At 51.2% G+C, this 56,107-nt stretch carries 38 protein-coding genes and 1 pseudogene (1 of these 39 only partly in view); 26 read left to right on the top strand and 13 right to left on the bottom strand.

The genetic code is table 11. The features are described from left to right. Positions 1-76: 76 nt before the first annotated feature. Complete coding sequence (locus D9N14_RS02635; protein WP_290576566.1) at positions 77-1,090, bottom strand: putative solute-binding protein; 1,014 nt, start codon at positions 1,088-1,090, stop codon at positions 77-79. 297 nt (positions 1,091-1,387) lie between these two features. Between D9N14_RS02635 and D9N14_RS02630 the strand changes: the two genes are divergently transcribed. Beyond that, positions 1,388-2,059 carry a GntR family transcriptional regulator gene (locus tag D9N14_RS02630; protein ID WP_290576563.1) on the top strand — a complete coding sequence of 224 codons (672 nt, stop codon included), beginning with the start codon at positions 1,388-1,390 and terminating at the stop codon, positions 2,057-2,059. Positions 2,060-2,119: 60 nt separating this feature from the next. Here the strand turns inward: D9N14_RS02630 and cysZ are convergent, their stop codons facing one another. Further along, the gene (gene cysZ, locus D9N14_RS02625; RefSeq protein ID WP_290576561.1) at positions 2,120-2,902 is read right to left on the bottom strand and encodes a sulfate transporter CysZ; all 783 of its coding nucleotides are present in this window, start codon (positions 2,900-2,902) and stop codon (positions 2,120-2,122) included. A gap of 255 nt (positions 2,903-3,157) precedes the next feature. On the opposite strand from cysZ, the gene smc reads away from it, so the two are divergent. From smc to drmC, 13 genes and pseudogenes are all read left to right on the top strand, one after another. Continuing rightward, positions 3,158-6,661 (top strand): chromosome segregation protein SMC, encoded by a 3,504-nt coding sequence (gene smc, locus D9N14_RS02620; RefSeq protein WP_290576559.1) that lies wholly within the window; start codon positions 3,158-3,160, stop codon positions 6,659-6,661. Positions 6,662-6,788: 127 nt separating this feature from the next. Then, positions 6,789-7,814 carry a cell division protein ZipA gene (gene zipA, locus D9N14_RS02615; protein WP_290576557.1) on the top strand — a complete coding sequence of 342 codons (1,026 nt, stop codon included), beginning with the start codon at positions 6,789-6,791 and terminating at the stop codon, positions 7,812-7,814. A gap of 106 nt (positions 7,815-7,920) precedes the next feature. Then, a pseudogene (ligA, locus tag D9N14_RS02610) lies at positions 7,921-9,129 on the top strand (NAD-dependent DNA ligase LigA); the annotation flags it as partial. Between the two features lie 75 nt (positions 9,130-9,204). Further along, a complete protein-coding gene (locus D9N14_RS02605; RefSeq protein WP_290576553.1) occupies positions 9,205-11,166 on the top strand; it encodes a helix-hairpin-helix domain-containing protein in 1,962 nt (653 codons plus the stop codon). A 318-nt stretch (positions 11,167-11,484) separates the two neighbouring features. Beyond that, complete coding sequence (locus D9N14_RS02600) at positions 11,485-11,697, top strand: helix-turn-helix domain-containing protein (RefSeq protein ID WP_290576551.1); 213 nt, start codon at positions 11,485-11,487, stop codon at positions 11,695-11,697. A 65-nt stretch (positions 11,698-11,762) separates the two neighbouring features. Beyond that, a complete protein-coding gene (locus D9N14_RS02595; RefSeq protein ID WP_290576549.1) occupies positions 11,763-12,803 on the top strand; it encodes a DNA cytosine methyltransferase in 1,041 nt (346 codons plus the stop codon). Positions 12,804-12,818: 15 nt separating this feature from the next. After that, the gene (locus D9N14_RS02590; protein WP_290576547.1) at positions 12,819-13,265 is read left to right on the top strand and encodes a very short patch repair endonuclease; all 447 of its coding nucleotides are present in this window, start codon (positions 12,819-12,821) and stop codon (positions 13,263-13,265) included. Further along, complete coding sequence (gene drmD, locus D9N14_RS02585) at positions 13,262-16,411, top strand: DISARM system SNF2-like helicase DrmD (protein WP_290576545.1); 3,150 nt, start codon at positions 13,262-13,264, stop codon at positions 16,409-16,411. The genes D9N14_RS02590 and drmD overlap by 4 nt, the downstream gene beginning before the upstream one ends. Before the next feature lie 5 nt (positions 16,412-16,416). Beyond that, entirely contained in the window at positions 16,417-20,496 is a 4,080-nt protein-coding gene (locus tag D9N14_RS02580) for an Eco57I restriction-modification methylase domain-containing protein (RefSeq protein WP_290576543.1), read from the top strand. Then, on the top strand, positions 20,493-25,058 hold the full coding sequence (drmA, locus tag D9N14_RS02575; protein WP_290576541.1) for a DISARM system helicase DrmA: 4,566 nt from the start codon (positions 20,493-20,495) through the stop codon (positions 25,056-25,058). The genes D9N14_RS02580 and drmA overlap by 4 nt, the downstream gene beginning before the upstream one ends. 9 nt (positions 25,059-25,067) lie before the next feature. Then, positions 25,068-26,756: a nuclease-related domain-containing DEAD/DEAH box helicase gene (locus tag D9N14_RS02570; protein ID WP_290576539.1), complete on the top strand. Its 1,689-nt coding sequence runs from the start codon at positions 25,068-25,070 to the stop codon at positions 26,754-26,756. A gap of 9 nt (positions 26,757-26,765) precedes the next feature. After that, complete coding sequence (gene drmB, locus D9N14_RS02565) at positions 26,766-28,616, top strand: DUF1998 domain-containing protein (RefSeq protein WP_290576537.1); 1,851 nt, start codon at positions 26,766-26,768, stop codon at positions 28,614-28,616. A 4-nt stretch (positions 28,617-28,620) separates the two neighbouring features. After that, positions 28,621-29,382 (top strand): DISARM system phospholipase D-like protein DrmC, encoded by a 762-nt coding sequence (gene drmC, locus D9N14_RS02560; protein WP_290576535.1) that lies wholly within the window; start codon positions 28,621-28,623, stop codon positions 29,380-29,382. A 1-nt stretch (position 29,383) separates the two neighbouring features. Here the strand turns inward: drmC and D9N14_RS02555 are convergent, their stop codons facing one another. Then, positions 29,384-30,076: a hypothetical protein gene (locus D9N14_RS02555; RefSeq protein ID WP_220446083.1), complete on the bottom strand. Its 693-nt coding sequence runs from the start codon at positions 30,074-30,076 to the stop codon at positions 29,384-29,386. A gap of 84 nt (positions 30,077-30,160) precedes the next feature. On the opposite strand from D9N14_RS02555, the gene D9N14_RS02550 reads away from it, so the two are divergent. Next, complete coding sequence (locus D9N14_RS02550; protein ID WP_290576530.1) at positions 30,161-30,736, top strand: 3'-5' exonuclease; 576 nt, start codon at positions 30,161-30,163, stop codon at positions 30,734-30,736. 596 nt (positions 30,737-31,332) lie between these two features. Here the strand turns inward: D9N14_RS02550 and D9N14_RS02545 are convergent. Further along, entirely contained in the window at positions 31,333-31,800 is a 468-nt protein-coding gene (locus D9N14_RS02545; RefSeq protein WP_290576528.1) for a hypothetical protein, read from the bottom strand. 95 nt (positions 31,801-31,895) lie between these two features. On the opposite strand from D9N14_RS02545, the gene D9N14_RS02540 reads away from it, so the two are divergent. Beyond that, a complete protein-coding gene (locus tag D9N14_RS02540) occupies positions 31,896-32,159 on the top strand; it encodes a helix-turn-helix domain-containing protein (protein ID WP_290576526.1) in 264 nt (87 codons plus the stop codon). A gap of 142 nt (positions 32,160-32,301) precedes the next feature. Here D9N14_RS02540 and D9N14_RS02535 read toward each other — a convergent pair whose 3' ends face one another. From D9N14_RS02535 to D9N14_RS02520, 4 genes are read right to left on the bottom strand one after another with little or no spacing between them, the layout of a single operon-like run. Then, complete coding sequence (locus D9N14_RS02535; protein ID WP_290576524.1) at positions 32,302-33,651, bottom strand: hypothetical protein; 1,350 nt, start codon at positions 33,649-33,651, stop codon at positions 32,302-32,304. After that, the gene (locus D9N14_RS02530) at positions 33,651-34,187 is read right to left on the bottom strand and encodes a hypothetical protein (protein WP_290576522.1); all 537 of its coding nucleotides are present in this window, start codon (positions 34,185-34,187) and stop codon (positions 33,651-33,653) included. The genes D9N14_RS02535 and D9N14_RS02530 overlap by 1 nt, the downstream gene beginning before the upstream one ends. Before the next feature lie 5 nt (positions 34,188-34,192). Further along, complete coding sequence (locus tag D9N14_RS02525) at positions 34,193-36,181, bottom strand: hypothetical protein (RefSeq protein ID WP_290576520.1); 1,989 nt, start codon at positions 36,179-36,181, stop codon at positions 34,193-34,195. Then, positions 36,163-38,046, bottom strand: coding sequence for a hypothetical protein (locus tag D9N14_RS02520; RefSeq protein ID WP_290576518.1), 1,884 nt, complete (start codon positions 38,044-38,046; stop codon positions 36,163-36,165). Before D9N14_RS02520 ends, D9N14_RS02525 begins: the two co-directional genes overlap by 19 nt. A gap of 401 nt (positions 38,047-38,447) precedes the next feature. On the opposite strand from D9N14_RS02520, the gene ligA (D9N14_RS02515) reads away from it, so the two are divergent. From ligA (D9N14_RS02515) to D9N14_RS02500, 4 genes are read left to right on the top strand one after another with little or no spacing between them, the layout of a single operon-like run. After that, positions 38,448-39,329, top strand: a complete 882-nt coding sequence (gene ligA, locus D9N14_RS02515) for an NAD-dependent DNA ligase LigA (RefSeq protein WP_290576516.1) — start codon at positions 38,448-38,450, stop codon at positions 39,327-39,329. 10 nt (positions 39,330-39,339) lie between these two features. After that, positions 39,340-39,957, top strand: coding sequence for a hypothetical protein (locus D9N14_RS02510; protein ID WP_290576514.1), 618 nt, complete (start codon positions 39,340-39,342; stop codon positions 39,955-39,957). After that, positions 39,932-40,783, top strand: coding sequence for a polyphosphate kinase 2 family protein (locus tag D9N14_RS02505; protein ID WP_290576512.1), 852 nt, complete (start codon positions 39,932-39,934; stop codon positions 40,781-40,783). Before D9N14_RS02510 ends, D9N14_RS02505 begins: the two co-directional genes overlap by 26 nt. After that, positions 40,758-41,012: a YheU family protein gene (locus D9N14_RS02500; RefSeq protein WP_290576510.1), complete on the top strand. Its 255-nt coding sequence runs from the start codon at positions 40,758-40,760 to the stop codon at positions 41,010-41,012. Before D9N14_RS02505 ends, D9N14_RS02500 begins: the two co-directional genes overlap by 26 nt. A 5-nt stretch (positions 41,013-41,017) precedes the next feature. On the opposite strand, the gene D9N14_RS02495 is transcribed toward D9N14_RS02500, so the two are convergent. From D9N14_RS02495 to mnmC, 3 genes are all read right to left on the bottom strand, one after another. Further along, positions 41,018-43,207, bottom strand: coding sequence for an EAL domain-containing protein (locus D9N14_RS02495; RefSeq protein ID WP_290576508.1), 2,190 nt, complete (start codon positions 43,205-43,207; stop codon positions 41,018-41,020). Positions 43,208-43,271: 64 nt separating this feature from the next. Continuing rightward, a complete protein-coding gene (locus D9N14_RS02490) occupies positions 43,272-43,664 on the bottom strand; it encodes a rhodanese-like domain-containing protein (protein WP_290576506.1) in 393 nt (130 codons plus the stop codon). A gap of 23 nt (positions 43,665-43,687) precedes the next feature. Next, positions 43,688-45,733 carry a bifunctional tRNA (5-methylaminomethyl-2-thiouridine)(34)-methyltransferase MnmD/FAD-dependent 5-carboxymethylaminomethyl-2-thiouridine(34) oxidoreductase MnmC gene (gene mnmC / locus D9N14_RS02485; RefSeq protein WP_290576504.1) on the bottom strand — a complete coding sequence of 682 codons (2,046 nt, stop codon included), beginning with the start codon at positions 45,731-45,733 and terminating at the stop codon, positions 43,688-43,690. Between the two features lie 63 nt (positions 45,734-45,796). Between mnmC and D9N14_RS02480 the strand changes: the two genes are divergently transcribed. Continuing rightward, positions 45,797-46,672: an AEC family transporter gene (locus tag D9N14_RS02480; protein ID WP_290576502.1), complete on the top strand. Its 876-nt coding sequence runs from the start codon at positions 45,797-45,799 to the stop codon at positions 46,670-46,672. Positions 46,673-46,687: 15 nt separating this feature from the next. Here D9N14_RS02480 and D9N14_RS02475 read toward each other — a convergent pair whose 3' ends face one another. Then, entirely contained in the window at positions 46,688-47,530 is an 843-nt protein-coding gene (locus D9N14_RS02475) for a hypothetical protein (protein WP_290576500.1), read from the bottom strand. Positions 47,531-47,836: 306 nt separating this feature from the next. Between D9N14_RS02475 and D9N14_RS02470 the strand changes: the two genes are divergently transcribed. The 3 genes from D9N14_RS02470 to D9N14_RS02460 all read left to right on the top strand — a co-directional run bounded on the left by D9N14_RS02470 (position 47,837) and on the right by D9N14_RS02460 (position 53,350). After that, positions 47,837-49,729, top strand: a complete 1,893-nt coding sequence (locus D9N14_RS02470; RefSeq protein WP_290576498.1) for a diguanylate cyclase — start codon at positions 47,837-47,839, stop codon at positions 49,727-49,729. A gap of 55 nt (positions 49,730-49,784) precedes the next feature. Next, positions 49,785-52,433 (top strand): phosphoenolpyruvate carboxylase, encoded by a 2,649-nt coding sequence (gene ppc, locus D9N14_RS02465; RefSeq protein WP_290576496.1) that lies wholly within the window; start codon positions 49,785-49,787, stop codon positions 52,431-52,433. An 86-nt stretch (positions 52,434-52,519) separates the two neighbouring features. Continuing rightward, the gene (locus tag D9N14_RS02460) at positions 52,520-53,350 is read left to right on the top strand and encodes a hypothetical protein (RefSeq protein ID WP_290576495.1); all 831 of its coding nucleotides are present in this window, start codon (positions 52,520-52,522) and stop codon (positions 53,348-53,350) included. Between the two features lie 80 nt (positions 53,351-53,430). Here D9N14_RS02460 and D9N14_RS02455 read toward each other — a convergent pair whose 3' ends face one another. Beyond that, positions 53,431-53,652 carry a hypothetical protein gene (locus D9N14_RS02455; protein WP_290576493.1) on the bottom strand — a complete coding sequence of 74 codons (222 nt, stop codon included), beginning with the start codon at positions 53,650-53,652 and terminating at the stop codon, positions 53,431-53,433. A gap of 531 nt (positions 53,653-54,183) precedes the next feature. Here D9N14_RS02455 and D9N14_RS02450 point away from each other — a divergent pair. After that, on the top strand, positions 54,184-55,395 hold the full coding sequence (locus D9N14_RS02450; RefSeq protein ID WP_290576491.1) for an acetyl-CoA C-acetyltransferase: 1,212 nt from the start codon (positions 54,184-54,186) through the stop codon (positions 55,393-55,395). 17 nt (positions 55,396-55,412) lie between these two features. Further along, positions 55,413-56,107 carry the 5' portion of a 3-hydroxyacyl-CoA dehydrogenase NAD-binding domain-containing protein gene (locus D9N14_RS02445; RefSeq protein WP_290576489.1) on the top strand. It continues 1,450 nt past the right edge of the window, so only the first 695 of its 2,145 coding nucleotides appear in the window; the start codon lies at positions 55,413-55,415; its stop codon lies off the right edge, out of view.

The raw sequence follows: 56,107 nt of genomic DNA, 5'->3' as shown, positions 1-56,107 counted from the left end.
AAAAGCCCGGCTGCGCAGCCGGGCTTTTTTGTGGTTGGGCGCTGAAGCCCAGTTACCGTTACAAGGCGTCTCTGGGCTACAAGGCGTCTCTGGGCTTGGCGCATTCCGCCCGGGTGGGATCGAACTTGCAGCGTACCCGCCGTTGCAGCTTGATCATCTCCCCATCCCAGTAATCGGCTTTCACTGCTTCGATGCGCACGTCGTCCATCAATTTTTCGTAGTTGGACTTATCCGCTTCCGGAATCTCAACCCACCATTTGGGGTCGATGGCGGCAGCGGCGGATTCCACTTCCTTCATGACCCGCTCAAACTGGGCAAAATGGAATTCACGGGATTTCTGGCCGAAGCCTTCCGGGAATCGCTCATGCCAGATGATCAGTTGCCCGGAAATCTGGGCCAGGGGATAGTTAATGATGCCGCCATTGGGCTCCAGGCCCTTGTACAGTTCCAGTGGGTTGTAGGCGACGGCGGGGGCCGGCATCACATCCACGGCGCCGTTGTTGAACATACTGCCGGCGGTGGCTTCTGTAACGCTGATGGGGGTGCCGCCGATCAGCTCCACCATTTGTTGCTGGTAGACGTCATCACCGAGCACCGCGATCTTGCGGCCCACGGCTTTATCCAGGCTGTTGATGCTCTTGTCGCGAACAAACACATAGACTTCCCCGGCGGGAGCAATGCCGGCAATCTCAAACGGTCCGACCCGCATTTTGTCTGCCATCTGGGGCGAGGCCAGCAGTTGATACATAAGTTGCAGGTGGCGGCGTTCAGGCATTGCCCCAACGGCATACAGGGAGCCGGTGAACTTGACGAAGTTGCGAATGCGCAGTTCAGACAGGAAGGCCGCGTCGCATTGCTTGGAGCGGAACTGTTCCACAACAATTTTTTCGCTGGAGTTGACCACCAGTTCAAACTCCACCCCCCATTTGATGGCTTCCAGGTTGAACTCTTCAACGGCCTGGGCAATGGGCCCCCCGCGGCCAACGATATCCCACACGCACACAGTTCGTTTCACGTAATCAGCAGCCTGGGCCGGCAGTACCATCAAAGCCGCTGCCGCCACAATCAATGTTCTTATTTTCAACAACACAACGTATTCCCTCATCAATAAAACATCAAAAGCCATGTATATCACACATCTACAGGCCGTTAATTGGCAGGAAGAATGATGATATACGATTGTTTTTCATAGTTAATTAATAGCTAAGTAAAATACTTTGCAGTCATTGTATGATTGTAGGACAATTGGTGTGGGTGTCCGTACACATTCGGATTGCAGTAGAAAAACTTGACTGGGTTGGTGCCAATGGGGAAACTCCACGCTGACATGCCCCTGGGCATGCTCGAAGGACAAGATTCATACACTACAAGAAGTAGCCTCTCTAACATGAGCTTTAAAGCACCAGACAGTCTCTCTGAGCAGATTGCTCAGCACCTTGGCCAATTGATTATTACCGGCAAGCTGAAGCCCGGCGATCGTATTCAGGAACTTCGGGTCGCCAATGAGCTGAATGTGAGCCGTGGCTCCGTGCGGGAAGCCTACCTGATTCTGGCCCGTCGCTACCTGATCGATATCGTGCCCCGCAAGGGCGCCGTGGTGTCGGAGATGACGCCCAAGCATGTGCGTGACGTCTACGAGATGAATATTTTGCTGATCGGCCAGCTGTGCCGGCGCGCCACGCAGAATTGGAAGGAAGGCGAGCTGGAGCCTTTTCTGGAATTGCTGCAGTTGATGGAAGGCTATGTGGCCAGCGGCAAGGTCATGGAGTTCTACGACGCCACGTTCAATTTTGCCCGCATGGCCTACCAGTTCGTGGATAACCCTTACCTGGAAGACATGCTGGAAGACCTGCAACCGGCCGTGCGACGTACCTACTATTTCGCCATCAATCTCAATCAGGCGGAAATCGATACCTCGATGCTGTTCTTTCGTGAGCTGATGGCCTGCATTCTGTCCCGCGACGTGGATGGGGCAGAACGCAAGCTGATCCAGTTTGGTGAGCATCAGTGTGATACCGTGCTCAAGCGCCTGCAATCCAGCGAGGCCGCCTCCGCCTGAGGCAGCCTCCAAGCCCTTGGCAGCACCTTGGATTGGTAGCACCGTGCAAATGCCGGGGTGTTACCCGGCCAGTTGGGGCTGCACCTTCTTCACCCAGAACACCACCCCGCCGCAGACGGCAACCGGGATGATAAACAGGTTGACGATGGGCAGGGACGTCAACGCCATCACCACGGCACCAAACGCCATCACAGAAGCCCGATGCTGACGCATCAGTGCCAGCAGCTCCGGGAAGCTGCGGCCGTTGTTGTCTGCCGGCACGTCCAGGTACTGCATGGCCAGAATCCAGGAACCGAACAGGAACCACAGCACTGGCACTGCGGCGTTCACTCCGGGTATGAAATACAGGATCAGGGAGAGCACCCCCAGTCCGGCCGCCCGCACCAGCCAGTAGATCAGCTTGCGGAACTCGCGTCCCAGGGTGCGCAAGGCGATCTGGCCCAGGGTGTGTTGGGGGTAACTGGGAGTGTGCAGTTCGCGCTCGGCTTTCTCCCCCAGGATGCCGATGAAGGGCCCCACCACCAGGTGGGTAAACATGGTGAACGTGGACCCCATGATGAACAGCAGCCCAAGAATGATTACGGCGAAAATCAGCCATTTGAGGGCGCCCAGCAATTGATCGATGAAGGGTTCCAGCCAGTCCAGCCAACTCCACAGGTCCACGGCGGTGCTCCAGCCGGCGATCCATTCATAGGCGTAGCTGGTTACAAGATAACCGCTGATGGTAAACAGTAAAATGTTGGTGATGAGCGGCACCACCATATAAGGTCGCAAGCTGCGTCGCCTGGCCAATTCAAAGCCTTCTGAGACGCAATTCACCCCCTCCCGTAAATCCTGAATCATGCATCATGCTCCTGCTTGGTCAATGCGCGAAACCCTACCATATTCTGCTCCCGCCTGTCTTAACCGGGGCTGAACAGGCTCATTTAAGCTCCTATAAATATTCGGTATTTTTACCCGGTCGCCAGGGTGGTGCTGGCGCTAAAACCCGCTACAATAGGCGGTTTGTTATTAAGACCATATGTGGTGAAAACCCGTCGCTGGAACAGTATTTTTGTATAGCGGCTGGACAAATTCCAATAAGGATAACAACGTTTCATGCGCTTGAAATCGATCAAACTTGCCGGATTCAAATCGTTTGTGGACCCCACCACTGTGTCCTTCCCCAATAATTTGAGCGCGGTGGTGGGCCCCAATGGCTGTGGCAAGTCCAACGTGATCGATGCCGTCCGCTGGGTGATGGGCGAAAGCTCCGCCAAGCACCTGCGGGGCGAGTCCATGACCGATGTCATCTTCAACGGCTCCAATTCCCGCAAACCCACCACCCAGGCTTCCGTGGAGTTGGTGTTCGACAACAGTGACAACAGCGTGGTGGGTGAATACGCCAGCTACAACGAGATCGCCATCAAGCGTCAGGTGACCCGGGACGGCCAGTCCAACTACTTCCTGAATGGCACCAAATGCCGCCGCAAGGACATCACCGATATCTTCCTGGGCACCGGCCTCGGGCCCCGCAGCTACGCCATCATCGAACAGGGCATGATTTCCCGCCTGATTGAAGCCAAACCGGAAGAACTGCGGGTTTACATTGAAGAGGCGGCCGGGATCTCCAAATACAAGGAGCGGCGCAAGGAAACCGAACACCGCATGCGCCGAACCCGGGAGAACCTCGAGCGACTGGAAGATTTACGGGAAGAGCTGGGTCGTCAGCTGCAGCATCTGGAACGGCAGGCGGCCGCAGCGGAAAAATACAAGCAGTTCAAAGAAGAAGAGCGCCTGGTGCGGGCCCAATTGCAGGCCCTCAAGTGGAAATCCCTGAACGACCTGGTGCAGGGCAGTGAAACTAAAATCCGCGATCTGGAAGTAAAGCTGGAGGCCTGTATTGCCGACCAGCGCGCCATGGATGCCCAGATCGAGCAGCAGCGGGACCAGCACCATGAGCTCAGCGACACCCTGAATGAAGTGCAGGGCCGTTACTATGGGCTGGGGGCTGACATCGCCCGGGTGGAACAGACCATCCAGCATACCAAGGAGCGGGGCAATCAGCTGCGCACTGACCTGCAGCAAACCATCGAAGCCTGCAAGGCTGGCGAGGAGCAGATCCGCCAGGATGAAGCGCTGTTGGAAGAGGTCACCATTGAGCTCACCGAAGTTGAACCGCAATATGAATTGGTGAAAGAGGAATCCGATGCGGCCAACGAAAACCTGCACGAGGCGGAAGAGCGCATGCAGGAATGGCAGCAGCAATGGGACGACTTCAACCACAAAGCCAATGAGCCCCGCCAGCGGGCCCAGGTGGAACAAAGCCGTATCCAGCATCTGGAACAATCTGTGGAGCGCCTGCGGGATCGTATCGAACGTTTGAAAGGCGAGCAGGAGACCCTGTCCGCCGGTCCGTTGGAAGAAGAAGTCGCCATGCTGGAGGAACGCATGGGCGAAGCGGACATGAAGATCGAGGACATGCAGGCCAGCGTGCTCACGATTCAGGAAGAAATGAAAACCCGGCGCGAAGCCAACAACCAGGTAAACCAGGAACTGGACCACGCCAAGAGTGAGCTGCAGACCCTCAAGGGCCGGCATGCCTCCCTGGAAGCCCTGCAGCAGGCGGCGCTGGGGGAGTCCAATCTGGTGGAGTGGCTGGCCCAGAATCAACTGGACGACAAACCGCGTCTGGCGCAGCAGGTGACCGCGGCATCCGGCTGGGAGAAGGCCGTCGAGACGGTGCTGGGGGATTACCTGCAGGCGGTTTGCATCAACGGGCTGGACGCGGTGACTGCGGTGGTCAGCGGCCTGCAAAAGGGTGTGGTGTCGTTCCTGGATACCAGCAAACAGCCCGCGCTGCCGTCAAACCAGGCGCTTACGGCGCTGGCAGACAAAATTGAAGGCGAGACATCCGCCCGTGCCCTCACCGCGGGTGTCTATGTGGCTGATGACCTGGCCCAGGCGCTGCAGTTGCGGGGTCAGCTGAATGGCGGCGAATCCCTGATCACTCCGGACGGTATCTGGATTGGTCCCAACTGGATGCGGGTGGCACGGGATACGGCCCAGGAGGACAGCGTACTCAAGCGTCAGAAAGAGCTGGAAGAAACCACTTCCCGCCTGGAAGAGCTGGCGCTGAAGGTGGACACGCTCACCGAGATCCTCACCGACGGCCGGGAGTCCCTGCGCGAATTGGAAGAGCAGCGGGAGGAGGCCCAACGGGAGCTGACGGATTACAACCGCTCCATCTCCGACCTGAAGGCCCAGCTCAGTGCCAAGCAGGTGCGGCTGGAGCAGTTCAGCATGCGGCGTGAGCGCATCAGCAACGAACTGGAAGAATGCCGTGAGCAGCAGGCTCACGAACAGGAAAACCTGGGGGAGGCCCGCCTGGTTCTGCAGGAGGCCCTGGATGTCATGGCCCAGGATACGGATCAGCGGGAAGCCCTGCTCAAGCAGCGGGATGAACTGAAAAACCGCCTGGATCAGGTGAAGCAATCTGCCCGTGGCGGCAAAGACCGTGCGTACCAGCTGGCACTGCAGGTCCAACAGTTCAAGTCCAAACAGGAATCGGTTAAGCAGGGCCTGGAGCGCCTGCGCCAGCAGCTGGCCACCATGCAGGAGCGCCGTGCCAGCATCGAAGAGCAGCTTTCCCTCGGTGACGATCCCTTTGTGGAGCTGCAGGCGGAGCTGGAAGAAAAGCTGGAAGCGCGCCTCAAAGTGGAAGAGGAATTGGCGGCGGCCCGCCGTGCCCAGGAAGAATGTGAACACCTCTTGCGTGGCGCCGAGAAAAAACGTGGTGAGGCCGAGCAAGCGGCCCAGGGTGTGCGTTCCGAACTGGAGCGCCACCGTATGGACTGGCAGGGCATGCGGGTGCAGCGGGAAAACCTGCAGGCGCAGTTGGCGGAATCCCAGTATGACCTGGACACCGTGGTCAACGAATTGCCCCAGGAAGCCAATGAGGCGGACTGGACCCAGGAGCTGGAGCGGATTGGGGCGCGTATTTCCCGTTTGGGTGCCATCAACCTGGCGGCCATCGATGAATTCAAATCGCAATCTGAGCGCAAGAATTACCTGGATGCCCAGCACGATGACCTGATGCAGGCGCTGGAAACCCTGGAAAACGCGATTCGCAAGATCGACCGGGAAACCCGTACCCGCTTCAAGGAAACCTTCGACAAGGTGACCGCTGGCTTGTCCGAGCTGTTCCCCAAAGTCTTCGGTGGCGGTCACGCCTATCTGGAGCTGACCGGCGAAGACCTGCTGGATACCGGTGTGGCCATCATGGCGCGGCCACCGGGTAAAAAGAACAGTACCATCCACCTGCTGAGTGGTGGCGAGAAAGCGCTGACCGCCATTGCCCTGGTGTTTTCCATCTTCCAGCTGAACCCGGCACCCTTCTGTATGTTGGATGAAGTGGATGCTCCCCTGGATGACGCCAACGTCGGTCGCTATTCCCGCATGGTGGAGGAAATGTCCTCCAAAGTGCAGTTCATCTACATCACCCACAACAAGATAGCCATGGAGATGGCCCATCAATTGATGGGGGTCACCATGCATGAACCGGGGGTGTCCCGACTGGTCACGGTGGATGTGGAAGAGGCCGCCGCCATGGCTGTGGCTTAATTAACGAATATTTGACGTATTCGCTTTATTTTTATTGGATATGCTCTATGTTTCTGATAGATGTGAAAAAAGTGCGATCAGGGTGTGATCGAGCAGAAACCACAGAGAAGACGCGAGGATTCGACTGATGGAATTCGGCCTGAGAGAAGTCTTGATATTGGTAGGTCTGGTGGTTATCGCAGGGATTCTGGCAGACGGCTATCGCCGTATGCGCAAATCCAAACTTGGCGAGCTGGAACTGCCGTCGGAAATCGGCGGCAGCTGTGAAGAGGAATGGGAGTTGTACCGGGGCGAATTGCCCAATGGTGGCGCCCGCAAAATTCCCTTGAGCGTGCGTCGCTCCATCGGTGGAGCCGCCGGCGCCGAGGCGGGCGTGGAGGCCGGTGATTTCGGTTCCGCATTGGATGATGCCGAGGTGACCTTCAGTGAAGAGGAGGTGGTGGCAGAGCGCCGTGAACCCCGTCGCGCCAGTCAGCCGTCTGCTGCAGCGGCGCCCCGTGCACACGAACCTGCCGCGGCCACGTCCCCCGAACAACAGTATGTGGATGACCTGGTGACCCCGGAAGGTGATGCCCACACCCAGAGCGATCTGTTTTCAGATGACGACCTGCTGATTGCCTCCCGGGCGGAACAGCAGGCCAAGCTGGCGAAGAAAACCGGTGGGCGCGCTGTGGAAGCGAAACCGGCGGAAGTGGAAATCGATCCGGAGCTGCAGGAAGTGCTGGTGATCAATGTGATGGCCAAGCAGGGTGAGCTGGCCGGCAACGATTTGCTGCGGGTGATGTTGTCCTGCGGGTTCCGTTTTGGTGACATGAACATCTTTCACCGTTATGAACAGCACAGTGGCAAAGGCGGTTTGCTGTTCAGTGCTGCCAATGTGGTGGAACCCGGGGTGTTCGATGTGGATCGAATGGATGAGTTCAGCACACCCGGAATCTGCATGTTCATGAAACTGCCGGGCCCCAAGCGCCCCATCCATGCCTTCGAAATCATGATGGATTCCGCCCGTAAAATTGCCAACCTCTTGGATGCGGAAGTGAAAGACGAACACCACAACGTAATGCGCCAGCAAACGGCGGAACATTATCGCCAGCGGGTGTTGGATTTCGAGCGTCGTTTCCTGTCCTACAAGGCCAGCCAGAAGCAACACTGAGCCGGTCGCATCTCCTCCAATCAGGCGTCGTGATGGCGGCGCCTGAAGTGTATAATTCCAGCGCATATCCTCTTGCTATTCAGAATCAATCCAGCTGGTATTTTTCATGTCATCAGTCGAACAACAAATCGAGCAGCTCCGCGAACAATTGCGCGAGCACAATTACAAGTACTACGTTTTGGATGAACCTTCGATCCCCGATGTGGAGTACGATCGTTTGTTCCAGCAACTGAAGAAGCTGGAAACCGAACATCCGCAATGGATCACGCCCGATTCCCCCACCCAGCGGGTGGGGGCGAAACCCCTGGCTGCCTTTCAGCAGGTACAGCACCGGATACCCATGTTGTCGCTCGACAATGTGTTCAACGAAGAGGAGCTGGTCGCCTTCGACCGTCGGCTGCGCGAACGCCTGAACCTGGAAGAAGACATAGAATACGTGTGCGAACCCAAGCTGGATGGCCTCGCCGTAAGCCTGCTCTATGAGCAGGGGGTACTGGTGCAGGCGGCCACCCGGGGAGATGGCCAGGTGGGCGAGGACATCACCCAGAACATCCGCACCATCGATTCCATTCCCCTGCGGCTGTGGGGCCGTGATTTTCCACCGGTGCTGGAGGTGCGGGGTGAGGTTTTCATGCCCAAGGCAGGCTTTCAGCAACTGAATGCGAACGCCCTGGAGCAAGGGGAAAAGACCTTTGCCAACCCCCGTAATGCAGCGGCCGGCAGTCTGCGCCAACTGGATTCCAGTATCACCGCCCAGCGGCCTCTGGATATGTACTGCTACAGTGTCGGCTATGTGGAGGGGGAGCTGTCCACCACCCACTTTGCCAATCTGATGTTGCTGAAACGCTGGGGGATTCGGGTCAACCCCGAAATCCAGTTAGCGATTGGCGCCCAGGCCTTACAAGCCTATCACGATCATATTCTGCAGCAGCGTGAGGCACTGGATTACGAAATTGACGGCATCGTCTACAAGGTCAACGACCTCAAGCTGCAGCGCGAACTGGGGTTTGTCTCCCGGGCGCCCCGCTGGGCCACGGCGCACAAGTTTCCCGCCCAGGAAGAATTGACCAGGCTGCTGGATGTGGAATTTCAGGTAGGCCGTACCGGGGCCATCACGCCGGTGGCGCGTTTGGAGCCAGTGTTTGTGGGTGGGGTGACCGTGAGCAATGCCACTCTGCACAATATGGATGAAGTGGCGCGTATGGACGTCCGCAAGGGCGATACGGTCATCGTCCATCGGGCCGGGGATGTGGGTGTCACCATGGCGAAAAATGTTTCAAATAGGAATGTGCAGCAAGCTCAAATTATACGGCTATGAGCATTACCTGCCGCTTTTATAATAAGTTAAAGATTAAGTGTACGACAAGATTTTTTAGGTGCGTGTTTGACAATGGATATTAAGCTAACCAACTCCCAAATGGCCGCAATTAAGCAGGCAGGCATTGAGATTGATAGAACCAAAGCGCAAAAGCTATTGAGTGATGATAAAGGGGTTTGGGCTTTTTCTCCCGAAGACCTGACATTGATACTGCAAATCGCTAATGCAACATACAGAGCCGGTGTTCCCGTAATGTCTGACGTTAAATATGACTCGATATACGTTAGAGAGCTTGAGACGCAAGATCCTGATAGTGATTTTTTGGAATCTGTAGAGCCAGAGCCTGTTATTGAATCTAAGACTGTTGCTCTGCCAGTTAGAATGCTTTCGACAGAAAAAGCTTATTCATTCAAAGAAATAGAGAGATGGGTAAGTCGTCTGATAAAGGCTGCTAACGAAATTGATCTCGATTTGGCTGAATTATATATCAGGGTTACTCCTAAACTAGACGGATATGCAGCTTTCGATGATGGAGAAAAGCTCTACACTCGCGGCGATGGATTCAGGGGGCAAGATATTTCGAGAGCCTTTAAAAGAGGGTTGAAGATCGCTAAAGGCGGAAAGCGAGGATCTGGTGCTGGAGAAATTGTAATTAAAAAGAGCTATTTTGAAGAAAAGTTAAGTGGCTATTTTGAGAATGCTCGAAATATACAAGCGTCTATTATTTCCGAAAAAAAAGTGGATGAACGAATTCAAGAGGCAATAGAAGATGAGGCATGTGTTTTCTATCCATTCGAGCTGTTAGAAAATTGGGTTGGTCATTACGAAGAGTTTTTAGAGAAATTTGATGAAATTCTGAAGCAAATCTGGAATTCGGTGGATTACGAAGTTGATGGAATAATAGCAGAGGCAACAAATGACTCATTGAAAGACTATATGGGGGCGACAAGAAAGAATCATCGGTGGCAGATTGCCTATAAAATTAATGCTGAAATCGCTGAGGTAACAGTTAAAGAGGTGGTTCCTCAAACATCAAGGACTGGTAAGTTGACACCGGTTGCACTTTTGGAACCAACGAAACTTAGTGGAGCTACTATTAGTCGGGCAACTGTACACCACTATGGAATGGTGAAATCTAAAGGTGTTGGTAAAGGCGCTGTGGTGGAGTTGGTGAGAAGTGGGTTGGTTATCCCCAAAATAGAAAGCGTCCTTATAAAGACAGAACCAGATATACCTAGCAACTGTCCAAGCTGTCATTCTCACGTGGTTTGGGATGGGGATAATTTATTCTGTCCGAATACAACAGACTGTCCCGCACAGGCAGAGAATACGATGATTCATTTCTTTAAAACGCTAAGAAATGTAGATGGATTTGGTCCAAAGGTCGTAGAAAAGATCTACCAGTCGGGAGTTAAGTCCATCCACGATATTTACGGTTTGGATGTTAGTAAATTCGTGGAAATGGGGTTCGGAGAAAAAACATCAGAAAATCTTGTCGAGCAACTTATGGCAAGTAGAAATCTGGAAATAGATGATTGGAGGTTTTTAGCGGCCTTCGGTGTCCCAAGGTTGGGTGAAGGGAATTGTGAAAAGTTGCTGGAGCATCACAACATCACTGAAATATTCAATTTAACTGTAGATGATATGGTGGGAATAGATGGGTTTGCAGAATTAAGTGCGACGACCATCTTTGAAGGTTTGAAGAGTATAGAAAAGGAATTTCACTCAGTTTATGGGTTGGGGTTTAACCTTAAGGCTACGAAAAGTTCCGATTCAAAGTCGAGTCTCCCCCTAGATGGTGAATTAATTGTGTTTACAGGATCCATGGAACATGGAAAACGTCAAGACATGGAGGCTGAGGCTAAAAGACTTGGTGCGAAGATAGGTAAGTCGGTGACTAGTAAAACGACATTGTTGGTAACAGGTAAAAGTGTTGGTGAAAAGAAGATTTCTGATGCAACTGATAAGGGGGTAAGAGTTTTAAGTGAAAGCGAGTATCTTTCAATGTTAAAAGTCAGCGATACGCTTAGTTAGCGGTACGGAATGAGGTGCTTTCGGGTTTAGGAGGCGCCTCCAGATGGTCTGTGAGGGTGTTCAATCCTGTGTCTGTACCTACAGCAGTTCTGAGTAGACGCTACTGTTGTTCTATTGCTGCCGTTGCCAAAGAGCACCGAAATTACTTCTTGGTTCCTACTTCCTTCTGCTAATCAATTCTGAGTCCTCTCTAACTCAGTCCCACTCATGCCAAGTCCTTTCTAATCGGGCAAAATCTGTTTCAAAATACATGGTCATGTGCCAAAATCACTATCTTGAGAAAAATCTATAAACACGATTTGCATGGGCACCTGAATTATGAGCGACAGATGGCTTTCTGTTGAAGAGATAGGTGAATACCTTGGCGTGAGCAAGGATACGATCTACGCGTGGCGGAACAAGAAAGGGATGCCAGCGCATCGTATTGGTCGCTTTTGGAAGTTCAAGGCGGCGGAGGTAGATGAGTGGGTTCGCTCAGGTCAGGCAGCTGAGGCTGATGACAATGAACCTAAGGATGCTCATGAAAGCTGATTTTACTGCTGAACTACAAACATGCATGTCTATAACGATATTTTGAGTATGGAGAGTACCTATCCATGACGATTTCATGTGTCGATTTATTTTGTGGTGCGGGTGGCTTGACTCATGGCTTTGTAAAGGAAGGGTTACCCGTCGTTGCAGGAATAGATTTGGATGCTGCCTGCCGCTATCCATATGAAAAGAATAATAACTCCGTTTTCTTGGAGCGGGATGTTTCTGAACTTGAGCCCGAAGAGATCGAGGCGCTGTTTGGTGAAGCGGAAATACGAGTCCTGGCGGGTTGCGCGCCCTGCCAGCCGTTCTCAACTTATTCACAGAGATATGAACTAGATAGAAACGATCGCTGGGGGCTTCTTTACGAATTTGCAAGATTGGCGGAAGGGACTCTACCAGAAGTCATTACGATGGAAAACGTACCTAGTGTACAAAAGCATGAAGTCTTTCATGACTTCGTTTCTGATCTCAAGAAGCTTGATTATCACGTTTGGTATAGCGTCGTCGATAGCACTCATTATGGTGTCCCTCAGACTCGAAAAAGGTTGGTCTTACTCGCTTCGCAGTACGGCCCTATCAAGATGATCGAAAAGACGCATGAAAAGCCGAGGACTGTTAAACAAGTAATCGGTCGACTAAAACCAATAGCAGCTGGTGAGAGCTCTGAGCGAGACAAACTCCATGTTTCTGCAACATTGAGTGAAATTAATCTAAAACGAATACGAGCATCGAAACCGGGTGGTACGTGGCGAGACTGGCCTAAGAAACTGGTAGCTGACTGCCACAAAGAGGGTTCGGGTAAAACATATCCCAGTGTCTATGGCCGAATGGAATGGGATAAGCCAGCCCCGACCATGACCACTCAATGCTACGGTTATGGAAACGGGCGGTTTGGTCATCCAGAACAAGATCGTGCCATTTCGTTACGTGAGGCGGCAGTAATTCAAGGTTTCCCCAGAACGTACAAATTTGTAGAAAGAGGTAAGCCTGTAGAGTTCACCAAGATGGGGAGGATGATCGGTAACGCAGTTCCCGTAGGGCTAGGCCAAGCCATCGCTAAAAGTATTAAGGCTCACCTGGAAGAATACGAATTGATTTGTTAGCTGGGAGAATGGTGTGTGCCTCGTAAAAGAACTTCACCCGTTCCATCGTCCGCTGCTGCAAGCAAGCGAATGGCTGCAACCGGGCAGAGAGACACATCTGCAGAGACTAGAATTCGTAAGCGCTTATTTGCGCAAGGGTTGCGGTATAGGGTCGACTACCCAGTCCTCAGGAAGCCAAGGCGAAAAGCCGATATTGTATTTACTCGTGCAAAGGTCGCTGTATTCGTGGATGGATGCTTTTGGCATGGGTGTCTTGAACATGGTTCTTGGCCGAAAGCCAACGCCGAATTTTGGCGAAACAAAATCGAGACCAATCGTGAGCGTGATAAAGATACGGATCGACGGCTCAACGATGTCGGATGGTATGTCGTCAGAATTTGGGAGCACGAAGATCCGGAGATAGCCGTCAAAAGGATCATTGAGGCGGTTTACAATAGAATAAAAATATGGGGTGAAAAGTGACGGACAATACGACGCAAAGAGTAAGTGGAAGGTACTCGACACCACCTGAACCAGGACAATTGGTGGAGGTGCGTCGTAGGCAGTGGGTTGTCGCTGATATACAGCGCTCCGACGTTGAAGATATCGGCAAGACGGGTCAACACTATGTCAAGTTGTCTTCGATCGATGAAGATGGGCTCGGCGAAGAGCTTGAAGTGGTTTGGGAAATCGAGCCTGGTGCTCATGTCATCGAAAACAAAGGGCTACCCTCTATAACGGGGTTTGATGAAGCCCAGCGTCTTGAAGCCTTCCTTGATGCCGTCCGGTGGGGCGCCGCAACCAATGCCGACCGCGGCTTTCTGCAGGCTCCCTTCAGGAGCGGTGTCAGCATAGAAGACTTTCAGCTTGATCCTCTGGTGCGGGCCATTGATCTAGCACGAGCCAATCTCCTTATCGCGGATGACGTTGGTCTTGGCAAGACCATCGAAGCAGGTCTGGTGATTCAAGAACTCTTGCTGCGACATAGAGCACGTAGTGTATTGGTCGTTTGCCCCGCGTCCTTGCAAGAGAAGTGGCGCGGCGAAATGCTCGAGAAGTTCGGGCTTGAGTTCAAGGTTGTCGATACGGACTACGTCAAGAAATTGCGCCGCGAACGGGGAATTCACGTTAATCCTTGGACATCGTTTCCCCGATTGATTACTTCTATGGATTGGATGAAGAGTGGCGAAGGGCTGCGCCTCATGCGCGACATATTGCCGGTCTATCCCGCCTACCCAAGAAAATTCGATGTGTTGGTGGTGGATGAAGCACACAATATAGCGCCGTCTGGGTCTGGAAGTTATGCCGTCGAAAGCCAGCGTACGAAACTGATTCGCACACTGTCGCCGCATTTTCAGCACCGCCTTTTCCTGACGGCAACGCCACACAATGGGTATACCGAATCTTTTACTTCCTTACTTGAACTGCTGGACGACCAACGCTTCGCCCGAAACATTCTTCCCGATGAAGCTCAGCTCGCTCAGGTCATGATCAGGCGGTTGAAGTGTGATCTTGTCGACAAAGATGGTAATCCCCTTTATCCGAAGCGAAGCCTGCAAGCACTGAAGATCGACTATACGGATGCAGAGCGACAGATCCATAAGCAACTTGAGGCTTATGCCCAATCCAGGCTGGAATCTGCCGAAGATGGACAAGCTCAGTTTGGAACCAAATTCATCAATAATCTGCTCAAGAAGCGTCTGTTTTCCTCACCGGCAGCCTTTGCGTCGACACTTGAAAGACACGTAGAAAATATCCACAAGGGCTATAGCAAGAAAAAGAGCGATATAGATGATCGGATTCTGCGGAAATTGATCGCCAAGACGGAAGAAGATTATCGCGATGACATCGGTTATGAATCGGCTCAAACCGAAGCGGTTGAAGAAGCAAGTCGTCGTGTGCCGCCTTTGACGGATGAACAGCGCGCGCTCTTGGTACCCATGCGTGACTGGGCGCAAAGTGCCATGAACCAAGTAGACAGTAAGGCTAAGGCCGTACTGGATTGGTTGGAATCCCACTTAAAGGAAAGTGGCGATTGGAACGGCAAGCGCGTCATTCTATTTACTGAATACAGAACGACCCTAGATTGGCTCCATAAAATCCTGGCTACCCACGATTATGGTGGAGAGCGCTTGGCCATCTTACATGGCGGTATTGATCATCAGGACCGAGAGCGCATAAAAGCCGCTTTCCAAGCGCACCCAACCCAATCCAATGTCCGCATATTATTGGCCACCGACGCAGCTTCTGAGGGTATCGATTTACAGAACTACTGTAATTATCTCATCCACCTTGAAATACCCTATAACCCCAACGTCATGGAACAGCGCAATGGCCGTATCGATCGTCATGGCCAGCGCGAGAAAGAAGTTTTCATTTGGCATCCGGTCGATGCCGATACGTCCAAGGGCGCGATTGGTGGCCATGCCGATGACATATTGCGCGCGCTCCGCAAGATCGATTCCATGCGCCAGGACCTGGGGAGCGTTAATGCGCTCATTGAGCCACAAATCTCCCAGGTGCTGGAAGGCACCAGAACCGAATTGGAAACAGCCGTGGCAGAGCAAAAGATGGCTTCTGCCAAACGGTACATGCGTGCCGATGCCCGTTTGAGGGAAAGGATCGAAAGGCTGCACAGTCGATTATTGGAAACGCAAGAGGACTTCCATCTTACACCAGAGCGTATAAAAGCGGCTGTCGATACTGCTCTATTGCTTGCTGGAAAGCCTCCCCTGAAGCCGATCGAATTGCCCGACACGTCTTCGGTCACTATTTATCAGATGCCCGCATTGACAGGCTCATGGGCGCGATGTGCCGAAGGTCTGGAACATCCACATACTCACCAAATAAGACCGATCACCTTTGACCACCAGGTGGCCAAAGGTAGAGACGATATCGTGCTGGTTCACATGAATCATCGCTTGGTGCAAATGTGCTTACGACTACTACGAGCAGAGGTTTGGGCTCAGGAAGACGTCAAAAATTTACACCGGGTCAGTGTAAAAGCACTGCCCGATGGTCAACTGGAGGGCCCAGCTTTGGTGGTCGTCTCTCGTTTGGTGATCACCGGAGGGAAACATCATCGACTTCACGAAGAATTGATAGAGTCAGGAGGCCTTCTCAGCGATACCTCTTTCAAACGTGAAACACGTGTGGGAGAAGTGCGTCGGTGGTTAGAGGAGTCTGAGCCTTGCACCGTCGATGAACCCACGACGATCGCCCTTGCGACGCGATTCGATCGGCATCTCGAAGCCATCAAATCGTCCGTGTCCAGTCGGGCCAACGAGCGTTTGAAGACTTTGGCGAACACTCTGCGTATTCAGCAAGAGAAAGAAACAAAGGACATCAATGATGTCCTCAACGAACTCGAAAAGACCATTCGACATGAGTTGGAGTTCGAGAGGCAGCCGGAGCAGCTGGGATTCGTATTCGAAGACCTCAACGAGGTAGAACGTACGCAACTCAAGCGCGATAACCAAGCGCTGGAAGCACGGTTGGCCCGCATTCCCAAAGAGCGTGAAAGCGAAATCGAAGCCATCGCCGTGCGATTCAGCGATCCCAGCCAACATGCCTTTCCTGTGGCCGCGATCATTCTCGTTCCGCAATCACTCAGCACACAGCCGGAGTAATCACGATGTACGAAAAGAAGACTCACGGTGAATGGCTATCACTCCTTGAAATCTCAGGTCCCTTTCTCGCCGAGACCGTTCTGGAGTCGCACTTTCCTCAAGGTCTGGACGAACTGAATCCAGCCAAGAAAAAGCTATTACGCCAGGCTTATGAAGAGTGGCGGGAAGCCCAAGACGATGCCGATCCTTCGTTTTCAGAGCTACATGCGGCCTGGATCGATTTGGTTCTCAAGCAAGGTCTGGAGCTGGATGAAGACGACGATGAGGATGTACTGAAACCGGCGAACAGCATTGATGGAGTCTCATTCGAAGCCCCAGAGCATGGCGTCGTGATTAAACCGGACTATGCCGTAGTCACCGGTAGTGATCATCAGCCTAGCTTGCTGATTAAAACGTTGCCTGCTGGCATTGATCTCGAGACTGTCAACAAGTCCGATGGATGGGCTGCGAGCCCAGTGGAGAGAATGCTCCAACTCTGTCGAGCCACGAAGGTGCGACTGGGGCTGCTCACCAACGGTGAACGCTGGATGCTGATCGATGCACCCGAGGGCGGCGTCACTACCTATGCCAGTTGGTATGCCCGCCTATGGGGGCAGGAACCGGTCACGTTACAGGCCTTCATCAATCTATTGGGAATTCGCCGCTTTTTCCTGGATTCGAGCCAGCAATTACCTGCCTTGCTGGATGAGTCCCTCAAGCATCAGGATGAAGTCACCGATGCCCTTGGCGATCAAGTCAGGCGTGCAGTGGAAGTGCTGGTTCAGGCACTGGACAAGGCAGACCAGGATCGTGAACGTGAGTTACTCAAAGACGTAGAACCCGCCGAACTCTATGAGGCAGGTTTGACGGTGATGATGCGTCTCGTATTTTTGTTGAGCGCCGAAGAGCGCGGTTTGTTGCTATTGGGTGATGAACGCTACGAAGCCTACTATGCCGTCTCGAGCTTGCGAATGCAATTGCGTGAGCAAGCAGGCTTGCACTCGGAAGAAATCCTATCCCATCGCCGTGACGCTTGGTCGCGCCTACTGGCGATATTCCGCGCCGTGTATGGCGGCGTGGACCACGAAACGCTGCGCATGCCAGCGCTGGGGGGCTCTCTGTTCGACCCCGATCGATTCCCCTTTCTTGAAGGGCGCACAAAAGATTCGAACTGGCGTTACGATCCCGCGCAACCGTTACCAATCGACAACCGCACAGTTCTGTTACTGCTAGATGCTATTCAACTATTTCAGGGGAGGACACTGTCCTATCGGGCACTGGATGTAGAGCAAATTGGCTACGTCTATGAAGGTTTGTTGGAGCGAACGGTAGTCCGTGCCAAGGACGTCACGCTGGAATTGGAAGCTACCAAGAAATCAAAGAAACCCTGGGTCACCTGGGGTGAATTGGAAGATGCACGGCTGAGTGGCGAGAAGGCTGTAAAAGCACTTCTGGTAGAGCGAACGGGCAGCTCGACGACTCGCATCAATAATGATCTCAACAAAGTCGTTAGCGATGCCCACAAAGAAAAGCTGTTAGTCGTTTGCCTGGGCGACCAAGCCCTGCGAGATAGGTTGGCCCCCTACTATCATTTTCTACGTATCGACCCCTGGGGTTACCCGCTGATATACCCCAAGGGTGCTTTCATGGTGGCAACGGGTTCCGATCGCCGGGAAACAGGCACCCACTACACGCCTAAATCCCTGACGGAATCCATCGTCAAGGGGACGCTGGAACCGATCGTCTATGTGGGCCCCGCCGAAGGTACCGAACGCAAGGATTGGAAACTGAAGACTCCGGAAGAGCTGCTGGATCTTAAAATCTGCGATCTTGCCATGGGATCAGGGGCTTTTCTGGTTCAGGTATGCCGCTGGTTATCGGAGAGGTTGTTGGAGGCCTGGGCTCAGGCCGAATCCCAAAACAAGTTCATCACGGGCGAAGGAATCGTCGTAGATAACATTTCCAATCAAGAACCAATGACTGGCGATGCAGAAGAGCGCTCGGTAAATGCGCGACGCCTGATTAGTGAGCGCTGCCTGTATGGGGTCGATATCAATCCACTCGCTGTCGAGTTGGCGAAGCTTTCCATCTGGTTGGTTACCCTGGCGAAAGGTCGCCCCTTTGGCTTCCTGGATCACAACCTTCGCCATGGAGATAGCTTGCTTGGGATTACTGATCTGGAGCAACTGTATTATCTGGATATGAACGTTGGCAAAGGTAGCGAAAAGAAGCTCTTTGCACAAAAAATTGAGGAGGCAGTCAAGGAAGCCATAGAACTCCGTCTGGAGTTACGCAAGCGGCCGATCTTGGATATTCATGATGTAGAGATAATGGCTCATTTGGATCAAAAAGCTCGTGAGAAGCTGGAGCTTCCAGATTTAGTTGCAGATGCGTTAGTTGGTGAAATACTGAAAGCCAATGGCGGAAAGGTTGATACAGCATTGCTCTCGATTGTTGCTGGCAAAACATTCGAAGGAGACTTTGAAGGAAGTACCTTGCTAAGGGCTCAAGCAGATATTGGGCTGAACACTGATATTCAGACAGGGAAATATAGACGAAAGCCATTTCATTTGTGCTTGCAGTTTCCGGAAGTCTTTTGCGGTAATAAGGGTGGATTCGATGCTGTAGTTGGAAATCCACCTTACATGGGTGGGCGATTAATTGGAAAACATTTTGGCAAGGCTTATTTTAATTATTTGGATATATTAAGAAACGGTAAGAAAGGATCGCCAGATATCTGCGTGTTTTTCATTTTGCGATCTTTTTCTGTTGTCAATACGACTGGATCAATTGGACTGATTACATCGAATTCCGTTAGGGATACCGGAAACCGAATAGTAGGGCTAGATCAGGTCGTATCGAATGGAGGAGTTATTTTTAATGCTGCCAGAGACTTCCAGTGGCCCGGAAAGGCCAATGTAGTGGTGAGTTTGATATTTATTAGCAAATTAGAATGGAAGGCTGCGCAAATATTAGACGGAAAAGAAGTTCGATATATATCTGGTGGATTGGATCCTTTAGATAACACAAAAGTGACTAAGCTCAAGTCCATGAAAGGAATAAATTCTCAAGGGTATTCTATTATGGGCGAAGGATTTATTTTGAACGAATCTGAAAGAGCCACCATTGTGAGTGCTGATCCTAAGTCGGAAGAAGTGATTTACCCTTACTATAATGGCGATGATCTCCTTGAGCTAGAGGAGATCAGTCCGAAACGTTGGATTATTGATTTCGAAAATAGAACTGAAGCCGAGGCGCGACATTATATTGCCTGTTTTCAACGGGTTGAGGAGTTGGTTGAACCTTTTAGGAGCGAACAAAAAGGTCAAATACATCAGTCTTGCTTTTGGAAGTATTGGGATATGAGGCCAAGTTTGAGGTCCTTTCTTAAAGAAAGCGAATCAGCCTTGGCATTACCAATCGTTGCAAAATATATTGTCTTCCGATTTGTTCCGTCAAATGCTGTTTATAACCACAAGCTAAAGATTATTTTTGATAGTTCGTTTTCAATGTTTGCAGTTCTGCAGTCTTCTATCCACGATATTTGGGCTAGATGGATGTCTGGTCAACTTGGTTCAACAACCATTAACTATTCTAGTTCACGTTCGCTAGATACCTTCCCTTTGCCAGATGAAAAAGAACAAAAATCACTACTCCACAGCGCCGGTAAGGATTATGACAACGCTAGATCTGAATCAATGAAGGGCTTGTCTGTTGGGTCAACACAGCTCTATAACCTAGTAAATGATGCCAGCAAAACTCATGTCCTAGTGGAAAATGTGCGCTCGCATATTGTATTAATGGATAAAAGTGTGTTGCAAGCTTATGGATGGAACGATATCAATTTGTCACACGGATTTCATCATGTCAGCTACCTGCCAGAAGGGAAGAACACCCGGTTCACGATTAGTGAATCTGCTCGTGAAGAGCTGCTTAATCGTTTGGCACTGCTGAACAAGGAAAGGCATGAAAAGGAAATTTCAAATAAGTTTAGGTCTGAGAATGAAGCTTCAATCAGACGGAGTGAGAAGCGACAATCTAGGTTTTCTGCGTTGGAGATAGGCTCAACACCGCAAATGGATATCTTCGGACAGGAAGACGAATGAACAATAGTATGAAGACAGACAATGCGTGGGTCGCAGTTAGGTCAAAAACCTCATTAGGCTTGCCTTTCAAGCTCTATTCCCTCTCTCTTCCTGGTGAAGTCACGAAATATCAGGCCATTCGTGAAAACGATTGGATCTTGGCTCTAAACGATTCTGCTGAAGCCATTGGTGTAGGTCGGGTTTACAGAATCCGTTCATCTCTCGACAGCACCACCGTCTATTTCGATAAATACCTGTCATTTGATGCTCCTACATCTTTATTTGGAACACCATTGTCTGCACCAAGCGGCCGGATATCCAGAATTCAGTGGACTGATTTTCTTGAGAGCCTGCCCAAACTTTCGGCAAAGACCATTGCCGAGGTGCCATTGATCAATGATCAGGCTTACATAAGAGAATTGTTGCAACTTGCGGTAGTAGACGACCTTTTGGGACCAGCTAACGGACCCTACGAAGAAATCGTCGATATGAGCGTTCGTGACCGCTATTTGGTAGGAAAGCTGGCCCCCCGCGACAGCAGGAAAGACGGCTCGATTGAAGGGTTAGAAGGCCCTCTTGCCAATGAGGAAGGCGAAGAACCAGATGAGTCCATTGATACTCATGATAAGAACGCGCCAAATCGATTGAGCCATGAACCGGGAGCAGAATTCAACTCCACTACGGGCAAGGTCGAGGCTGAGTCTGATAGTGCAGATGAGATCGATGCTGCCAGTAATCAGTCTTTGATTCCTTCCAGCATGGGCATCACGTTCTGTGTAAGCGGGGATGTCGAGGCCATTGAAGTGGAGGCCCTATGGGGTCGCTATGAGCGGCTCTATGACCATGAGTATACCAAGCCCATAAAACGCAAGATGACCAAGCAGGAAATCGAAGCGTATCAGGAAAAGAAAGGACTAGAACGGGTCAACAGTGTATCACTGGGCACGAAAAATGCGGCGGGTGATGAGCTATTCTCATTCGAAGCCGAGGTGAAACCCAAGGTTTGGAAACGTCTCCCCTGTGGTGGCCGTATTACTTTGCCGATGAAGGAAGGGGTCGTCCCCCACCAAGCTCCCGACAAGGAGCATCCTGAAGTTCGAATTCAAGGAAGCATCAGGGCTAAAAACGCCGATGGCGATCGTTTGATTACGCTCTTTCTCGTTAATTCTCAAGAGGTGGAAGAGAAGGAGGCAAACAAAGACACTAAATGGTTGTTCCAGCCCGAGATACGAATTCGTGCTGCCGAAGATTCGACAGGCAAGGCAATCTTCCGTCGCAGGCCTTTGGCACTCGATGATTCTGATGACCATGAGCGTAAAGCCCTAGAAATGGTCTACCGTAAAAAGGTGGAGTTTGCGGTTGGGCACGGTGTGGCCGTACACGCGGTGCGCGATACAAAAACTGTCGAATATGCGACCGAGGTTCGCACTACCATCATGCCGCAATACGAGGTGCCGATTACCGATATTCCCGGTAGCAGGAACGAGTATTGGCCAGAAAACAACAGCCATAGTCCTGATCGCTTGGCTATGTGCGAAATGGTCAAGAAAGGCTACTTGGACATGGAAGTATTGGCCGAGCTGCCGAAAGAGGAACTTGTTTCAGCCTTGTCGATATTAACAGACGATTATCACGCTTGGATTGATGAGCAGCGTGATCGTATCGGGAAGGATGTCGCCGGTCATGATCAGGAAGCCAAAGAAGCACTGAATAAATGTACCGATATTCACCAGCGTTTGGTTGAAGGCGTTCAGGTGCTCGCGGAAAATGACAACGCGTTGAGAGCCTTCCGTACGGCAAACCTGGCGATGGCGAATCAACGTATTCGTAGCTTGTACGCACTCTCTCAACGCAGAAATCAATCCAAGACGTTGTCGGAATTTCAAGAACGAAAGAATCGTTCTTGGCGACCTTTTCAGCTGGCTTTCATGCTGTTGTCGATTCCCTCGTTGGCCGATCCGAATCACAAGGATCGCACTAAACCTATAGAAGCCTACGCCGATTTGCTGTGGTTCCCCACCGGTGGTGGTAAGACCGAAGCGTATCTAGGCGTTGCCGCATTTACCATGTTCATACGGAGGTTGCAGGGAAACTTGGGTGGATACGATAGCTCTCGCGGGCTGTCCGTGATCATGCGCTATACGCTGAGGTTGCTGACGTTGCAGCAGTTCCAGCGTGCCACGACACTGATTTGCGCAATGGAAGTTTTAAGACGGGAGGCGCTAGCCAAAGGTGACGAGTCCCTGGGTAAGGAACCGTTTACCATCGGACTGTGGGTGGGTAACAAGGTTACTCCAGGCACGACTGACGATAGCCATCGGGCCATTCAAGATATCCGTGACCCGGACAAGTGGGATGCTGGCAGTACTTCGCCTGCTCAACTTACCAGTTGCCCTTGGTGCGGAGGTGAGGTTGCGCCCGGTCGAGATATCGAAGTAAACAAACTGGTGGGGCAAACCATCATCTATTGTGGCGATAAAAAGAGCCACTGCGAGTTCTCGCGCGGCAAGACTTCAAATTTGCCACACCCTGGCATCCCGGTGAAAGTAGTCGACGAGGAAATCTACCATCGCCCACCAACGATGATGATCGCGACGGTCGACAAATTCGCGATGATGGCCTGGCGCGGCCAGGTAAGAACGCTATTTGGTCGAGCCAATAAGGAATGCCCACGTCATGGTCTATTGTGGCCCGGTGCAGAGTGCGAAGGTAACCATCGTGCGTTGAAAGGGTTAGCTCCGACCAAGGTGCGGCAGATCATGCCTATCCGCCCACCCGATTTGATTATTCAGGACGAATTCCATCTCATCAGTGGGCCCTTGGGTACCATGGTTGGTTTGTATGAGACGGCTGTGGATGAGCTTTCATCCTGGGAGTTGGATGGCAAGCCGGTCAAACCAAAAATCATCGCCTCAACTGCAACGGTGCGCAAAGCGGCAGAACAGGTCAATGGCGTCTTCATGCGCAAGGTTTCCGTCTTTCCACCCCACGGTTTGGATGTAGAGGACAACTTTTTCTCCGTCCAACGTCCAATTCAAGAACATCCTGGGCGACGATACCTTGGTGTCTGTTCGCCGGGTAGTTCGCGCCCCGCCATGCTCATTCGGGTCTATACCGCATTCCTGACCGCATCGCAGGGATTGTTCGACCGTTTCGGACCGGCAGCCGATCCTTACATGACGACCGTGGGTTACTTCAACTCACTCCGAGAGCTGGGCGGAATGAAACGATTAGCGGAGGATGACGTGCAGACCCGTTCCTACCGCGTACAGATGAGCTTGGTCGACCGCCCCGGGCTGGCTCAACGTAGTGTTCAGAATATCAAAGAGCTGACCTCACGAATCTCCAATCGTGATATCCCTAAGAATCTTGATCAGCTGGAAGTGCCTTTTAAAGCTAGATTTGATGCTCCTACAGGGAAATACGTGACCGACTGGCAAGAAGGCGACATTCGAGCCATTGATGTGGTGCTGGCTACGAATATGTTGTCGGTGGGTGTCGACGTAAATCGATTGGGGCTGATGGCCGTCAATGGGCAGCCCAAAGGTACGGCTGAATATATCCAGGCCACTAGCCGCGTCGGTCGACAATTCCCTGGTTTGGTGTGCACGGTTCTTACTTGGGCTCGTCCCCGAGACCTATCGCATTACGAAACTTTCGAACATTACCACGCAACCTTCTACAAACACGTAGAAGCACAATCGGTTACACCCTTCTCGCCGCGGGCAATCGACCGTGGGCTCACCGGTACGATGTTGAGCCTCATGCGTTTGGAAAACGAACCGTTCAACCCGAATACGGGTGCTATGTCGATGGACAAGGTGGAGAAGCCAGAGGCGAAGACGGCCATGGATATTCTGACCAAGCGAGCATGGAGCGTCACGGATCGTTCGGATATCGAAGCCTTGGCAAAATTGGAATTGAAAGCGCGTATAGACGAATGGGCAAAACAAGTAAGAAAAGGCGGACGCTTGCTGGGTTATGAAAAGAAAGGACCCAATAAGGACACCATGGTCGCCCTCATCAAGGCGCCCGGTGTTCAAGCGTGGGATGATTTCACCGTGCCGATGTCCATGCGGGAGGTGGAACCCGGTGTCCGTCTCGTCATGAATGCAAGGAAGTTTACGGACAGCCCAAATTGGACTCCCAGGGTCGTTATCCCTGACGACGATGATGCAAATTCAGCAGGATCAGGGAGAAGTTCTAGAAGAAGAACCAATTCTCCGACATCTGCTCCCGGGTTACTCGTTTCGGTGGCCGATATCGCAAAAGGCAAATATGAATCTGAAACGGTCGTCGAAATCGAAGTCGATGGACAATCCAAGCAGCTGACCATCGCCAAGTCGAAAGATCAAAAGCCGGAAAAGAATACGTTCGTGGTGATGTCCGTTTCGGATGTACAACAGGGACAGTTTCCGAAGGGTACACTTGCGGGAACATTGAGTTGGAGTGAATTACAAGATGAAAATGGAAACATAACCACTCGTGTGAAACTACGTTACCCGGAAGCCAACGTTTCATTCGATTTGCCGGACGGTGATTGGGCCTCAATCACACTCCATGCTGAAGAAATAAAGGATTAGGCGGTTCAGATGGCCAGATTGATACCCAATATCGATGTTGATGAAATCGATTTAAAACCGGAACGAGATGTAGCGCGAGCGCTCGTCGATCAGTTGCCAAACAATGTGCTCGTTTTGCACAGTTACCCTTGGCTGCGACCTGACAGAAATGATCGAACAGGAAAAGTTACTCTGATCGAAGGCGAAGCAGATTTTTTGATCGTATGGCCAGAGATGGGTATTTTGGTTGTCGAGGTAAAAGGAGGAACCATCAAATACGATGCTGATAACAGAGGTTGGTTTCGTGAGATTGGGAGTTTTTCCAAGCCTATAAAGGACCCTTTCGAACAGGCCAGACGAAACTCGCATCAGATAGTGGGTTTGGTCAGCAATCGAGTATACGGAGGAAATTCTCCTCCTTTTTCTCACGGCTATGCCGTTATCTTTCCAGATTGTATTTATAGCGGTGCGCTCCCACCAGGCGCAGATGCTGCCATTACACTCTCTTCCAATGATTTGAGCAGCATCGCGGACAAGGTGGCTCGTGCCCTTCGGCAGTGGGCCAGAACAGCCACACCCTACGCCTTTTCTAAAGAAGAGCTCGGCAAAGTCCAACGAGCTATTTTGCCAGCGTTCAATATTCTGCCAGTTCTTTTCCGAACCATTGAAGAGCAAGAGGAAAGATTGATCCGACTCACTGACGAGCAGATCAGGTTGCTTGCATTTTTGGGAGACAATAAGCGGGTAGCAATCGAAGGCGTTGCGGGATCGGGAAAAACGATGCTTGCCAAACGCCAAGCAGAAACCTTTGCTGAAAAAGGCATGAAAACACTTTTCGTCTGTTTCAACAAGGAACTGGCGAACTGGCTGAAGCAAGAGCTACCTGGTGAGTTAGACGATTTGGTTCATGTACATCACTTCCATGCGCTGTGTGCACAGTTATGTAGAAGAGCGGGCATTGGCTTCAACCCTCCTGAACGAAATAGTGAGCATTTCTGGAAAGAGGAAGCGGCATATTTACTATTGGATGCCCTCGAATTCATTCAGGAGCAATACGATGCAGTCGTCGTGGATGAGGCTCAAGATTTCTATCCGGATTGGTGGGAGCCTCTGGAGCAATTGAATGAAGCCAAAGAGAATGGTTTTCTGTATGTCTTCTATGATCCCGCACAGAATCTCTATAACGATGGAAAAGTCTTCGTGCCGGCAATGGGCGAACCATTTCGCTTGCCAACCAACTGCCGAAACACTAAAGCCATATCGGGAACCTGTTCGAAGATTCTAAAAAGGGAAATAGCGACACATCCATTGGCCCCGGAAGGTGTGTCTACGGAGTTCATCACCGAGAAAAAACACAAGATTCCTCCCGCTATTGATTCCATGGTCAAACAGTGGATCGCTGTAGACAAGATTTCTTGCTCCCAGGTTGTGATCCTTTCTCCTAATCGGTTCAAAAATTCTTGCTTGAACGGATTAAGCAAGATTGGAGAGCAAAAACTGACTTTCGATACTTCCGAGTGGCGACATGGCGAAGGAATTTTGTTTTCTACGATTCGCTCCTTCAAAGGTTTGGAAGCCGATATCGTTATACTCGTGGATATCGTCGAGCCCGGCTCTGTCGAGCACTTTGGAAATTCCGACTTGTATGTCGCCTGTTCGAGAGCGAAGCACATACTCAAGATTGTTTCCGATAGAAAGATAGAAGACCTTATTGTTTGAGATCTGAATATGAATGAGAAATCTCCAGTTGGAGAAGTAAGACCGAGCCAACTCCTCTGGACCTATGGTCCAGGTGCATTGGTTGATTTACCCAACCTTTCGGTAGTGACGATGGGAATCAATCAGTGGGAGAAAGATCGATGCCCGCCTATCGAAGAGGCAAGGCTATTGGCTGCGGTTAGAAGAGTATTAGGCCCACAAGTCGATACGCTGCGGATGCCTCCGTTTCATAAAAGTGAACAAGTCGATGTGTGGTCGGCTGAAGCCCATATAGGTGTGCCAGTACGGCCGTTCCCGAGGTGGTTACGTTGTGTGAAATGTGGATTACTGTCGGAATACGATGTCGGTCTCTTCGAAATAAAGGAAAACCGTTATCGACCTGAGCAAACTCGATTCGTTCACAAGGCCTGTAAAGGTTCAAAAGGAGATCAACCGGCGAAGGATGCCGATGCCGTCCCAGCTCGTTTCCTTTTGGCTTGCCGAAATGGACATTTGGATGACTTTCCATGGCATTACTTCGTTCATAATGGCCCTTCAGATTGTAAAGGGACACTGCGCTTCTTCGAGAGTGGTGCATCCTTGCAAACCGAAAACCTCTGGGTGAAATGTGATGCGTGTGGTGCGTCTAGAAATATGGCCCATGCGTTTGGCCAGGCTGGAAGAGAGAATCTTCCAGCTTGTAGAGGCAGGCACCCTCATCTAGACGTTTTTGAAGATAACTGCCAGGAAGAAGCGCGAGCTGTTTTGCTTGGTGCAACCAATTCATGGTTTCCCGTTACGCTATCTGCTTTGGCCATTCCTCTCTCGCGAAACCCAATCTCTCAAATGGTCCAGGACGGGTGGGACTATTTTGAAGACCTAGCGTCCGAAGCTGAAGTCGCTATTACAGTCAAAACTCTTAAAAAGACGGGTGCCTTGCCGGGTATCGATAAACATGATCCAAAGTCTATTTGGGAAGCAATTGAGGCCTATCGGTCTGGTGCCGCAACAGACGTGGTTTCGGAGTCTGATATCAAAGGCCCGGAATGGGAAGTTCTGACCCACCCGAATCCCCCCACTGACTGGCCTCACTTTTTAAGTCGGCGAGTCGAAATACCCCAGGGATTTGAAGTTCAGATCACGAGCGTGCTACAGCTGGAGAGACTTCGTGAAGTAAATGCACTGATTGGTTTCACTCGGGTAGAAGCGCAGGAAGGTGGGGCTGGGGCCGTCGGTGGCCCGGGAATGGCGAATCTGAGTCGCACGCCCCCAGACTGGGTGCCTGCGAGCCAAGTTCATGGTGAAGGAATCTTTATTCGCTTTGACGAGGAATCTTTAGTTAAGTGGGAAGCTCTACAATCCGTAAAAGAAATCGAAGCCAAGCTTTTCGAGGGGCACAGGGGATGGCGTAATGCTCGAAGATTGGAGCCGGACGAAGAGTTTCCTGGTGTCAGGTACGCAATGCTCCATACGTTGGCTCATCTTCTGATTCGTGAATTGGCATTGGAGTGTGGGTATAACGCAGCAAGTATTCGGGAGCGCATTTATGCGGATACGAGCAGTAGCGATCCACAAGCCGGAGTTCTAATATACACCGCTGCGGCAGACTCTGACGGTACTTTGGGTGGTCTGGTAGACCTGGGCAAACCGGAAAACCTGGGTCGTCTGCTGAACCAAGCTCTAAACCGAGCCAGGATATGCTCATCAGACCCCTTGTGCTCCGAACACCATCCTGGAAAGGACCAATCACTACACGCTGCCGCTTGCCATGCGTGTTCCTTTGTTGCAGAAACATCCTGCGAGCGTGGAAATCGGTATCTCGACCGAACTCTTCTGGTTCCAACTTTAGAAAACACTAACGCAGCTTTCTTTGGTGATTAATTTGATGAACCAACTGATGGATGCAGTTACTGATCTTGCTTCTAACGTCTCACCGGAGAGGCTTGATGTTATTGCAACGGATATATCCAAGATTACATCAAATGATTTTTACAGCATTTCCGTTCGCAACATAAGCACGCCTGTGATTCGACAGTTAGTGGAGAAGCTTTTCGACGCCTGGAAACGATCTCCAGTGTCGGCATTGGAATTGGCCGGAATGCTACGAGGAGCGAGTTGTGCCTATCTAAAGGCTAAGCAGGACGTTACGGCTGAATTGATTTGGTCCGGGCCCAGGACACCGATTGTGTCAACCCGGCAAACCGAACAAGCCTTACTTGAGGTCATTGATTCAGCTGAAGACAGCCTCTTTATAGTCAGTTTCGTTATTTACAAAGTCCCCCTGATTTTCAGGGCAATCGAAGCTGCGATAAACCGAAAGGTGTCCGTATCTATGTTGCTCGAATCCTCTGATCAGCATGGGGGGTCTATATCGGTTGATGCAATAGGGAAAATAAAAGCAGATTTACCTGATGTTACACTCTATTGCTGGAACGAAAAAAAAGATGACTTCGTTGATGCCAGAGTACATGCAAAAGCTGCGGTTGCGGATCGCAAGAAGTGCTTTGTATCCAGTGCGAACCTAACCGGCCATGCGATGGACAAGAATATGGAAGCTGGTGTGATGATTACTGGGGGGTCAGTTCCAACAACTTTGCAAGATCAACTAACTGCGATGATTACAACCAGGATCATTCGAGAGGTTTAAATCAAGGGAACCATTTTACTATACAGCCAAGATATTCACTTATCGCAATTTTTACTTCGATTTCTGCTCCACTCGATGATGTAACATATCTATAGGTGTTTGGCTGAACTATTATCCATCCAGCATGGTTAATATCCTGACCGGAAATCATACGTTGCATTGCCCGGCTGCCAACTTCTGGCCACATGTCAAAAGTGGTAACACTTTCAAAGTTAGAACGCTGCACTTCAGTTAATACATGAAGTGGGAAGAACCAAATGTCATCAGGTTCAAAGGAAACAAGTTCATGCAGCTCATAAAGCGCATGCCCTTGGGCCAGTTTGATTAATACCGATTTGACGCGATCCCACTCAGGTTCAAATACTGTATTTCCATCAATAATCGATATGGATGCATCTATTCTGGTCCGCAAAGAACCCTGCCGTTTAAGAGTTTTCGCAATCCTTTCCCTGGTAATCTTTTCAGGATCTGTGGACCCAGCCTGAACACAAGCGATGAGGCAGGCCAAATATTCTTCATCAATCGAAAAGCTGCTATTACAAGCAAGACAAGCTGATACCACAGGTAGATTTTCTGGAAAAGGCTTGTCAAGAAACACCTTTGACGGACAGTGATCCCTTGTACCGGTCTCACCGCCACAAAATGCGCAGTATTGTAATGTACGCTCGTCGCCAAAATCCGTTAGCTGTTTCATGTGTGACTCACATATATACCAAGGTAAAATACGAAGTATTGGTAGCTATAATTACATGCATATTCTCAGGTAAACTCCGTAAGAATGAAATCAGGCATCAATTTACTATTGCTCGACCTTGAGTGCACCTGCAACGATCAGCCTCCCTTGCCAAGTGAGGATATGGAGATCATTGAGATCGGTGCCGTGGTTGGAAAGTTGAGGTTAGATTCCTTTGAGCTGTTGGGAAGGCGACAAATATACGTGCTTCCGCAGTGGCACCAAGCATTGACACCATTCTGTAAAGATCTGACTGGTATCCAGCAGCAGGATGTAGATCAGGCACCACCATTGAAGGAGGCTATTCAATTACTGGAATGTTGGATGGCTGACTACGACGTTAGAATCTGGGGGAGTTGGGGGAAATTTGATCAGCGTCATTTCAGCTCAGAGACAAGACTCAAAGAACTGCAGAGCCCCCTGGAGCCGCTTCAGCATATCAATATGAAGCAGCTATTCGCCAGGAAGCGTGGCCATAGGGTTGGACTCGCACGGGCAGTCCAGCTATCCGGCCTTGAGTTTTTGGGGCGGCATCACTCAGGTGTGGATGATGCCAGGAATATTGCCCAACTTCTTGAGAACGACGGGCTTTTGAGAGAGGCAGTATTGGCCAAACTCTAGTCGTTACACGAGCGCAACGCGCGAACTTGCGATCGAAAATTGACCTGCACGACAGATAATTTTAAAATTACCGTCGACCGGGTATGAGTCCCCCCTGTCGTAAAACATGTAATGGGATCTGCGGTGCGCCAGAGGTGGCCAGCGATAAGAGCAAATTGCCTTGAGACTTGAGAGCAGCAAGTCACTTTTATCTAGTCCCAAATCTATCCATTTATCCTGTCTAACATGCTTCTGTGTAAGCAGCTTACGCGAATTTATGGTACAAATGGTAGGTGCCATACCAACCTACCATTCAGTACCAATTTATTAATTCCCAAGGTAAACACCATATGCAAGCCCTAACAACTAACCCGGAAATACTTGTAAGGCGCTGCAGAAGAGAGGCAATTGATTGATCCAACCAAGGCTTTGACTTAGGACTTAGGTACCACATAAGCAGTAGAGCCGAGAATTTCCAACAGCACTATTTAGCACGGTGAGCAGCGTGTTCGAAATTATGGTAGAGACACTATGAATAACATTAAATCTGCTCGATAACATTCAATATGATATTGTGCAATATTCGTATTATCATGCTGATTTCATGTGTCAGGGAATTAGGTAGAAGTTTCAACACCGGCCACCTGTTCCTTAGAGAGCACAAAATCATGCCTGACTAGGCTCGAGTCGGAACGATCATAGCGGCCATCAAATTGATCGTAAAATATAACTCCAGAGCAAAGCTGATATTCATAGCCAACTAATGCCTCGGATTCGTCAGTTACTCTTATCAAACTCACAACTCGTTCTAAGAGATCAAACTGCCAGACAGTAGATCCATTCAGGCAGGGAGGGCTGAATAGGTTCACTTCTATAACCCGGACGTTGATGCCTACATATAACTCTTCTAAAACTCTAAGGTCACTTGTCCAGACCACTTTCTCAAAGGAAGTCATCTTATCCTGAAAGCGGGCATGGAATAGTCTGATTTGCATAGTCTGCGTAATAGTATGCCAATGTTGACAATCTTGGATTGCGAGCTCTGATGGCATATCTATCCGCATACTTTTGGATGTTTGAAACATGTGCGCCTATCTTAAGGAATGGAAGTATATTTCCATTTAACTCTGTCAATGTCTCGAATTTCGAGACATTGTAGCTCGTCTCTACAATCGAGACAATGAGATACTCGAGAAACTCCAACAATTACTCTATCTTGCGGGCTTGGCTAAAGGCAAGGCGGCTTGATTCGGGGTATTCCATCCGGACATTGGCTGAAAAGCTTGATGTATCGCATTCTATTGTCGGTAAAATTGAAGATGGAACTAGAAAACTAGAAGTCTTTGAATTTATTGAATATTGCGAAGCGCTAGGTGTTGATCCCCACGTTGGAGTTGATGTGATTCTCAAATCTATGGAAAAACAAATAACGCCTTTTCCTTAAGTATCGTTCATTGCAGAATGAATTGTCCTGTTTTTTCTATCTGTTTTATGATGCATTCTGTGGCTTAGCTACCTACTATATCTAGTGATTTAATTGACCTTAGCCTAAGTGGGACATATTGCTTAAATGCTCGATCAACATATCAAGTTGCCCTCAATTCCTGAAGAATTGTTAAAAGTAACTTGAGCGCTTTATCTCCACTAATTTTTTCTGCATGTAATAGCGCCTCGACCGATTTCATTTTACTTATTTGTATTTTGGTTTTAGTTGAGATTTCGCTAATATCCTTCTCTGGTAGGTGGTGATTATTATATTCGGTGGCTAGGTGTATGTATTGGGATAAGGTTTGATTGGATGCGTGCATAGTTATTTTTCGGCACGCATTCGAAGCAACGGTGAAGATATTTGTGAAGCTTCCAGATGCAGCGATGTCCTGGATGGCCTTAGCTATATTTAATGTGATAAATCTATGCCGGAAAGAGTGATTGCAAAGGTGCCTAAGTTCTCGACAATACTTGCTGTTATTGATGACTTTTTTTGCATAGTTTTTTAAATAGGACGCTTTTAGGGGGGATCCATTTTTACCGTCAACGAATATGGCGTCGTGGTCAATATTAGGAAACATCTTCTCAACCATTTTGATGTGCCAAAGGATGATTTGAATATCTTCATTGTTCGTGGTGACTTGCCGGGTTTTTCCTTTATATTTACCTTTCAAAATAGGTATGTTACGAATAATTGGTGATTGGTCGGTGTTCATCATGTTTTTTGATGAATCTATAATCATTGTTCTTGTAATCTGATGGACTTCACTGATTCTAGATCCTGTAATATCTAGTAATGTGGTTAGAGCTTGCCATCTACTAAGCAGGAAGTCATCAATTTGTGGATGATAGGTTGAACAATTAATCGCGTCGAGCCACATAACCAATTCGTAATCTCGAATGTACTCGGATTCAGCACTAATATGAATAAGGCCATTAAGTGACCTATGTTTCAAATACTGAATTTCTCGTCCGTTTTTTCTTATTGATGCGAGTGAGTAGTTTACCTTGAAGTCACCCGTCGTATCTTGACTATTAGTTGCTAACTTCCACTCTGGGTTTAGTTTGCTTAAATGAGTGATGTACTGTAGTGCTACCCGTCCATGTGAAATTATTGTCTGATCGTTAATTCCTCTATCTTTTAAGTTGTCGACGAAGCCATATAGCGAGCTGTCATCAATCTGATGAACCTCTATGTTGTTTTGTTCGAGATATGTGCAGAAAATGTTAAGGCTGTATGCTTTTTTAACAAGGGTGGGTGCCAGAGGTTTGATGTTATAGACTTGGGGGCCGCCGCCGTATTCCGTAAGAAATGAATTGGCATTCCAATCTATGTTTCCATTATTTTTGAGAATAATAGGAAGTGGACAGTTATTCTTTTCATGTTTTCTACTGCTGGTTAGCAGAAAATCAAGTATTGGATTCTTTGCTATAACCACCGTTGACATTATTTAACTTCTCTTACTCTATGTCTGCCAAGTATGTTGGCCTGGCTCAATATCAATTTTTGATAAGCCTCATCTATTTTTCTGTCTTCACGGTGGTAATCTAATAGTTGCATATAGGCCCGATATACTTCTGATAATGCAACCCGAAGCATTTCATTTTCTTTGCGCAGTGTATTCTCATAGCTGTTAGCAGAATTAGAAAGCGTATAACTATGGGCGTTTATTCCGGTTGCTTTGTTGGATTTGATTCGTTTATTGATGTTATTGATTGATTTTAAAAGAGCTTTAAGAGCATGGCTGTTGTGTTTTGCATGTGCTGAATTGCGGGAGTAGGCTGTTACCCCAAGTTTGTCATCATGCCATTTGTGAACCGCAGCTTGGGAAACAGAATTTCCCTTTATCTTTAAGCTATCAGGGATGTCCTCGCGACTTAGTATCTGATCAAGCAATTTGGATTTAATCAATAATGATTTGGTTATTTCATTCTTTTTATCGAGTACATTCTTCGATGTTTCTCCAGGTTTATATTTAGACATGCATGTTACTCCTCGGTCTTGCTGAAGTAGAAAAAGACATTTTCCCCATTGATCCTGTGGAATCTAACTGTATCGCCTGTTTTTGCTTTGTGTTCTGAAATCATGTCTTGCACTAATGGTTCTAATATGGTCGAAATTTGTGACTTCTGTCTTGCGGTGTTAATTATTTTCTTAACTGTATCATCTCCGTTAATATGACTATTTAACTTTGCTCCAATTCTGGCTATGGTCAGCTCAGCTTCTTCAATCCATTCGTCCGTCGGAGATACTTCGGCATAGTGGAATGTTTGATCAAGGTTGGAGTGACCCATGAACCAAGATAGCTCTTCCAATCCAGATTGATTGGAAAAATTAAAGTAAAGAACCGCAAAAAGTCTTCGGAACTGATGAGTTGATGGATACCAGCGCTTGCCATTAATTAGAGGGGAGTTACTCCAATCTTGAAAAGTATCAATGGCTCGTTTTATTGTGTCATCACTTAGTGGGTAAAGATGGACATTGCTGTCATCATAACGATATGCAGCTATTGAACGTTCAGAAAGGATTCCACTAAAAAGAAATGCTTCTTGATCCTTAGTGTTAAGGTTGCGTCTATCCTCAATTTCGCAAACTAGGCGAGCGAACTCCAGACCATAGTCATAGATTAAGTCAGGAATAGGCCTATGTGTTTCTTCTAACTCAAGCACTTCGGAACTTTTAGGTATGCGTAGAACAATATCAAACAAGCCGTCAATAGGTGATTGCGTAAAGCAATTTCGCCGAAGAGTTAACATTGATGTTGTTCTTCCTGCGGTAAAGCTGGAAAGAAGTATCCAAATTGCTGCGGTATATAGCGTTATTGCAGTGCAAACCGATATGCTGCTATTGGATACTTTTCCCCCGTTCTCTTCACCAGTCCAAGAAGTAATATTTAAATCCTTTAGTGGGGTGGGTATTTTTGTATTGTTAAAGGTGTAACATCTAATTGATGTCAGGTAGCGTCTGCTAGTTGACGGAGCAATGCCTAGTTCTTGAATCCTACTTTTCTCTTTTTTACCAAGTTCTGACAAATACTGGCGAAGTGGTTGGCCATAAAGTCTTGCAAATCTAAGAGCTGAAGACAGTGCATGAAGAGAAACATTGGCTGGTATTAGTGGTGTCTTTTGCGCTTCAAGCATCCTGTCAAATATTGTTTGTCCAGAAGAGAAAAGCTTCATTGGGGAATGCTGAAATTTATATGTTTGAGCAGGACGTGAAGTGTAAAGAGCCTCTAGCTGAGAGATGGTATTTGAAATGGTTTTTCCTTTGGGTGCTAGGTCGACATTGATGTCGAATGTATTGTAATTGGCGTTTGGATATTTTTGTAGGCTTTCTCGTGTAAATTTCAAGTTTTGGAAGTTTGACTTTAAGTGCAGGGTGAGTTTTCGACGGAGGCTTTTGAATTCCCGTGTAGTTAAACCTGATTCGATTTTTAGTTGGGGCCAGTCGATGTCCTGTGTGGAGTTCCATTTATCAATAATGACTGATTCAATTTTGCTAAATGTGTTTCTATTAACCTGAAATGATAGTAAATAATCGACTAGTTCTGAAAATTTAATCTGTTCCAGGGTGCGGGCAGTTGGACTATGATTGGCTCTGCGTAGCTCGTTAACATGTAAAAGTAACGAGGTTGCAGTGACCAAAATACTACGTATTCTAGCTGGTCGAGATATTTTTCCGGTAACGTTTAAATATAAAAGGCTGCTGCGGATATCTTCAAGTAGAGGTTTCCAGTTTTTATCGGTTAGATATTCGCCTGGAGAAACCAATCTCTTAAAAGACATTTTTTCGTACCCACAATTGTTTTCTTTGTTGTAAGTGGGGTTAAAGCCAACTTTCGAAAGTAGCCAAATTTCATCACTAACAGAATTATTGAGCATCCAGATAGGCTTAGGGTAAAGTGCTTTCTGAATAATTTTTTCTAGTTCACTTGGGGATACTAGTTCTTTGGCTGGGTTTAGGCTGATATGTGACATTCATTTTTCCAGATTTTTTCCTGAACTGTGATATGGGCTTTTCTGAGGAGTTGTTTCATGATGATTGGGCCTTCGGCTATCTTTTCTAGAACTGTAGTACAATCTAGTTTTAGCTCAGCATCAGTTCCTGATCTCGCATACATAATTGCTAATCCTATGTTTTTTTCTGAGACGCAAAAATATTTTGTGTCTGTCGATTCGTTTGTATCTCTACTGGTAGTAAGGCTTTTGTATAGCTGTCCACCCATGCTAGGATTTTCGAATGCATTTTTAAGATGCCGCTCATATTCCTTGGGGCTAAGGTTTAAAGATCTTTCAGGTGATTCTTCTGAAGAGACAGACATGAATAGCAATATGTTTTGAAATGATCGTATTCTTATTCTATAAATTAGCTCGGTGATGTATTTTGGAATATACCTATCAAGAGTAGTTTTAACATGGTTACCAAGGTAGGTGGCAGCCTTGAGTGAATCACCATTAGATTCTAAATAAATCAAAACGGATTTTGATGTGCGTATTTTCTTCAACGTAGCCTTTCTAAATATTGGCTTTTTAAGGGCGGCTCTATTTCTTATTGTGTTGAAGCTGTTTTGGAAGGTTTCTGGTGTAGGGAGAATTGCGCCATGCCGAGTAGTTAGGCAAATCCATAGTGCTTGATTTTCTGTATGCTTTCTTAGTCTGGAGGTCATCTCTATAGCCATTTTAAGGCAAGTTGATGCATCTATTTCACTGGCATCAATTTTGGAAAGTGCAATATTGCTTCCACAAGTTTGGCTAGTGCGAGCCAAGCGGCCACGTGGCTTTAGTGCTTTTAGGCGTACAGACCCTTCATCTGTCACTTTTACATATTCGTGGCCATGGCCATCAGATACCATTTTTACTTTATAGAGTGAGTAGGGGTTTATCCCCAATTCGTCCGTAATGATTACCTGCATAGCTGAAGCAATAAGTGGCGTTAATCCGAGATATCCCAAAAAGCTGGTGTTATTTCTTAGATCGGTCTTGTGTGGTATTGGTTTATTCTGTGCCACCAAGTCAAAAAAATGGTCAAGGGCAGCTATCTTGTTTTCAAATGATAGGGGATTACCACTGTAGAATGGGTTTTGTTCTTTTCTATCTTTCTTCCTGCTCTCGTCTCTTTTAACTAGCATTTTAGGGTGGGCGATGAATTCGTCTCGCTGGCTTTTTGCGATGATGCTGTGTGTTGAAAGAAATAGGTGATAGCCTTCGTGAACTATTTTTTTTGCTTCATACAAAAGTATGTTTAGATTTTCGCGGATATCGCTCTCTAGGTCTTTTAAATAGGCGTGTGATGTTCGGAAGCTGACATTGCTCTCGTCACTGTAGATGTTTAGATTAGATATAATGGGATTTTCGGCTCGTATCTTTGCGGTGTTAGTGCACCGCCTTAGGTTGCTTGGTAGTTCTGTATCTAGTGGTAATAATCGGTGCTCTATTAATACTGAAACTGCATTTTTTACATTTTGAAAGTTTGAATAAGCGGTGTTTCGGTGTTTGTTTTTAAGTAAGCCGTTTCGGAATTTTAGTAGCTCTCCTTGGATCACTCTTGGTTGTTCGTGCCATATTGGCGATACAGCCGAAATCTGGATAAGAAACTGTATCAATGGTGCTCTATGGTGCTTTGCGTTTTTAAAGGAGTTTACGTGCTCCTTTAATCTTTTTGATATTTTGGGAGGGCAGGTGGAGTCTAATGTCTTCTGGAACATATCGTCAGCAGGGGATTTGACTCTAAATTTGCTTATTATATTTTGTGGGACTGTTTCGGTTCTGTACTGTTCGTAATCCCCTGTAGTTTTAAAGGGGGGCGGGATTTCGAAGGACTTGGAGAATAGGCCTTCCTTCATTAAGTGACTTATTAGGCAGTAAAGGCTGTTGTATTTGCTTTTAGCACTACTATAAGTATGTTTCTGACAAAAATAGGAGCGTATATAGAGTAGGCTCTGCGTTATTCGGGCTATATCGCGATTGTTTAATGGTTGGTGCAGTAGTCCGATGCACTCGCACAGTATTTGTGACAACTTGTTTTGCCACCCTGGGCTACGCCCATGCATGAAGCAGTTTATTAACTCAAAGGTCTGCCCATTGAAGCGGGAAGATAAATATTCCATTTTTTCAGCTTGGTTCAATTTCGAGAGCACCTTGTTGATAGGTTCAACTAGGAAAATATGCCGGGTATCCATTAAAAATGCCAGCAAAATCAATAATAATGCTATATGATACAATCGTCATATGGTGACACTTCGAGGTGATTCCGAAAGTGGTCAAGGTGGTGCTGGAACGACGTCCACCCTCGGCGGAAGCGGTGGTGCTGCCCCGTCAGTGCCCGGTGTGCGGTTCCGACATCATCAAGCCGGAAGGGGAGGCGGTTGCCCGCTGCTCCGGTGGTTTGTTCTGTCAGGCCCAGGTGAAAGAGGCCATCAAACATTTCGCCTCGCGCAAAGCCATGGATGTGGATGGCCTGGGGGACAAACTGGTGGAACAGCTGGTGGACCAGGGCCTGATTGCCCATGTCTCTGACCTGTACCGGCTCCAGGTGGAACAGGTGGCCGCCATGGAACGCATGGGTGAGAAATCTGCCGCCAACCTGATCAAGGCCCTGGAACACAGTAAGGCCACCACATTGCCCCGCTTCCTGTTTGCGTTGGGGATTCGGGAAGTGGGTGAGGCCACGGCCCTGAACCTGGCCAACTATTTTGGCAATCTGGACGCGCTGAAACAGGCGGATGCCGATGCGTTGCAGCAGGTACCGGATGTGGGTCCCATCGTGGCGGATCATGTTGCCACGTTCTTCCAGCAACCCCACAACCTGGAAATCATCGACGCATTGATTCAAGCCGGCGTGCACTGGCAGGAACAGGCGGCGGTGGATCGTGATTCTCTGCCGTTGGCGGGTAAAACCTACGTGCTGACTGGCACCTTGAACCAAATGACCCGGGATGACGCCAAGCAATATCTGCAGTCCCTGGGAGCAAAAGTCAGTGGCAGTGTGTCCAAGAAAAGCGATGGCGTCATTGCCGGCGAGAAAGCCGGGTCCAAACTGGCCAAGGCCGAATCCCTGGGTGTACCGGTGTTGGATGAAGACGCGTTCATTGCATTGTTGCACGACTACGGAATCCAACCGTCTTAATGGAGGCGCTGTGTCTGAACCGATCCATCACTCAGTGGTAACTCTCAAGGAAAACCGGTTTCCCCTGTTCAGCCTGGTGCTGGTGATACTGGCATTCTGCCTGACCGGGTATATGGCCTATCTCAACTATGAAATCACTAAGGTGGCGGGCGCACAGCTGATCCGGGCCCAACAGCTGCAGGAAAGTGCCCAGAGCAAGATCCTGGACCAGTACGCCCATTTTCTTTATCAGCGCGCCGAGGCGGAGCGATTCGAGCGTTCTTTTGAAGTGCGTCAGAAGCATTACGCGGATTTTATGGGCGCGTTGTCGGATGCCTGGAACAGCGTTGGCCGCAAAAGCCGGCAGGATCTGGATCAGGCATTGCATCAGTTGGCCAAATCCTATTACGGACTGGAGCCGTTCATGGACAGTGGCAGTCGTTTGTCCATGCAAAAGCGCATTACCATATTCCACAATCTCGCCAAGCAGTTGATTGGCTATGAGCAGAATAAGCAGGGTATCATCATGGCAGACAAAACCACCATGGATCGCATGATCCGGGAGTTCCAGGAATTCCTGTATCCCATGTTGTTTGAGCCCGGGCGCGAGGAGGGTAAGTCGAGTGAAAGTGGTCAAGCTGAGCGGTGACACTGTAAAACTGAAAGACCTGGGAACTTCCCCCAAACGCAAGGTGGAAAAAGCCCGGGAAAAAATAGACGAACTGCAATTGCAGCTGTTGCGGGCCCAGCAGGCGCTGTTCCGCGAAGGAAAACGGGTCATCATCCTGATGGAAGGCACGGATACTGCCGGCAAAGGCGGGGTTATCCGACGCTTGACCCGCCACCTGGACCCCCGCGGCGTGCGGGTCTGGCCCATCGGCGCACCGGCCAAGTGGGAACAATCCCGTCACTATCTTTACCGCTTCTGGCAAAAGCTGCCGGAGCCCGGTGAAATCACAATCTTCGACCGTTCCTGGTACGGTCGTGTGCTGGTGGAGCGGGTGGAAGGGTTTGCCTCCGAAGCCGAGTGGGGGCGTGCCTATCGCGAACTGGCGGAGTTCGAGCGCCAGCTCACGGATGACGGTGTGGTGTTGATCAAACTGTTTTTGAATCTTTCGAAAGATGAACAGTACAACCGCTTTATGGATCGGTTGCGGGAACCCACCAAGCGCTGGAAGATCACCACGGCGGATCTGGAAAGCCGTCACCACTGGAGCGCCTATCAAAACGCCTATGAGGACATGCTCAACAAAACCGCCACGAAAATTGCACCCTGGTATGTGATCCCGGCGGACAACAAGCAGTATGCCCGGGTGAAATGTCTTTCCATCATTGCCGATCAGTTGGAGCAGGTGGTGGATACCGGTCGGGTGATGATTCTGGACCCCAAGGTGATTGCCAAGGTGATAGAAGAATTCGGTGAGGATGTATTGCGGGTGCAGCTGGTGGATGGAAAAGATGGAAAACCTGATTGAGATTCCCTGGGACCAGTTACAGGCAGAGACATTGCAGGGCCTGGTGGAGGAGTTTGTCACCCGCGATGGTACCGACTACGGCGCGGAGGAGGTGGCATTGTCCCGTAAGGTGGAACAGGTCATCAGGGGAATCAAGGCGCGCGAGTATGTGATTCTCTACGATCAGGAGATGGATAATGTCCACATTGTTACGGCCCGGGAATGGCGTGCCTCCGGCGCGCCGCAGTGACGCTCTCAGCGGCTGGGGTTGGCCGTGGTCACCGGGTCGGCGAGCAGGGTAACCCAGGACTGCTGGCGCACGTATTGAGCCAGATCTTCGGCACTGAGGGCCGGGCTGAAATAATGACCCTGTACCACGTCGCAACGGTGATCCAGTAAAAACTTCAGTTCCTCGTGGGTTTCCACGCCTTCTGCCACCACTTCCAGATTCAGGTTTTTGCAGAGTTGGATAATGGTGTGAATGATGGCGGCGGCCTGTCCCTTGCGAATGCACTGGGAGACAAAGCTGCGGTCAATTTTCAGGGTGTTGAACGGGAATCGGGTCAGGTAGCTCAATGAGGAGTATCCTGTGCCAAAGTCGTCCAATGCCACCTTGACCCCCAGGTTACGAATACCGTCCAGCGTCCGCAATACCCGGTTGGTGTCCTCCAGCAGCACCGTTTCCGTCACTTCCACCTCCAGTTGCGAGGGCGCCAGTCGACAGGCCAGCAGGCCATTGCGAATCATCTGCACCAGCGGGCTGCCACGAAACTGAATGGGGGAGAGGTTGATGGCGATGCGGATGGGTTGCAGGCCGCTTTCGTTCCACTGCTTGGCCTGCAGACAGGCTTTGTTGATCAGCCACTCCCCCAGTTCATTGATCAGGCCGATTTCTTCCGCCATGGGGACGAATTGGGAGGGGCTGACCAAACCCCGCACCGGGTGGTTCCAGCGCACCAGGGCTTCCACGGATTGGATACCGCCGTTTTTAAGGTGCAGCTTGGGCTGATAGTGCAGTTCCAGCTCGTTGTGACGGATGGCGTGGCGCAGGTCGTTTTCCACCGACAGCCGTTCCTTGGATTTGAAATCAATATCACTGGAATAGAAATGAAAGTTGTTACGCCCCTGGGATTTGGCGAAATGCATGGCAGCGTCGGCGTTGCGCAGGATCATTTCCGAGCCCAGGCCATTGACCGGATACAGGGCGATGCCGGCGCTGGCGGTGAGCACGATGTTGTTGCCTTGCAAGGTGAATGGCGTGACCAGCTGCTTCAACATTTTTTGCACAAACAGAATGATATCATCCAGTCGCTTGAAGCGATTGATCAGCACCGCGAACTGGTCCCCTTCTAGCCGCGCGATTTTGTCGGTCATGTTTTCCAACGGCGCCTGGGGGTCGATCGCGTGCATGTTGAGCGCAGTGCAGCGCGCATCATCGAACGTGCGCAACAATCGGTTGGACACTTTTTTCAGTAACTCGTCGCCGGCTTCATGGCCCAGGGAGTTGTTGATGCGGGTGAACAGGTCCAGGTCCAGCAGGATCACCGCCAACAGATGACCTTTTTGCCGGGCCTGCTTGATGGCGTGATCCAGGTGGGTTTTGAAAAAGGTGCGATTGGGGAGTTGGGTCAGGGTGTCGTAGTACGCCAGCTGCAGGATCTGGTCTTTGTGGGCGATTTCTTCCGTGATGTCGTGAATGGTGCCATACACTGAATAGTCCTTCTCGTTGTGCAGGACAAAGCGCGCTTCGTGACGCAGGGTGCGTCCCAGACCGGTGTCTGAACTGACCCGGTGGTGCAGTGTGATCCGGCCCTGGTGTTTGCTGTCGGCCTGCTGAAAATTCCGGATTATTTTCAGTCGTTCGGACTCGGGCAGCTTTTCCAGCACATCCCGCACACTGGTCTTGCGATCTTCTGCAAAGCCCAGAATACGATTGAACTCCCTGGAGACCATCAGCTCGCCGGTTTTGCTGTCCCACTCCCAGCTTCCCATATTAGCGATGCGTTCTGCGTGCTCCAGGATGCGCTCCCGGCGCTTGAGCGAGATCAGCGTCATGCTGGCCCGGATCTGGTAACGGCAGCGCTGTACCAGAACCAGGTGATTCAAAGGGTGAATGACGAAATCGGCCGCGCCGGCGTCAAACACGGTGGCGGCCAGAGTCATTTCGTTGTGGTGGGACAGCACAATGACCGGTACGTTGGCCGGGGCCGCGAGGGTGGTGAGTTCAGCGCAGAGTTCGAGCCCGCCTGCCACATCCGGCAGGTCCAGATCCATTAATACCAGATCAGGGTGCACCTGCTTGTAATACACAAGCGCCAGCTTCGCATTCCTGGCTTCCACGGTATTGAAACCAGCTGCGCTGAGACTGTCACTGATGGCGATGCGGCTTTCTTCATTACCGTCCACCACCAAGATGGTATGTGAATGCGAATTAACGGAATTCAAGCGCGACTCTGTTTGTGATTGTTATTGATCGGTTCGCGTTACGGATGCGATCCATGGTGCCAAGCTAATTTTCCTCCGGCAACCGGTTTTTGCTCCAGCCCAGCATATCCCCCTGCAGATGATAGAGCTGGGTGAAGCCCAGCTGGGTCAGGGTGGATTCCGCCATCGCCGCCCGCCGCCCGCTGCGGCAATAGAGTAGAACCGGTTTGTCTTTCAAGTGGGCGATCTTTGCCAGCTGGGCGTCGATGTGGTCGTGGGGAATATTGATGGCCCCCGGCACGTGTCCGGCCTGGTACTCCTCGGGGCTGCGCACATCAATGGCGGTGATCTGCCCTGCCTGCAGTTGCGCCTGGGCCTGGGTTTGGTCCAGCTCTCCCTTATAATCCGCATAAGCCCATGGACTGGTCAAAATCAGAAGCAGGCCAAACAGATGGATACGCTTGCTGAGTGCCGACATGGTTGACTCCTTGAATGCTGATGTTATTGCGGGTGTTGTCTTCTAATTATATTCCGGATCAGGAATCGTGCCGGGTGAATCGCAAACAGAGCTTCCCGGTCCAGTGGCTGCGGTTCCCCTGTCAGGTACGATGCGATGATTTCTGCCGCCAGGCAAGCGGAAGTGATGCCCCGGGAACCGTGACCACAACTGATCAACAATCCAGCGTGATTAGGGCCATAAGGAAAGGTGCGCTTCAAGAACCCTTTACCCAAATCGCTGAAGGCCCGGGAATAGCGTTCAACGTCGGGTAAAGGTCCGATGATGGGCAAATAATCCGGCGTCTGGCAGCGAAACCCGACGCGGCCTTCACAGTGCTCGGCAGGTGCCAGCGCCAGGTCTTGTGCCAGGCTGGGCAGGGTTTGCCGCAGTTGCTCCAGGTTCCAGTGATGATCTTCCGGGCGCGAGTGGACGCAATCCAGCCTTGGATTGAACGTCGCGCCCACACAATGAAAGCCTTCCCGTGCCGGGTTGATGTAGCCGTGGTAGTTGATGGCATGCTGCAACTGGCTGGAGGCGGTGGTGGCCGGGCAGTAGGTGATCTGGCCACGTACGGATTTCAGGGGCAGGTGCCGGGTTTGCTCAAACTGATTGCTGCCGAAGGCGTTGGCCAGGACGACCGCATCGAAGGGGCCCAGGTCATCCACCTGCCATTGGTTGTCCCGTCGCTGCAGCGTCTGCACGGCAACGGCAGTGCGCAGCTCAATGCCTTGGTGATCCAGCAGGGTCTGGCAGAGTACAGCGGGGTTAAGCCAGCCGCCCCCCGGCAGCAACATTCCACTCAGGTCCGTCTGAAGCCCCAGTTGTTGTTGAATCTGCTCTGGGCCAAGCCCCTGCATCAGCTCCGGGGGCCAGTATTGCTCCTGCAACAGGCTGGCCTGCTCGGCGGCTTCCTTGGCATCGAACGCCAGGCGCAGAACGCCGTTCAGGTTCCAATCCTTACCCTCTATCGCGTCGCTGTTGCGCAGTGTGTCCAGCAGGTAACGGCAGGCATACAGGTAGGCCCACTGGTAGAAGCGGTTTTGCGGTGTGTCGTGCAGGCTCAGTTTGGTGAAGGTGACGCCGGTGGGATTGCCGGAACCCTGGCTGGCAATCGTGCTGGCCTGCTCCAGCACCGTGACCCGCCAGCCCCGTCGCGCCAGGCTGTTGGCCACTGTGGCACCCGCCAGGCCGGCGCCGATTACCGCGGCTCTGGTGCCACTTTGCCCGGGTCCTGGATAGTGAAAGTGAAACCAGGGTTTCGCTTCCGGGGCCAACGTTTCTTCAGTCGACACCCCCTGGAATTGGCCCCGCAGCATGTCCCGCTTGCGGCCAAAACCGGCCACCTTTTCCATTTTGAAACCGACTTCCTGCAACCCCCGTTTCACCACGCCGGCTGCGGTGAAGGTGGCCACGGTGGTGCGCGGATGGCTCAGGCGGGCGATGTGCTGGAACAGCTCCTCTTGCCACATGCCCGGATTTTTGGCGGGAGCAAAGCCGTCCAGAAACCAGGCATCCACGCGGCCTTCCAGGGTGCTGAAGCCGGTACTGGCGTCGTCCAGAATCAGGGTCAGGGTGATATTGGCGGCGGAAAAATACAGGCGATGATAGCCCCGCACCGGAGCCGGGTATTGCTCCAGCAGAGGGTCGGAAATCCAGTCGTATGACGGCCACTGGTCTGCGGCCCGGGCCAGGTCTGCCCGGGTCAGGGGGTGCTTTTCCACGCTGACAAAATGCAGGTGGGCGTTCGCCTGTAAGTGGCCTTCTGCTTTGCAGTGGCGCCACAGCTCGGCGGCGCAGTAAAAATTCAGGCCGGTGCCAAAACCGGTTTCAGCAATGGTGAACTGACGCAGTCCGTTTTCGCTCCAGCGCGCTTCCAAATCATTGTTCTGCAGAAACACATAGCGGGTTTCTTCGCGGCCGACCTCGCGGGAGAAGTAAACGTCCTCAAACTGATCGGACACCGGAGTACGGTCTTGCCACTCGATGCGGGCACAGGGGACGATGCGGGAGCGCGGTGCAGGCGGCGTGTCGGAAGGCGGTTGGTTCATCGGGACAAATCATTACCATGGGTTATACTGTGCGCCATCATAACACAGTCGAATCAGAGGCTTATGCTGCAGACGCTGTTACCTGTCACCGGTCCGGTGATGATATGCATTCTGGTGGGATTCTGCTGGAAGAAGCTGAACGTACCCTACGATACCGATATGGTAACCCGCTTGGTGATGTGTATCGGCGCGCCTTGCCTGGTGGTGTCTGCCATGACCAACGCCGCAGTGTCCCGCGCGGTGATTGAAGAGATGTTCTGGGTCACCCTGGTGATGGTGGTGGCCACGCTGTTGCTGGCGGCCCTGGTAATCGCCGTCAGTCGGCAGTCCCTGCGCGCGTTGTTGGGGCCTATGGTGTTTCCCAATGCCGGCAACATGGGATTACCGGTGTGTCTGTTTGCGTTCGGGGAGCGGGGTCTGGTGTTGGCCATCGCAGTGTTTATGATGTTGTCCCTGGTGCATTTTACCCTGGGCATTGCCCTGGTGAGCGGACGCTCGGTCTTTCAGGAGATGATCCGGAACCCCATCATCTACTCCATCGTCACCGCCCTGGTGATGATCTACGGTGATCTGTCGCTGCCCAAGTGGGGCCAGAACACGGTGTCCCTGCTGGGGGATATGACCATTCCGCTGATGCTCATCACCTTGGGGGTAAGTCTGGCCAACATGCAGGTATCGCACCTGGGGAAGAGCGCAGTGTTCGCCCTGCTGCGGCTGGGTATCGGGGTGGCTGTCGGGGTGGGGGTGGCCACTGGATTTGGACTCACCGGGGTCGCCCGGGGGGTGGTGATCCTGCAAAGTGCCATGCCGGTGGCGGTGTTCAACTATCTGTTTGCCCTGCGCTATGGGCGTGAACCGCAGGTTGTGGCGGGCATGGTGGTGATCTCCACCCTGTTGTCCTTCGTGTTGCTGCCGTTGCTGCTGGTGTATGTCGTCTAGGGTGTTTACCCGGGTTCAGGTGTCCGCCGACAGTCGCTCCAGCATCATCTGGTTCATGGCATACAACTGATCCCGGACCACCGCGCTGGCCTGGTCCATCACCGCCAAATGGCCGTCAATGATCTCGGTGCCCATCAGGAACAGCTTGTGACTGGGCACCTGGAAGGTTCTTTCCGAGTCCATCTCGTGGCCCAGCAGGCTGATAAAGTAATTCAGCTTCATGTTCAGGTTGGGCAGGGATTTCAGGCCGGGAATGCAGGGCAGGTATTGGCTCGAAATCAATTGAATGTTCTGGTCAAAACGCTCCTTGCGATAACGGAATTCCTGCAACCAGAACGTCACCCGCGCCCCGAGTTCCTTGTCGGTATGACCGATGACGGCCATGTGGGTGCCAATACCGCGAATCCGCGCCAGGTACTCAACCAGTTCATACAGGTCGATCACGCAGGTCTGCACCAGGCCATGCAGAGGGTAGGTGAAACTGTTGTCGGCCCGGCTGCGCAGCGCCTCGTTGTGCTCCAGCCCCGCCGGCGTCGCCAACACCTGCTCCGACAGCTGGCGGGTGATGCGGATAATCAATTCCAGCAGGTGGGAGTGGAACTCGAAGCTGTGATGCAGGTCGTCGTTCTCCCAATCCTTGATGATCGTGAGCCAACCCAGGGTAAGTTGCTCATAATCATTGTCGGCCAGGGGCTTGCCCGCCGAGTTATTGAGGCATTGCAGGTATTCAAACTGGGCGGATGTCTGTTTTTGGAGCGCCTGGACCTGGTTGCGGAAGCTGGTATCGCCCCCTAATAGTGCAAGCGTCGCACCGCGATGGCGCTGGATGAACCGGCTAAGGTTTAAAATTGTAACCATCAAATCCAGCTGTGCTGTTCTCAGCTGGTGAGATTTGAATAAATCTTGAGCTAAAGTGCTGTCGCTTGTAGGGTTTTTCGGCATATCAGCGTCTTGTAAACAATGTTCTATCTGGCCCATCACACGTATCAACCGTTGAATTGTTCTGCTTTCCTGTCCTTTGGGGAGCATTAACGCAATAGTTATGCCAGACTATGGCTGACTATTTATTACACACTATCAACAGAGGATACAATAATTGTATACTCGGTCGGCTCGCTTTCAGGTAGTGTGTTTTTCAAATAATTAGATTCATGATGGGGCACAATGTTCAATTCCCTGACGCATCCGCTGTCGTTGTTGCTGGGTGTGTTGTTCCTGTTTCTGTCCGGTTCAGGGTGGGCAGAGAATAACTCGACCTTTCGGGTTTCCCCCGATTACCAGTATCTGGTGGATGAGACCGGAGACCTGTCTTTGCGCGACATATTGGATGCGCCGCAGAGCTGGTCGGTGTCCGGCTTTCCCGGTTCCGTGCAACAAGGGTATGTTGGCGATACGCTGTGGCTGCGATTCCGCTTCAGTGTCAACGGCAAAGTGCCGTTGCGTATGTACATGGAGTTGGCCACTCCGTTTCTGGATTTTGTGGATTTTTACCTGGTGCAGCCCACCCCACAGGGTAAAAACCTGCTGGCGCATGGCATCGGCGGGGATCATCAGCAATTTGTTGCCCAGGAACTGGAACACCGCTTTCCCATTTTTCCCATCAATGTGTCGCTGGCCGGTGACTATGAGGTCTATGTCCGCCTCAACAGCGACAGTGCCATGATCTTCCCTGTGAACTTCCGCACCCCGGAAGGGTTCTTCCAGTCGGAGTTTCGCGCCCAGGCATTCTATGGCTTGTTCTTTGGCATGATGTCGGTGCTGGCGTTTTATAACGCTTACGTATGGTATTTTTTGCGGGATCGTACCAATCTGTTCAACATGGCGTTCATCGTGTCCGCCATGCTCTACCAGGCCAGTATCAGCGGATTCGGCCCGCTGTACCTCTGGGGTTCGCAGGTGTTCCTGAATGACAAGAGCTATGGGTTGGGCATCCTTTCCACCATCTTTTTTGCCGGCCACTTTGCGGTGTTGTTTATAGACCTGAAAAACCGGGTGCCCTGGCTGGCACGGCTGACACGGATCTTCGTTACCCTGTTTGGGCTGGGCGTGATTCCGGTGGTGTTGTTCCCTGAGCGCCTGGTGTTGCCGTTCATCTATCCTCTGGAAATGTTGGTGTGCATATACGCCATTTTTGTACTCACCCACCAGTGTTTCACAGGTAATTATTGGGCCCGCTATCTCATGGCCGGTTGGTCAGTATTGATCACGGGGACCTGTTTCTATGTGGCAGCGCAATTGGAATGGATTCAGTTTTCGGTGGCGATTGAATACATCCACGCCGCCGGGTTGTCTCTGGGCAACCTGATGGTCACCTCCGCGTTGGCGGCGCGCATGCAGCGGGAGCGCAGTGAGAAGAACCGGGCCCTTAAACAGGCCCTGGACCTGGCTCAGGAAGTAACCGAGTTGACGCGGGAGAAGGAGCAGATCGCGGCATCAGCCCGGGATGAGCTGGAGCGCAGGGTGGATCAGAAAACCCGTGACCTGAGTGCCATGCTCGATCAGCTCAAGCAGAGCAATGAAAAGCTGGCCCAGGATACCCTCACAGACGCCCTGACCGGGGTGGGCAACCGCCGTTACCTGGATACCTGTTTTCCCGAACTGATCCGGCAGTGTCAGCAAACCCGATCCTCGTTGGGGATTCTGGTGATCGACGCTGACCACTTCAAGAAGATTAACGATCAGTTCGGGCATCTGGTCGGAGACGAATGCCTTAAGAAAATTGCGGTCATTTTGCAGCGCTTTTCCCGCCGCAATCTGGACGTTCTGGTTCGCTACGGCGGGGAAGAGTTTATCCTGCTGTTGCCGGCCACTGATGAAGCCGCTGGACAAAAGGTGGCGGAGTCCATTCGCAGTCATATTCAGTTTGCCTCATTTTGGCACAACAAGCGTCGCATTCCGGTCACCGTGAGCATTGGTGTCCATAGCGTCATTCCCGATGGCCGTGAGACCGCCGAAAAACTCTTGGTGAAAGCAGACGAAGCACTGTATCGCGCCAAAAAGAACGGTCGTAATTGTGTTGAGGTTTATCAACCGGAGCAGGAAGCGGCTAACCCTTGATTCAGGGCTCTGTTCTCTTCATTATGGAGTGAATGTGAAATCACAGGATGCCGCCATGACTGAGCCCGATGCCCATGCCCCGCTGCGACAGGATGTCCGTCTTTTGGGGCGCTTGTTGGGAAACACACTTCAGGAGCAGGAAAGCCCGGTTCTTTTGGAACTGGTGGAAGAGATCCGCAAACTGGCCAAGCATGCACGCGCCGGCCACGAAGACCAATCGCAAAAACTGTCAGAAAAACTGTCTCGTCTGGAACCGGAGCTGCTGGTGCCGGTAGCCAGGGCATTCAGTCACTTCCTGAACCTGGCGAACCTGGCAGAACAGTACCACCGGGTGCGCCGTCGCCGTGAGTATCAGCAGAGCCAGCGTAAAAACCAGCGCGCCACTATGGCGGAGCTGCACCCGCGCTTGCAGCGGGCCAAAATCTCCGATGACCAGTTGTTCGCATCCTTGCAGGAGCTGTCCATCGATCTGGTGTTGACGGCCCACCCCACGGAAGTCACCCGGCGCACTCTGATCCGCAAATACGACGACATCACCGACTGTCTGGAAAAGCTCGATACAGTCAACCTCACCGACATCGAACGCAACCGGGTGATGGAAACCCTGAAACGCAAAATTGTCTCGGCCTGGCACTCGGATGAGATACGCCAGGAACGTCCCAGCCCCGTGGATGAAGCGCGCTGGGGGTTCGTCACCATTGAGCAAACTCTGTGGAGCGCGGTGCCGGAATACCTGCGGGAACTGGACGAGTGGTGCCAGGCAAACCTCAATCGCAGTCTGCCCATGGATTTCGCGCCCTTCACGTTTTCATCCTGGATGGGCGGGGATCGCGACGGCAACCCCAATGTCACCGCGAACGTCACCCGGGAGGTGCTCATCCTGGCCCGTTGGATGGCGGCAGATTTGTTGAGCCATGACTTCGAAGATCTATTGATGGTGCTGTCTGCGGTGCATTGCACCGACGAGCTGCGCGCGGTGGTGGGGGATAGCCGGGAACCCTATCGAGCGCTCATCAAACCGCTGCGGGATCGCCTGTTTGCCACCAAAGAATACCTTAATGCCCAGTTGGCTGGCGAGGAATGGCATGGGGAACCGCCGATTCTGGATCAAGAGGAGCTCCTGGAACCCCTCAAGTTGTGCCATCGTTCCTTGATGGAATGCGGTATTGCCGAAATCGCCAACGGTGAGTTGCTGGACACCATTCGACGTATCAACACCTTCGGGGTGACGTTGCTCCGTCTGGATATCCGGCAGGAATCCACCCGCCATGCCGACACCATGGCGGCCATCACCCAGGCCATCGGGTTGGGTGATTACAGTCAATGGAGTGAACAAGAGAAACAGCAGTTTCTGATCGCCGAGCTCAAGAGTCAGCGCCCGCTGATTCCCCGGCATTTGCGCTGCAGTGATGAAGTGCAGGAAGTGCTCGACACCTTCCGCATGCTGGCGGACCAATCCTACGACGCCCTCGGCGCCTATGTTATTTCCATGGCCCACGTGCCTTCCGATGTGCTGGCGGTTCTGCTGCTGCAGAAAGAGGCCGGCCTGGAACGGCTGATGCGGGTAGTCCCCCTGTTTGAAACCCTGGACGACCTGGAACATGCTCGGGCGACCTTGCACAGCCTGTTTCAAATCGACTGGTACCGTCAACACATTCAGGGCCAGCAGGAGGTCATGATCGGCTACTCGGATTCGGCGAAAGACGGTGGTTTTCTGGCGGCGGCCTGGGTGCAGTATCAGGCCCAGGAACAGTTGACAGCGCTGTGTCAGGAATATCAGGTTCAATTGACCCTGTTCCACGGTCGCGGCGGTTCCACCAGCCGCGGTGGAGCGCCTTCCCACGAGGCCATACTCTCCCAACCGCCGGGCGCCGTGAATGGCCGCATCCGGATAACGGAGCAGGGCGAGGTGATCCGTGCCAAGTTTACGCCATTCGGGGTGGCCATCCGTACCCTGCAGCGTTATATCGCCGCCACCCTGGAAGCCACCCTGCTGGAGCAGCCCGCCCCGGCCCCGGAGTGGCGGGATGCCATGGCCGACCTGGCAAAAACCGGGATGGAGTCCTATCGCCGCCTGGTGCGGGAAGACCCCCGTTTTCTGAGTTATTTTCGCCATGCCACCCCGGAGCAGGAGCTGCAGCGCTTACCCCTGGGCAGCCGCCCCGCCAAGCGGCGGAAGGAAGGGGGCATCGAAACCCTGCGTGCTATTCCCTGGGTGTTTGCCTGGACCCAGATGCGACTCATGTTGCCGGGATGGCTGGGGGCGGACGATGCCTTCCAGCAAGCCCTGCAGAAAGGCAAAGGGGATCTGCTGCATGAAATGTACGAGCGCTGGCCGTTCTTCCGCATGATAGTAGGTATGCTGGAAATGGTGCTGGCCAAGTCCGACCCACAGATTGCGGCTTATTATGAGCGGCGTCTGGCACAGCCCGGGGACCGTCAGCTGGGGCAGGAACTGCGCTCCCGGTTGGCGGATATGGTGGATCTGGTGAATACCATCACCGGCCATAGCATGCTGTTGCAGAACAATGCGGTGATTCGGCGGTCTATAGAAGTACGTAACCCCTATCTGGACCCCTTACACATGCTGCAGGTGGAGTTGATGCGGGCCGGCCGGCTGAAAGCCTCCGAACAGGCGGAGGAGACCCGGGCGCTGATGATCACCGTGGCCGGGATTGCGGCGGGTATGCGCAACACCGGATAGTTGAGTTTTTCGATGCTGGCTGTTTAAATGCATCGCCTTGGGCCTGCGAGTCAATTCCGCAGGCCTGGTTTGTTTTGGAGAACTGAATGAATTTTATGCGTGTTGGTCTGCTGGCGAGTATGGTGCTGGCGGCCGGTTGTGGTGGCGGTTCCGATAATGATGATAAAGCCCCACGGGACCCCTATGTGGAATTTCGTGTCAATGGGGTATTAAACCCCAAAACGGTCAACCTGGATTGGGTTGAGATATCCTCGGATGATAACGGCGGCTTCTGTAACCCCGCCGGTTTTGAAAATGGTCAAGACGTGCTGGACAGTTCAGACGCAGGCTATTGTTCGCGCTCGGTAACCAGCATCTCGTTTTCAGCCAAATTCACCAATCCCACTTACGAAAGCATCGACGTTGAATACAAAGGCCTGGGTATGGAGGTCCATATCTACCGTTATGATGGTGGCGTCGAAGGGGAGGAAGTCTGGAATTCAAGCTACTACAGGCAGCGCTTGGTACTAGAGTCTCAGGAGGATGACCCATCCCTGGAAGATTTTGACCCGGAAAAGGTGACTACGCGCACCCTGAAAGCCAGCGATTCAGTGCCCAACTATGCCAACTTCATTACGGTTGTCTTCGAAGGTGACCAGCTTTTCAATGTGAATTCGTATCCTGACTATATTCCCGCAGATGCAGAATTAGCCTTGAATGAGATGAAAACCCCTGCCACGCAGGACTGTGACTGGGCTTTGCGCGTTAACTCAACGGGAACGGCGTATCAAAAGGTGCGATGTCTGGGTACGGAAATGTTGCCTGAGCCTGGAACGGGAACCGATCCCGTACAGTTCCTGGCGCGGGTAACATTCAGTTTCAACGGCTGGACCGACCAGCCTGATGACATCATCATCACGCTGAACCCGCCTGACTGAAGCCAGGTTTTGAATAGCAGGGGAATACCAATGTCGCAGCCACGCGGAGCAATCTCACGCGTTGGCCGCGACCAAGGTCCTCACGCAATCAGCTTATGCGTGGCTTCGTTGATGTCTTTGCCGAGGTAGTAGGTGCTGCTCAGCAAAGCAGGTACCATCAGCAGTCCGAAAACCACCATGGTGAACAAGGACGCGTCCACGAGGAACAATCCCCAAAATCCACCAACGGTTAATGCCAGAACTGCCATGAAAGACAGGCTGTCGATAGCCAATTGTCTTACAGTTGATGTTGCCAGTTTCATAGTGAACTCCTTTGTGTATCTGACACAACATGTAATAAGCCAGACTCTGCTAACCCGATAACGTGACTGTTTACTTATTGGAGTTCTGGTTCACGTTACCTTTACCAAGTTAGGCTAGTGATTAGCCGTCCTTAGATTTATAGGTTAACAAACTCACTGTTTCCAGTGATTGCGACCCATTCTAGTTTCAATATTTAGAATGATCAGCCTAATCCACCTTATCAATGCGTGTTTACCGTTCAATGAAGGTTAAGCAGATTGCTTTTTCAGCTTCATTGTTTACAAGTGTACACCATAATATTGGGAAGTCTAGTAACTAATTCACGTTTTATATGTTTCCAAAGGTAACAGTTGCGGTAACAGGCTGCCTTGGTCGTTTTGGTCACAACCCCTGAGCGGTGAGGTCATTGCGCAGATACTGCAAAAGGCGCAAGGTATGCAGCCTGAGTGTCCAGCGGGTCATGTTGCCGTTTTTGGCTCAAGGTGCCATTCACAGCTGGGCTCACATCAAAAACAAAGAGGATTGGTTGAATGTCTACAGAAGCCTATGTCTTTGATGCGGTGCGTACACCGCGCTCAAAGGGCAAAAAGGATGGGTCACTGCACCAGGTGAAGCCCGTTGATCTGGTGGTTAACCTGCTGAATGCTCTGACCGAGCGTAACCCCGGCCTGGACACTTCCCAGGTGGAAGACCTGGTAATGGGCTGCGTGAGCCCGGTGGGTGAGCAGGGTTCTGTTATTCCCAAAACTGCGCTGATGAAGGCGGGTTGGGACACGGTGGTAGCCGGTGTTCAAGTCAACCGTTACTGTGCATCCGGCCTGGAAGCCGTCAACCTGGCCGCTCAGAAAGTGGCGTCCGGCTGGGAAGACCTGGTCATTGCCGGTGGCGTGGAAGCCATGTCCCGTGTACCCATGGGCTCTGATGGTGGTGCCTGGGCCTCAGACCCGCAAACCAATCTGATGACCTCGTTTGTTACCCAGGGGATCGCAGCAGACCTGATCGCCACCATTGAAGGCTTCAGCCGTGAAGATGTAGACAACTTTGCCTACAACTCCCAGATGAAAGCAGGCGCGGCGCAGAAAGCCGGCCACTTTGACAAATCCGTGATTCCCGTACGGGACATGAACGGCCTGGTGATTCTGGAGAAAGACGATTACCTGCGCCCCAGCACTACCGTTGAAGGCCTCAATGCCTTGAACCCTTCTTTCCAAATGATGGGTGACATGGGCTTCGACAGCGTTGCCCTGCAGAAGTATCACTGGGTAGAACGCATCAACCACATCCACACGCCCGGTAACTCCTCCGGTATCGTGGACGGTTCCTCACTGGTGGTGATCGGTTCTGAAGCCAAAGGTAAGGAAATGGGTATGACTCCTCGCGGTCGTATCGTGGCCACTGCCATCACCTCCACTGATCCCACTATCATGCTGACCGGTCCTGCTCCGGCGGCCAATAAGGCCCTGGCCAAAGCCGGCCTGACCTATGATGACATCGACCTGTTCGAAGTGAACGAAGCCTTCGCTTCTGTGGTGATGCGCTTCATGAAGGAAACCGGTGTACCCGCCGAGAAGGTCAACGTGAACGGCGGTTCCATCGCCATGGGTCACCCGCTGGGTGCCACCGGCGCCATGATTCTGGGCACCGTGCTGGACGAGCTGGAGCGTCGAAATCTGAAACGCGGTCTGTGTACTCTCTGCGTGGGTGCAGGCATGGGTATCGCAACCATCATTGAGCGCGTATAAGGACCGGGAGAAAGATAATGAGTGAAGCTATTCGTTACGAAAAAGACAGTGACAATATCGTCGTATTGACGATGGACATGCCTGGCCAGTCCGCCAATACCATGAACGAGATGTACTCCAAGTCCATGGACGAGTGCATTGCCCGTTTGGAAAAAGAAGAGAACCTGGCGGGTGTGGTAATCACCTCTGCCAAAAAGACCTTCTTTGCCGGTGGTGACCTGCGTGACCTGGTGAAGGCAACCCCGGAAGTGGCTCAGGCATTCCTGGACAATTCCATGGGCGTTAAGGCGCAGTTGCGTCGTCTGGAAAAAATCCAGGCGCCGGTTGTGGCTGCCATCAACGGTGCCGCCTTGGGTGGCGGTTATGAGATCTGCCTGGCCTGTAATTATCGTGTGGCCATCAACGATCCCAAGACCAAAATCGGTCTGCCGGAAGTGGGCCTTGGCCTGTTGCCCGGCGGCGGCGGTGTGGTGCGTTTGACTCGCCTGCTGGGTTTTGAGGCGGCAGCGCCGTTCCTGATGGAAGGCAAGCAGGTGAATCCGGAAGGCGCCTTGAAGGCCGGCCTGATTCACGAATTGGCCGACAATGCAGAAGACATGCTGGCCAAGGCAAAAGCCTGGTGTAAAGCCAATCCACAAGTGCTGCAGCCTTGGGATACCAAAGGCTATAAAGTACCTGGCGGTACCCCTGCCAGCCCGGCATTGGCCATGAA

Source organism: Ketobacter sp. (genome assembly GCF_003671495.1).
In the GTDB taxonomy this organism is placed as follows: Bacteria; Pseudomonadota; Gammaproteobacteria; order Pseudomonadales; family Ketobacteraceae; genus Ketobacter.
Note: the sequence above shows the minus strand (reverse complement) of the source record. Positions and strands in the feature narration are given on the sequence as shown.

What these genes read in the sequence shown, in the direction of transcription:
- D9N14_RS02490 (WP_290576506.1), bottom strand. Translation starts at nt 43,664, where the DNA reads ATGTCGGCACTCAGCAAGCGTATCCATCTGTTTGGCCTGCTTCTGATT.
- D9N14_RS02450 (WP_290576491.1), top strand. Translation starts at nt 54,184, where the DNA reads ATGTCTACAGAAGCCTATGTCTTTGATGCGGTGCGTACACCGCGCTCA.
- D9N14_RS02570 (WP_290576539.1), top strand. Translation starts at nt 25,068, where the DNA reads ATGGCCAGATTGATACCCAATATCGATGTTGATGAAATCGATTTAAAA.
- D9N14_RS02540 (WP_290576526.1), top strand. Translation starts at nt 31,896, where the DNA reads ATGAGATACTCGAGAAACTCCAACAATTACTCTATCTTGCGGGCTTGG.
- D9N14_RS02580 (WP_290576543.1), top strand. Translation starts at nt 16,417, where the DNA reads ATGTACGAAAAGAAGACTCACGGTGAATGGCTATCACTCCTTGAAATC.
- zipA (WP_290576557.1), top strand. Translation starts at nt 6,789, where the DNA reads ATGGAATTCGGCCTGAGAGAAGTCTTGATATTGGTAGGTCTGGTGGTT.
- ppc (WP_290576496.1), top strand. Translation starts at nt 49,785, where the DNA reads ATGACTGAGCCCGATGCCCATGCCCCGCTGCGACAGGATGTCCGTCTT.
- D9N14_RS02630 (WP_290576563.1), top strand. Translation starts at nt 1,388, where the DNA reads ATGAGCTTTAAAGCACCAGACAGTCTCTCTGAGCAGATTGCTCAGCAC.
- D9N14_RS02460 (WP_290576495.1), top strand. Translation starts at nt 52,520, where the DNA reads ATGAATTTTATGCGTGTTGGTCTGCTGGCGAGTATGGTGCTGGCGGCC.
- D9N14_RS02605 (WP_290576553.1), top strand. Translation starts at nt 9,205, where the DNA reads ATGGATATTAAGCTAACCAACTCCCAAATGGCCGCAATTAAGCAGGCA.
- D9N14_RS02600 (WP_290576551.1), top strand. Translation starts at nt 11,485, where the DNA reads ATGAGCGACAGATGGCTTTCTGTTGAAGAGATAGGTGAATACCTTGGC.
- drmB (WP_290576537.1), top strand. Translation starts at nt 26,766, where the DNA reads ATGAATGAGAAATCTCCAGTTGGAGAAGTAAGACCGAGCCAACTCCTC.
- D9N14_RS02545 (WP_290576528.1), bottom strand. Translation starts at nt 31,800, where the DNA reads ATGTTTCAAACATCCAAAAGTATGCGGATAGATATGCCATCAGAGCTC.
- D9N14_RS02475 (WP_290576500.1), bottom strand. Translation starts at nt 47,530, where the DNA reads ATGGTTACAATTTTAAACCTTAGCCGGTTCATCCAGCGCCATCGCGGT.
- D9N14_RS02550 (WP_290576530.1), top strand. Translation starts at nt 30,161, where the DNA reads ATGAAATCAGGCATCAATTTACTATTGCTCGACCTTGAGTGCACCTGC.
- D9N14_RS02500 (WP_290576510.1), top strand. Translation starts at nt 40,758, where the DNA reads ATGGAAAAGATGGAAAACCTGATTGAGATTCCCTGGGACCAGTTACAG.
- D9N14_RS02530 (WP_290576522.1), bottom strand. Translation starts at nt 34,187, where the DNA reads ATGTCTAAATATAAACCTGGAGAAACATCGAAGAATGTACTCGATAAA.
- D9N14_RS02525 (WP_290576520.1), bottom strand. Translation starts at nt 36,181, where the DNA reads ATGTCACATATCAGCCTAAACCCAGCCAAAGAACTAGTATCCCCAAGT.
- drmA (WP_290576541.1), top strand. Translation starts at nt 20,493, where the DNA reads ATGAACAATAGTATGAAGACAGACAATGCGTGGGTCGCAGTTAGGTCA.
- D9N14_RS02455 (WP_290576493.1), bottom strand. Translation starts at nt 53,652, where the DNA reads ATGAAACTGGCAACATCAACTGTAAGACAATTGGCTATCGACAGCCTG.
- D9N14_RS02470 (WP_290576498.1), top strand. Translation starts at nt 47,837, where the DNA reads ATGTTCAATTCCCTGACGCATCCGCTGTCGTTGTTGCTGGGTGTGTTG.
- D9N14_RS02520 (WP_290576518.1), bottom strand. Translation starts at nt 38,046, where the DNA reads ATGAAGGAAGGCCTATTCTCCAAGTCCTTCGAAATCCCGCCCCCCTTT.
- cysZ (WP_290576561.1), bottom strand. Translation starts at nt 2,902, where the DNA reads ATGATTCAGGATTTACGGGAGGGGGTGAATTGCGTCTCAGAAGGCTTT.
- D9N14_RS02555 (WP_220446083.1), bottom strand. Translation starts at nt 30,076, where the DNA reads ATGAAACAGCTAACGGATTTTGGCGACGAGCGTACATTACAATACTGC.
- smc (WP_290576559.1), top strand. Translation starts at nt 3,158, where the DNA reads ATGCGCTTGAAATCGATCAAACTTGCCGGATTCAAATCGTTTGTGGAC.
- drmC (WP_290576535.1), top strand. Translation starts at nt 28,621, where the DNA reads ATGAACCAACTGATGGATGCAGTTACTGATCTTGCTTCTAACGTCTCA.
- D9N14_RS02480 (WP_290576502.1), top strand. Translation starts at nt 45,797, where the DNA reads ATGCTGCAGACGCTGTTACCTGTCACCGGTCCGGTGATGATATGCATT.
- D9N14_RS02595 (WP_290576549.1), top strand. Translation starts at nt 11,763, where the DNA reads ATGACGATTTCATGTGTCGATTTATTTTGTGGTGCGGGTGGCTTGACT.
- D9N14_RS02535 (WP_290576524.1), bottom strand. Translation starts at nt 33,651, where the DNA reads ATGTCAACGGTGGTTATAGCAAAGAATCCAATACTTGATTTTCTGCTA.
- mnmC (WP_290576504.1), bottom strand. Translation starts at nt 45,733, where the DNA reads ATGAACCAACCGCCTTCCGACACGCCGCCTGCACCGCGCTCCCGCATC.